41 protein-coding genes and 3 pseudogenes (1 of these 44 only partly in view) are annotated in these 57,671 nt (G+C 70.3%); 15 read left to right on the top strand and 29 right to left on the bottom strand.

Going from position 1 to position 57,671, the window contains the following annotated elements; all coding sequences use genetic code 11:
• Positions 1–943: the 3' portion of a serine hydrolase domain-containing protein gene (locus J2N69_RS35640; RefSeq protein WP_230904425.1), read on the top strand. Its footprint begins 326 nt before the window's first position; only the last 943 of its 1,269 coding nucleotides appear in the window; its start codon lies off the left edge, out of view; the stop codon is at positions 941–943.
• A 286-nt stretch (positions 944–1,229) separates the two neighbouring features.
• Here J2N69_RS35640 and J2N69_RS35645 read toward each other — a convergent pair whose 3' ends face one another.
• Positions 1,230–1,382 (bottom strand): hypothetical protein, encoded by a 153-nt coding sequence (locus tag J2N69_RS35645; RefSeq protein WP_230904426.1) that lies wholly within the window; start codon positions 1,380–1,382, stop codon positions 1,230–1,232.
• A gap of 330 nt (positions 1,383–1,712) precedes the next feature.
• Between J2N69_RS35645 and J2N69_RS35650 the strand changes: the two genes are divergently transcribed.
• From J2N69_RS35650 to J2N69_RS36795, 3 genes and pseudogenes are all read left to right on the top strand, one after another.
• Positions 1,713–2,399 carry an HNH endonuclease family protein gene (locus J2N69_RS35650; RefSeq protein WP_408056861.1) on the top strand — a complete coding sequence of 229 codons (687 nt, stop codon included), beginning with the start codon at positions 1,713–1,715 and terminating at the stop codon, positions 2,397–2,399.
• A gap of 409 nt (positions 2,400–2,808) precedes the next feature.
• Positions 2,809–3,096 (top strand): hypothetical protein, encoded by a 288-nt coding sequence (locus J2N69_RS35655; RefSeq protein ID WP_230904428.1) that lies wholly within the window; start codon positions 2,809–2,811, stop codon positions 3,094–3,096.
• A 73-nt stretch (positions 3,097–3,169) separates the two neighbouring features.
• Positions 3,170–3,451, top strand: a pseudogene (locus tag J2N69_RS36795) (IS5/IS1182 family transposase); the annotation flags it as partial.
• 719 nt (positions 3,452–4,170) lie between these two features.
• Here the strand turns inward: J2N69_RS36795 and J2N69_RS35660 are convergent.
• Positions 4,171–4,383, bottom strand: a complete 213-nt coding sequence (locus J2N69_RS35660) for a hypothetical protein (RefSeq protein WP_230904429.1) — start codon at positions 4,381–4,383, stop codon at positions 4,171–4,173.
• A gap of 401 nt (positions 4,384–4,784) precedes the next feature.
• Complete coding sequence (locus tag J2N69_RS35665) at positions 4,785–5,345, bottom strand: CGNR zinc finger domain-containing protein (protein ID WP_230904430.1); 561 nt, start codon at positions 5,343–5,345, stop codon at positions 4,785–4,787.
• A 131-nt stretch (positions 5,346–5,476) separates the two neighbouring features.
• Between J2N69_RS35665 and J2N69_RS35670 the strand changes: the two genes are divergently transcribed.
• The 3 genes from J2N69_RS35670 to J2N69_RS35680 all read left to right on the top strand — a co-directional run bounded on the left by J2N69_RS35670 (position 5,477) and on the right by J2N69_RS35680 (position 6,712).
• On the top strand, positions 5,477–6,118 hold the full coding sequence (locus J2N69_RS35670) for a LysE family translocator (RefSeq protein WP_230904431.1): 642 nt from the start codon (positions 5,477–5,479) through the stop codon (positions 6,116–6,118).
• Positions 6,119–6,226: 108 nt separating this feature from the next.
• Positions 6,227–6,367 carry a hypothetical protein gene (locus J2N69_RS35675; RefSeq protein ID WP_230904432.1) on the top strand — a complete coding sequence of 47 codons (141 nt, stop codon included), beginning with the start codon at positions 6,227–6,229 and terminating at the stop codon, positions 6,365–6,367.
• Between the two features lie 9 nt (positions 6,368–6,376).
• Positions 6,377–6,712 (top strand): NIPSNAP family protein, encoded by a 336-nt coding sequence (locus J2N69_RS35680; RefSeq protein ID WP_230904433.1) that lies wholly within the window; start codon positions 6,377–6,379, stop codon positions 6,710–6,712.
• Between the two features lie 503 nt (positions 6,713–7,215).
• On the opposite strand, the gene J2N69_RS35690 is transcribed toward J2N69_RS35680, so the two are convergent.
• Positions 7,216–11,025 carry an nSTAND1 domain-containing NTPase gene (locus J2N69_RS35690; protein ID WP_230904435.1) on the bottom strand — a complete coding sequence of 1,270 codons (3,810 nt, stop codon included), beginning with the start codon at positions 11,023–11,025 and terminating at the stop codon, positions 7,216–7,218.
• Positions 11,026–11,326: 301 nt separating this feature from the next.
• On the opposite strand from J2N69_RS35690, the gene J2N69_RS35695 reads away from it, so the two are divergent.
• A complete protein-coding gene (locus J2N69_RS35695; protein ID WP_230904436.1) occupies positions 11,327–11,935 on the top strand; it encodes an RICIN domain-containing protein in 609 nt (202 codons plus the stop codon).
• On the top strand, positions 11,932–12,552 hold the full coding sequence (locus tag J2N69_RS35700) for an RICIN domain-containing protein (protein WP_230904437.1): 621 nt from the start codon (positions 11,932–11,934) through the stop codon (positions 12,550–12,552). Before J2N69_RS35695 ends, J2N69_RS35700 begins: the two co-directional genes overlap by 4 nt.
• A gap of 206 nt (positions 12,553–12,758) precedes the next feature.
• Here J2N69_RS35700 and J2N69_RS35705 read toward each other — a convergent pair whose 3' ends face one another.
• Complete coding sequence (locus J2N69_RS35705) at positions 12,759–14,102, bottom strand: aldehyde dehydrogenase family protein (RefSeq protein ID WP_230904438.1); 1,344 nt, start codon at positions 14,100–14,102, stop codon at positions 12,759–12,761.
• Between the two features lie 454 nt (positions 14,103–14,556).
• The gene (locus J2N69_RS35710; protein WP_230904439.1) at positions 14,557–22,179 is read right to left on the bottom strand and encodes a type I polyketide synthase; all 7,623 of its coding nucleotides are present in this window, start codon (positions 22,177–22,179) and stop codon (positions 14,557–14,559) included.
• A gap of 268 nt (positions 22,180–22,447) precedes the next feature.
• Between J2N69_RS35710 and J2N69_RS35715 the strand changes: the two genes are divergently transcribed.
• Positions 22,448–23,593 (top strand): SDR family oxidoreductase, encoded by a 1,146-nt coding sequence (locus tag J2N69_RS35715; RefSeq protein ID WP_230904440.1) that lies wholly within the window; start codon positions 22,448–22,450, stop codon positions 23,591–23,593.
• Here J2N69_RS35715 and J2N69_RS35720 read toward each other — a convergent pair.
• Positions 23,545–24,828 carry a wax ester/triacylglycerol synthase domain-containing protein gene (locus J2N69_RS35720; protein ID WP_230904441.1) on the bottom strand — a complete coding sequence of 428 codons (1,284 nt, stop codon included), beginning with the start codon at positions 24,826–24,828 and terminating at the stop codon, positions 23,545–23,547. The two genes, J2N69_RS35715 and J2N69_RS35720, sit on opposite strands and share 49 nt — an antisense overlap.
• Positions 24,829–24,860: 32 nt before the next feature.
• Entirely contained in the window at positions 24,861–27,173 is a 2,313-nt protein-coding gene (locus tag J2N69_RS35725) for an MMPL family transporter (RefSeq protein WP_230904442.1), read from the bottom strand.
• Between the two features lie 178 nt (positions 27,174–27,351).
• Between J2N69_RS35725 and J2N69_RS35730 the strand changes: the two genes are divergently transcribed.
• Positions 27,352–27,954 (top strand): hypothetical protein, encoded by a 603-nt coding sequence (locus tag J2N69_RS35730; protein WP_230904443.1) that lies wholly within the window; start codon positions 27,352–27,354, stop codon positions 27,952–27,954.
• A 255-nt stretch (positions 27,955–28,209) separates the two neighbouring features.
• On the opposite strand, the gene J2N69_RS35735 is transcribed toward J2N69_RS35730, so the two are convergent.
• The 14 genes from J2N69_RS35735 to penM all read right to left on the bottom strand — a co-directional run bounded on the left by J2N69_RS35735 (position 28,210) and on the right by penM (position 46,425).
• Positions 28,210–29,259, bottom strand: a complete 1,050-nt coding sequence (locus tag J2N69_RS35735; RefSeq protein WP_230904444.1) for a GNAT family N-acetyltransferase — start codon at positions 29,257–29,259, stop codon at positions 28,210–28,212.
• Positions 29,256–30,554 carry an NUDIX domain-containing protein gene (locus tag J2N69_RS35740; RefSeq protein WP_230904445.1) on the bottom strand — a complete coding sequence of 433 codons (1,299 nt, stop codon included), beginning with the start codon at positions 30,552–30,554 and terminating at the stop codon, positions 29,256–29,258. Before J2N69_RS35740 ends, J2N69_RS35735 begins: the two co-directional genes overlap by 4 nt.
• Positions 30,551–31,060 carry a hypothetical protein gene (locus tag J2N69_RS35745; protein ID WP_230904446.1) on the bottom strand — a complete coding sequence of 170 codons (510 nt, stop codon included), beginning with the start codon at positions 31,058–31,060 and terminating at the stop codon, positions 30,551–30,553. The genes J2N69_RS35740 and J2N69_RS35745 overlap by 4 nt, the downstream gene beginning before the upstream one ends.
• Positions 31,061–31,150: 90 nt before the next feature.
• Complete coding sequence (locus J2N69_RS35750) at positions 31,151–32,617, bottom strand: NUDIX domain-containing protein (RefSeq protein ID WP_230904447.1); 1,467 nt, start codon at positions 32,615–32,617, stop codon at positions 31,151–31,153.
• Positions 32,618–32,682: 65 nt separating this feature from the next.
• A complete protein-coding gene (locus tag J2N69_RS35755; protein WP_230905014.1) occupies positions 32,683–34,650 on the bottom strand; it encodes an ATP-binding cassette domain-containing protein in 1,968 nt (655 codons plus the stop codon).
• A 737-nt stretch (positions 34,651–35,387) separates the two neighbouring features.
• Positions 35,388–36,764 (bottom strand): pentalenene oxygenase, encoded by a 1,377-nt coding sequence (gene ptlI / locus J2N69_RS35760; protein WP_230904448.1) that lies wholly within the window; start codon positions 36,762–36,764, stop codon positions 35,388–35,390.
• A gap of 55 nt (positions 36,765–36,819) precedes the next feature.
• On the bottom strand, positions 36,820–37,830 hold the full coding sequence (ptlA, locus tag J2N69_RS35765) for a pentalenene synthase (RefSeq protein ID WP_230904449.1): 1,011 nt from the start codon (positions 37,828–37,830) through the stop codon (positions 36,820–36,822).
• Positions 37,831–37,999: 169 nt separating this feature from the next.
• Positions 38,000–39,013 carry a polyprenyl synthetase family protein gene (locus J2N69_RS35770; RefSeq protein ID WP_230904450.1) on the bottom strand — a complete coding sequence of 338 codons (1,014 nt, stop codon included), beginning with the start codon at positions 39,011–39,013 and terminating at the stop codon, positions 38,000–38,002.
• Positions 39,010–39,909, bottom strand: coding sequence for a neopentalenolactone/pentalenolactone F synthase (gene ptlD, locus J2N69_RS35775; protein ID WP_230904451.1), 900 nt, complete (start codon positions 39,907–39,909; stop codon positions 39,010–39,012). The genes J2N69_RS35770 and ptlD overlap by 4 nt, the downstream gene beginning before the upstream one ends.
• Positions 39,910–39,943: 34 nt before the next feature.
• A complete protein-coding gene (ptlE, locus tag J2N69_RS35780) occupies positions 39,944–41,698 on the bottom strand; it encodes a neopentalenolactone/pentalenolactone D synthase (RefSeq protein ID WP_408056931.1) in 1,755 nt (584 codons plus the stop codon).
• A gap of 17 nt (positions 41,699–41,715) precedes the next feature.
• Positions 41,716–42,516, bottom strand: coding sequence for a 1-deoxy-11-beta-hydroxypentalenate dehydrogenase (ptlF, locus tag J2N69_RS35785; protein WP_330166851.1), 801 nt, complete (start codon positions 42,514–42,516; stop codon positions 41,716–41,718).
• Positions 42,517–42,642: 126 nt separating this feature from the next.
• Positions 42,643–44,097, bottom strand: a complete 1,455-nt coding sequence (locus J2N69_RS35790) for an MFS transporter (protein WP_230904454.1) — start codon at positions 44,095–44,097, stop codon at positions 42,643–42,645.
• A 58-nt stretch (positions 44,098–44,155) separates the two neighbouring features.
• A complete protein-coding gene (gene ptlH, locus J2N69_RS35795) occupies positions 44,156–45,007 on the bottom strand; it encodes a 1-deoxypentalenic acid 11-beta-hydroxylase (RefSeq protein WP_230904455.1) in 852 nt (283 codons plus the stop codon).
• A gap of 221 nt (positions 45,008–45,228) precedes the next feature.
• A complete protein-coding gene (gene penM, locus J2N69_RS35800; protein ID WP_408056862.1) occupies positions 45,229–46,425 on the bottom strand; it encodes a pentalenolactone synthase in 1,197 nt (398 codons plus the stop codon).
• Positions 46,426–46,660: 235 nt separating this feature from the next.
• Between penM and J2N69_RS35805 the strand changes: the two genes are divergently transcribed.
• Positions 46,661–47,122, top strand: a complete 462-nt coding sequence (locus J2N69_RS35805) for a MarR family winged helix-turn-helix transcriptional regulator (RefSeq protein ID WP_230904457.1) — start codon at positions 46,661–46,663, stop codon at positions 47,120–47,122.
• Positions 47,123–47,201: 79 nt separating this feature from the next.
• Here J2N69_RS35805 and gap read toward each other — a convergent pair whose 3' ends face one another.
• Complete coding sequence (gene gap / locus J2N69_RS35810) at positions 47,202–48,206, bottom strand: type I glyceraldehyde-3-phosphate dehydrogenase (protein ID WP_230904458.1); 1,005 nt, start codon at positions 48,204–48,206, stop codon at positions 47,202–47,204.
• Positions 48,207–48,387: 181 nt separating this feature from the next.
• Here gap and J2N69_RS35815 point away from each other — a divergent pair, with 181 nt between their 5' ends.
• Positions 48,388–48,957, top strand: coding sequence for a MarR family winged helix-turn-helix transcriptional regulator (locus J2N69_RS35815; protein WP_230904459.1), 570 nt, complete (start codon positions 48,388–48,390; stop codon positions 48,955–48,957).
• 504 nt (positions 48,958–49,461) lie between these two features.
• On the opposite strand, the gene J2N69_RS35820 is transcribed toward J2N69_RS35815, so the two are convergent.
• Complete coding sequence (locus J2N69_RS35820) at positions 49,462–50,604, bottom strand: NAD(P)/FAD-dependent oxidoreductase (protein WP_230904460.1); 1,143 nt, start codon at positions 50,602–50,604, stop codon at positions 49,462–49,464.
• Between the two features lie 70 nt (positions 50,605–50,674).
• Positions 50,675–51,046, bottom strand: coding sequence for a hypothetical protein (locus tag J2N69_RS35825; RefSeq protein ID WP_230904461.1), 372 nt, complete (start codon positions 51,044–51,046; stop codon positions 50,675–50,677).
• A gap of 6 nt (positions 51,047–51,052) precedes the next feature.
• On the opposite strand from J2N69_RS35825, the gene J2N69_RS35830 reads away from it, so the two are divergent.
• Both J2N69_RS35830 and tpg read left to right on the top strand, forming a co-directional pair.
• Positions 51,053–51,802 (top strand): helix-turn-helix domain-containing protein, encoded by a 750-nt coding sequence (locus J2N69_RS35830; RefSeq protein ID WP_230904462.1) that lies wholly within the window; start codon positions 51,053–51,055, stop codon positions 51,800–51,802.
• Between the two features lie 196 nt (positions 51,803–51,998).
• A pseudogene (gene tpg / locus J2N69_RS35835) lies at positions 51,999–52,342 on the top strand (telomere-protecting terminal protein Tpg); the annotation flags it as partial.
• 272 nt (positions 52,343–52,614) lie between these two features.
• Here the strand turns inward: tpg and J2N69_RS35840 are convergent.
• The 4 genes and pseudogenes from J2N69_RS35840 to J2N69_RS35855 all read right to left on the bottom strand — a co-directional run bounded on the left by J2N69_RS35840 (position 52,615) and on the right by J2N69_RS35855 (position 57,652).
• Positions 52,615–53,388, bottom strand: a pseudogene (locus tag J2N69_RS35840) (SDR family oxidoreductase).
• A gap of 660 nt (positions 53,389–54,048) precedes the next feature.
• On the bottom strand, positions 54,049–54,837 hold the full coding sequence (locus J2N69_RS35845) for a hypothetical protein (RefSeq protein WP_230904463.1): 789 nt from the start codon (positions 54,835–54,837) through the stop codon (positions 54,049–54,051).
• Between the two features lie 1,381 nt (positions 54,838–56,218).
• The gene (locus J2N69_RS35850; RefSeq protein ID WP_230904464.1) at positions 56,219–56,581 is read right to left on the bottom strand and encodes a hypothetical protein; all 363 of its coding nucleotides are present in this window, start codon (positions 56,579–56,581) and stop codon (positions 56,219–56,221) included.
• 516 nt (positions 56,582–57,097) lie between these two features.
• Complete coding sequence (locus J2N69_RS35855) at positions 57,098–57,652, bottom strand: phenolic acid decarboxylase (protein WP_269075659.1); 555 nt, start codon at positions 57,650–57,652, stop codon at positions 57,098–57,100.
• Between the last annotated feature and the right edge of the window lie 19 nt (positions 57,653–57,671).

Below are 57,671 nucleotides of genomic sequence, written 5' to 3' on the forward strand. Positions count from 1 at the left end.
GGGCGGCGAGGGCGGGAGGATACCCGCGGACGCCCGCTTCCGGATCTGGTCCCAGACCAAGCAGATGGTGGCCACCGTGCTACTGAAACTGGTCGAAGAAGGCGAGTTGGGGGTGGACGACAAGCTCGGTGAGCTGCTGCCGGAGGTGGTGGAGAAGGATCTGGTGACGCGGGCCGACCAGATCACGGTACGGCAGATGATCCGGCACACTTCCGGGATTCCTGACTGGTACGCGGAGAAGCCGAACCCGGACGGGAGCGAGGGGGAGCCTTCGTTCGACGTGTTCGACTTTACGACCCCCTACCGGCCGCTGGACCTGGTGCGGTGGAGCCGCGATCGACCCCGGACCGGGGAGCCGGGCGAGAAGTGGGCCTACTCCAACACCAACTACACCCTTCTCGGCATGATCATCGAGAGGGTGACCGGCCATGATCTGGCCTCCGAGCTGCGCACGCGCCTCTTCGAGCCGCTCGGGATGACCAGGAGCTACTTGATGGTCAAGCCGCCGGACGGCGTCAAGGGGCGGCACGGCCACGGCTACTACCCCGACGCCGATGGCAGGCCGCGCGACGTGGACCGGTACAACGCCGGCCTCGCGGGGGCGGGGGCCGGTGGAGTGGTCTCCACCGCACACGACGTGAGCGCCTTCAACCGGGCCCTCTCTCAGGGCAAGCTGCTGCCGCCGGAACTCCAGCGCATCCTGACCGACCGGCCGACCGCCGCGGCACACCTCCGAGGCAACAGCAACAGCAACAGCAATAGCAGTTGCAGCGATGACTTCTCCATCACGGGCGGGTTGGCCCCTGGCTCCGTAGCCATGACCTTCTACTCGGCGGACGGCCGTCGCCAGCTCGCGTTGTCGTTCACCCTGAGCGTCAAGCCCGGCGCTGTACAGCTCGATATCGGCAACGCCGTGGAGAGCATCTTCTGCCCTTCCTCCTGAGCGGCGGCTTCACTCCTCGGCGGCGTCACTCCAGTCGCGCATCACGGCTGGGGAGAATCGGCAGGCTCACCTGGAATTCCGGACCGAGGGTCTGGAAATCCTCCGGGGCTTCACCCGGTTCTACCAGTGAGTGTCGGGCCTACGCGAGGGGGGATCGGCAAAGTCGCCGTACGCTCGCGGGCCTATGGGCCTGGCTTACGTTTCGGTCGCCGCCGACGCGCATGACCGTCCCGCCTTCCCCGTCGTACGCCTCCCAGCCCGGGGCGCCCGTCCTGGCGAACCGGAGTCAGACCCCGCGCACGTGCTCGGACAGCGCGGCCATTGCGGCCGCCTCGGCCGGTGCCGGTACGGGGCCGAGGACGCCCTCGCCGTACAACTCGGGCAGACCGGTCACGCCGAAGACGAAGGGCAGCTCAACGGTGTGGGCGGCGCCCAGCACGGCTCCAACAGGGACAGTCCCACAACGCCTCCCCGGAATCCTGGACACCGCGTCCTTGTCCCGTCGCCGTAAGGACGTGGTCGATCTGGGCGATGATCTGCCAGGGCTTATGTATGGCCCGGGAGGGGAAGCCGCTCCAACTCCTGGCTTTCGCTGGTCGGTTCCGATATCGCCGCATGGGAGGAGCGTTTGTTCCCGTCCGCCGTGCCATCGGCGAGCCGGTCGTATCCGGCATTGTCCTGACACAGCCGGTACGACCTTTGCGCTCGTACGGGTGGCAGTCCACCCGAACCGCTCCCGGCGGTCGGCGGGCCCCGGTATGACCAGGTTGTGATCACTACCTGTATGCGTGCGGCCCTGGCCGCAGCCTTGCTCACTCTGCCCCTCACAACGTCGTCTCCGACTTCGGCCGCCGACGCCGACCCGGTCGCGCTCCCCATGACGTTGAAGCAGGCGGTTGCCGCCCTGCCGACGGCGGCGGAGTCGCGGGAGGGGTACGCGCGCTCCCGGTTCCACCTCTGGACCGACGAGGACCGCGATGGGTGTGACACCCGCGAGGAGGTCCTCATCGCCGAGTCCCGTACCCCGGCGGCCGTAGCAGCGGGCTGCAAGGTCACCGCAGGGCAGTGGTTCTCCTACTACGACGGCGAGACTCTCACACACTCCCGCGACTTGGACGTCGCCCACATGGTGCCGCTCGCCGAGGCCTGGGACTCCGGCGCCGGCACGTGGAGCGCGGAGCGCCGCACAGCCTACGCCAACGACCTCGGCGACGACCGGTCACTGGTCGCCGTGACCGCGCGCAGCAACCGCTCGAAGGCCGACCGGGACCCGGCCGAATGGCAGCCGCTGCTCGCCGATGCCCGCTGTACCCACACCACCCACTGGGTGGCGACAAAGCTCCGCTGGGGCTTGGCTGCCGACAAGGCCGAACGGCAGGCGCTGCGGGATCTGGCCGCCGGATGCGGGCAGGAGACGGTGGAGTACGAACCCGCCGGCTCACACCGGCCTGTTTGAGGCATTCGGAAGCCCCCCCAGCCCTCCCATCGCAACCGCACAGGCGGTGCCTACCACCTCGTCAGCACCCATTGCGCCCGCCTGTTCGACAGTGTCTTTGGCACGGCCGCCACCGGGGCTGTCTGACCCGAGGAGACTTGGCGCAGGGTTCCGCTTGTTGCCGCGGCGAAGGACAGGATCGCGGTCGCCCTGCACGAGGTCTCGGGCGAGTAGCGGAGCGTTCCGAGGGGCGGAAGTCGACACCTCGACCGTCGCGCTCCACGACCGCAGCTTGTGGCGGTATGACGACGAGATGAAGACGTCACCGTCACTGAGATCCGCCATCGTGGTCGTACGTAGAGGTCTAAGGATTGATCGCGTGCGGCTCGCCGCGCAGAGTTCCATCCGGAATGATCAGAAGGGAAAAGACATGAACTGGACCCCTCGCTGGGCCGCAGGCCTGCTGACCGTGGGCGGCGTGGCTACGGTACTCCTCATCGGCCCGGCGGCCACCGCCCAGGCGACCGAACTCACTCCCCGGTGCTCCGGTGGCTGCGCCCAGTCCGCCTCGGACGGCTTCCAGGTGTCCTCTCTCCCGGAGCCCGGCACCGTCACTTTGCAGTGCTCCGGTGGCTGCATCCAGTCCGCCCCGGACGGCTTCCAGGTGTCCTCCACCTCAGCGGTCCTGACCACCGACGGCAATTGGGAACCCAACTAGAGGGTGTTGCGGGAGGCGCGGTGTCGGGCCTTTGCCGTGTACGTGTACGGGCGTGGTGTTGAGGGCTGACTTGGTGGAGCCGGTTACGGCCTGCCGGGTCATCCCGCGCCTTGGACCGCTGCTGGCGCTGGAGGCGGGGTCCCGCGGCCGGTCGCCGACGCGGACCGGCTGCCCTGCCGAGCGCCGGGGGACAAGGCCGACACCCACATATGGCGAAAGTCGCGGATCTGCCGGGCGCGGCAGCCGCGAGGACGGTCATCGCCGACGGCGCCTACCTGGGCATCGCATTGCTCGTCCCGCACCGCAGAAGGGCCGGACGGCCGCTTCGGCGCGGTCGGAGGAGGACAACGCCGAAGAGGCCACCGGACCACTTAGGCCGTGTGATCACGACCTTCCACAACACTCTGCGGATATCGCCGCGCGGCACCGCACGTCGGAGCGGTGTGCGGGCCTGCACTTCACCTCGCCGAGCCGTCGTCGGGTGCCTCTGGGTTTCCCCACCGGTTCCAGAGTGTGTGGTGCCATGCGTCGGCGTCCGGACCAGGCGGCTGTACTGCAGGTAGCGGGCCGGGACCGGTCTCTATGAGGTGCAGCAGTGTCCAGGCAACGCCATAGCAGTCATCCGGGCCAAAGCATCTTGCCAGGGCCTGCGCTTCGTCAGCCGTGACGGGCTCGGAGATGGCTGCGAGTTCCTGTACGCGTCGTTCGATCCCGCCCTCATCGGTGTCCCAGTCGGGTAGCGGGCCGCCGGCTACGAAAGCTTGGACTTCGGGTCTCATCTGACCATGATCCGCTGGTGTGAGCGGTCCGAGCAAGGTCGGCCATGGCGTCGGCGCGAAGGTCGCCGCGCGGCTCAGGCACTCACGGCCCGGTGGGTAAAGCACAAGCTCAACGCAGTGGCTGTCCAGGCGAAATCGTGCAGGATTCGTGGACCGCCCGTCAGTCGGTCGAGCGGTGCCTGCCCCGGCTCCGGTGCCGGTCCCGTGAGCCCGCCCTAGCCGGCGCCATCGTGGACCCGTCGATCAGCTCGGCGGTGTCCCGGTGTGCAATCCCCGGGAGTCAGCTCCTCTCCTCCTAGGAATGGTCGGCGTGGGCCCGTGGCAGCCATTCATAGGACAGGTGCAGGCAGGATGCCAGTTCACCGGTGAAGGCGCTGAGATTCCCCACGGCAAGCACGATGCCCGTGCCGGCCCACGCCCACGCCCACGCCCCGATCCGGGCGAAGCGCTCGTCGGGCGCCTTCGCCGTGACGCCCTGACAGGTCTTGCTCCGGCGTCTCAGCAGCACCAGGACAACACTGCAGACCACCCGGCTTCCGAACGTCACCAGGCCGGGAGCGAGGCGGCCGCCGACGGTCGCAGCCGTGAGACAGGCGGCTCCGACAGCCGAGGATGGAGCGCCTGATTGTGTCACTTCCGTCGACACTTCGTGGCGCTGTGATCGACAACCGCACTTGGCCATTGTTCATTGCGGAAAGTCACAGATCGCCTGTTAGGCACAGCCGCTGAGTGAGCTGAACGCTGCAGGAGTAAGGACCGCAGCCCCGGTCTCGTCGCAGCAGTGCCCCGGGGCGGCCTGTACCTGCGCGTACGTCAATGCGTCCCGCTCCTCCTCAGTACAGCCGCACCGCCCACCACAGGGGCCCGTCACCGCGACAGCGTGAACCCCGTGGGTGCCCATCCTGAGACTCAGCCGGCGCCCGCCCTGCGGCTGCGGAAGGCCGCGACGCGGGTGCGGTTCTGGCAGGTCACCGAGCAGAACCGGCGCCGACCGCCGGGCGACTGGTCGAGGTAGACGTCGGCGCAGTTACCGGCCGTGCAGACGCCGATGCGGGCGAAGCCGTGGGCGGCGAGGTACTGGCGTAGGGCGATCGCGGCTGTCGCGACCAGGGCCTGATCGGCGTCGTCGACGCTCCATGCGGCCCTCAGTGCGCCGTCGTGCTCGGCCCCCACGACAGGGCGGACGCCGCTGTCCGCCAGCAGACGCGTCAGGTGCCTGGCGCACGCCTCGGCGTCCGGGGCGGAGAAGACCGGGTGCAGGCGGTCCGCCGCATGGGCGAGCGCCTCCGGGGCCAGCCCGGCGCTCACTCGCGCGGGCAGGCCGAGGTGCGGCGCGATGTCGGAGACGGGCCGGTGCGGAGCATCCCCCCGGCCGTCTCCCTCACGTGGCAGCGTGCCCCAGCCGTTGACGAGGTCCGTCAGTGCCTGGAGGGAGATTTCCGTGAAGGTGACCGTCATGCGTTCCGCCATACATCGCAGCGTAACGCGTTGTCGACCTCTTATGCGTTGCTCGCGGCCACGCCGGACGTGTAACGCAATGATGGGTATTTAAGCGTTACTCACTTGTTGGGTATCACCTCATCCGGGCGCGGGAGGATGTCATGCTGGACCTCACCTTGCTGCCGGCCTATCTGGCGGCGGTCGCCATCATCACCGTCGCGCCAGGGCCTGACGCCGCGTACATCATGGCCGTGGCACTGGAACGGGGCCCGCGGGCCGGTCTGGTCTCCGCCACCGGAATGGCGCTGGGCATGGTCGTGCACGTGACGGCCGCCGCGCTCGGCCTGGCCGTCCTGCTGCGCTCGACGCCCGCCGCGCTCATCGGGGTGGAACTGGTCGGCGGCCTCTACCTGGGATGGCTCGCGGTGTCCACGATCCGCTCGGCCAGGAAGCCGCCGACGAAGGCTCCCGAGGCGCCGCCCGAGCGTCAGGTCCTGCGCCAGGCCGCCCTCACCAATCTGTTGAACCCCAAGACCGTGCTGTTCTTCGCGGCGTTCCTGCCGCGGTTCACCAGCCCCGGGCACGGCCCGCTGTGGCTTCAGCTGCTGGCGCTCGGCCTGATCTTCCTGGTGACGGGTTTCCTCTGGGACAGCGCGATCGGCCTGTGCGCCGGCCGGCTGGGCCAGGGACTGGCGCGGGGCCACCGTACGGCCGTGACGGTGAACGTCGTCGCCGGAGTCACCTTCGCCACGCTGGCGGCATTTCTACTGCAGGACGCGCTGACCGCGGCCGTAGCGGCGTGAGCCTGACACCAGGTCGGTGACCAGCGACACCGCCCAACCGCTCCACGCTCCACCACACCCCCCGCACACGATCACACCGGGCTGTACGAGGTACAGCGCTTCCACCCCTTGCCACTGAATTGGGCAGCGCCGGACCACATCGCCGACGCCGACAGCTACGCCCGCCACCGCGCCATCGAGAAAGGAGAGGCCCCCGGCACCGGCCGCCGCCGCAGCACCTACCGGACACGGGGCCTGTCCCAGCGCTAGCCTCGAAGGATGATTACTTGCGTGGTCCAGTACGTAATCGATCCAGCAGAGATCGAGGCGTTCGAGCGCTTCGGGCGCCGCTGGATGAAACTGGTCGACCGCCACGGCGGCAAACACCACGGCTACTTCCTGCCCGCGGAAGGCGCCAGTGACAAGGCGCTCGCCCTCTTCAGCTTTCCCAGCCTCGCCGCGTACGAGGAATACCGGGCCCTGTTCGGCAAGGACCCCGACTTCATCGAGGCGGACACCATCAGAGACGAGAGCGGTTGCGTACTGCGCTACGAGCGCACGTTCATGCGTCCACTGCTCCCCGGCTCCCCGTCACAGGCCTCCACCGCACCGTGATGCCTGCCCGGCTCTTCAAGGCTCGGAGAGTCCTCTTAATCTTTCTGCCGGGTGCCCGGTAAGGAGTGGGAATGCGGGTACAGGGGCTGGCATGGCACCGAAGACTGAACACCTCATGTCCCTGCGGGCCGTACGCCAGCTGCGCCGGACTCGCGTCTTTTACACGGGAGGCGTCCTGCTGTGGGCGGCCACTTCCCTCTGGACAGGGCGGACTCAGCCCGGGAGCCGCCAGATGTGGGTCTCCCTGCTCTTCCTGGCGGTCTTCGCCGGCCTGCTCGCAGCCACATCCATGTGGCTGCGCCGTCTCCAGGCGACCTCTGGACACCAGCCGGCACATCATGCCGCACCCCGGCGGGCTACCGCCCCCGGCCATGTAAACGCCTGACCTCACCACTTGACCGATGAGGTGCGTGCCGGCCGCCGAATCCTGCACGCCGGCGGAAGCTTGCTCGCGCGGACCCATGAGATCCGACCGGCCAAGCACGTCCACGACGACCGCTGCTTCAACGGCCCGCACAGACGTCCCGATAGGGCATCTCAGGGATGTACTTCCGCCAGTCGGCCCGGGACAGACCTCCGTGGGCGCGTGCGCAGACGGAGGTGATCACCCGCTCGGTGTCCACCGCGACGGAGCGAACGGCGCTGTGCCGGCCGGCGGTGTGGAGCGTGCGGCCGTCCGGGGAGAAGGCGAGGGCGAGCACGCCGTCGCCCGGCGTCGGCAGGGGGGTTCCCAGCGGTCGGCGGGAGGCGGCGTCCCAGAGTTGCAGCGTGCCGTGCTCGCCCCCGACGGCCAGGGTCGTCCCGTCGGGGGAGTAGGCCAGTGCCGTGACCGCCTCGGCGTCAACGGGGCCCGGCCGTGCGCGGGCGGCGTCGTATGTTCCCGCGAGTGCTCCGAAGGTCTGCTTCACCGCGCCGTCCCAGAGCACGACCCGTCCGCTGTCCGCGCCCGCCGCCAGGTGCCTGCCATCCGGGTTGAAGGCAAGCGCGGTGGTCTCTTCCGCGGGGAGCCCGTTGGGCGCGGTCCGGCCGGAGGGGAGGACGGAGTTCTGGCCCGGCGCTGCGAGGAGCCGCCCGTCGGGGCGTACCGCCAGGGGACTGCGGACCGACGATCCCCAGGTCGCCCGCGTACTCCAGGGACCCCGCGACTTCCGGGAGTTGGCGGCCAGGCGGTCGGCGGCTGTCTGCTTCGCCCGCACAGCGTGTGAGACGTCCCAGGCCTCCGTGGGTTTGCCGTCCCACCGGCGGATCAGCAAGGAGCGTCCGCCGGGGGTGAACGCGAGGCCCGCCACCGGGGCATCCTCCCGGGAGGAAGAGGGCATGGCGAGCGAGCGGGACCGGGAAGCCTTGTGCACGTCCCACAGCGTGACGGGCCCGGACGCGCCGGGTGTGCCGGTGGCGTCGAGCGTGATCCTCGCGGAGGCGAGGGCGCTGCCGTCAGGGCTGAGGGTGAGCGCGACGTGACACGTGTCGCCGCTGAAGAGGGGCCTTTCCTTACACTGAACAGCAGGGGTACGGGAGATCAGCTTTCCGCCCGGGACGCGCCGCACCTCGAGCCGCGCGATGTCCTTGTCGCGCCGCTCAAGGGCCAACACCCCGCCGTTCCCGCTGAAACCGCCCTGGGCCGCGGGCATCTTGTGCCAACCCCCGGACAGCGCGGCACCGTAGGACAGTGTCCGCACCGCGATATCGGTGCGGCCCAGCTCGCTGAGGTAGCGGATCACTCCCGCGCGGACGTCGAACCTCAGCTCGGTGGCCGACTCATTGGTGAGCGGGACACGGAAGACCGGCCTCTTGGGGTCCTCCGTCCGCCACAGCAGTATTTCCTTGCCGTCGGTGGCGGCGACGAACATGCCGTCGGGGCTGACGGTCGCTTCCCGCAGCCCCTCGTGCCGGATACGGGTCCGCTCCCGCTGCTTGTCCATGTCCCACACCCGCAGCCCATGTGCTGTCCGGGATATCAAGCCCCGGCCATCCGGGGTGAAGTGGAGCGACGCCTCTTCCGCGCACGCGGCTCGTCGGTGTGCGTGGGGCCACGGGCCGGGCCGCTTCCGGTGCGCGGCCACGTCCCACAGCTGCACGGGCCTCTGACGGCCCGGGCACAGGGCCAGCAGACGGTCGTCCGGGCTGATGGCCCACGAGGTCACGGCGGGCCCGCGCCGCTCGAAGGTCACCCGCCGACGTTCGGTGTCCCAGAGCGTGATGCCGCCCGTGTCCCCCTCACCGAGCACCATGCGGCCACCGGGCCCGAAAGAGTAGAACGCCTCGGCGCTGCCGAAGGGCGCGCCCACGGGCTTCCCGGTCCGCAGGTTCCACAGCCGGACCCGGCCACCCGACGTCGCGATCAACCGGTGGCCGTCGGGGCTGACAGCCAACGCCGTTTCGTCGTCGAGAGAGAGGGGCGGTCCTGCCGGCCGGTGTTCGGTGGCACTCCACGCCCGTACGACACGGTCGCCCGCCACGACGGCGATGCGGCCGTCCCCGCTCAGATACGTCCGGCCCATGGGTTCCACGCCCGGCACCTCGTAGACGTCCTGTTCGCGCTGGGACAGAGCGCCCAGCAGCGCCGCGCGGGTCTCGATCGTGCCGCTCAGCGTTGATGCGGCCGCGCTCAGCCGCATCGCCGTGACCGGATCGGAGGCACGCATGCTGTCGGCCACCGCGGCCACCCGCCGGGCCACCGCCTCCCGGTGGCGTTGCTCACTGGTCCGGCTCTGCTGCCAGGCGACGGCACCCGCCACCAGCGCGAGCGACACCAGCAGCGGCACCACACCGGTCACGGCGTGTCGCAGCCGCCGCGCGCGGGCCCGAGCCGCGGTGCAGGCATGCAGGAACTCCCGCTCCAACGCCGTCAGCTCGCCCTGCTGTTCAGCGGTGCGGAAGAACTCCTCGGTTTCGGTGAGCTCCGTACCCCGCAGCAGGGACCCGCTGTCGCGCCCGCGATCCCGCCAATGGCGCGCGGCCTGGGTGAGGCGCCGGTGGCGGCGCAGTCGCTCCCGGGCATCGTCGATCCATCGGTACAGCCGGGGCCATGCGGTGATCAGGGCCTCATGGGCGAGGTCGACAGTGGTCTCGTCCAGGGTGATCAGCCTGGCGCGGGCCAGCGTGTGGAGCAGCACGGACACCTCACTGCCCGCGGGGCCGGTGCTGTCCAGCTCGGTCCGGTCGACGGGGCGACGGGTGTCAGGGGTGCCGTCGCCCGGGGTGATCAGGCGCAGCAGGATGCGGCGGGCGGTCTCGGTCTGGGGCTCGGTGAGCCCGGCGTAGAACGCCTCGGCTGTCTGGGCGATGGCGCCGTGGATGCCGCCGACCGCTTCGTATGCCTGGAGGGTCAGGGTGCGGCCCCGGCGGCGGCGCCAGGTTTCGAGGAGGGCGTGGGACAGGAGCGGCAGCCCGCCCGGCTCTTCGCCCACCTCTTCGATGAGGCGATCGGTCAGGGAGCGCTCCACGATCAGCCCCGCCGCGGCGGCGGGTTTGACGATCGCTTCGCGCAGTTCGGACGGCGTCATCGGGCCGACGGGCAGGCTCGCCTCCCGGATGACCGCGGCCAGGCCTTCGTGCTCCAGGCAGCGGGCGTAGAAATCGGCCCGCACCCCCAGGACCACCCGCAGCCGACTGCCGGCGGCCCGGGCGGACAGCAGCAGGTCGAGGAACTTCCGCCGCTCTGCCGGGTCATGACAGAGGGTGAACGTCTCCTCGAACTGGTCCACGACCAGCCAGGTGTCACCTGTCGGCGCTGCCGGGGTGAAGAGCCTGGTGTGGTCCCGCGCCGGCCGGGTCCCGGGGGTGAGGATGCGAATCGCCGCCGGGCGCAGCGCGGCGTCCTCGGCCTCCCGCAGACACGGAATCAGCCCGGCGCGCAGCAGAGAGGACTTGCCGCTGCCGGAGGGGCCGAACACGGCCGTCACACGGTGGGCATGGGCCAGGCGAACGAGGTCGTCGGTCAGGCGGGCGCGGCCGAAGAACAGGTCCCGGTCGCCCGCCTCGAAGCGCACCAGCCCGCGATACGGCGCTTCGGCCGTCTCCTCCTGCAGGACGCGAGCGCGGGCGTCCACCTCCTGTTGTGCCTCGCGCCAGCGCTCTTCCCACTCCGCCCGGTCTCCTCCGCAGGCCTCCACGTACGCCAGTGCCACGGCCAGGGACGGCAGCTTCTCTCCCGCGGCGGCCCTCGACAGCGCCGTCACGGAGTACCCGGCCTTCCGCGCCATCGCCCGATAGGTCGGAGCGCCCGCTTCCTGGCGCACCTTGCGCAACGCGTACGCGAACTGCTCCACCGGCCCCTGACCCGGGTCCACCGGATTCTCGCGACGCCCCACCCCAGCCTCCCCCGTTGATCATCCCCCGCCTTGGCGCGGACCGTCCCACCACTGAGGGCCGCCTGCGAGCCCCTCCGCCCCACGGCGCCACCGCGAAAGTTTTTGTTAAGTACCACGTCAGCGGGGTGCTGAACAACTCGACGGCCGCTGAACTCAGTGGTGCAGGGCCGCAGTCGCCCACGTCAACGGGGGAGGGCGACTGCGGCCGTGCGTCGACGACGAGCAGGCCGCCGACAAGCCGCGGCCGCTCGCGCCGAGAGGCTCGACGCACGTACGAAGAGAAGGAAAGAGGACAGAACGCATGCGCACGTTGCACACCCTGCTGGCAGTGGCGGGGACAGTCGCCGCGGTGGCCCTTCCGGGTTCGGCCGCGGCTCTGACCGACCCGGGCGGTCCACCGGCCGGGCCGGACGCGGCCCCGGCCGCTCGGACGGCACTCAAGCAGGACACGGCGTTCGCCGGCGCCGATCTGCAACCCGTCGCCGGGCGGGACAACATCTACTACCTCAAGGCCAGACACAGCGGAAAATGCCTGACCGTACGAGGGGCCAGCCACGCCGACAACGCGGTCGTCAACCAGTACCGGTGCGTCAGCGGCGCGAAGAACCAGTGGTGGATCGTCTACGACGGGGGCGGCCTCGCTCGACGGTTCACCAACTTCGAGAGTCAGAAGTGCCTCTCCCTGAAGGGCGGCCGCACGGCCAAGGGCACGCCTGCGGTCCAGCGCGACTGCGAGGGCACCCCTGACCAGATCTGGTACACCATGCCGCCCTACCGCGAGGGGGAGATGTCCCGCTCCGGCGGGGCAGGGTGCCTGGACGTGCAGGGAGCCAGCAAGGCGGACAACGCTCCGGTGATTTTGTGGAAGTGCAACAGCAAGAGCAACCAGAAGTGGGCGGGCGTGGGATGAGCATCACATACAAGCGTGCAAGGGCAGGACTCATCGCGCTGACGGCGACCGCGACGCTGGGCACACTGGCCAGCGGTACGCCGAGCAGTGCCGCCGGGGCGGCAGAGCCCGACAGCCGTACGACCGTCTCGACGAAGGCCACGACCGCGGACGCGGCATCGGCCAGGGCCGCCCGGAACATCAGGTACGTGGTCGCCCGGCACAGCGGGAAGTGCCTGACCGTGCGCGGGGCCAGCCGTGCCGACAACGCGGTCGTCAACCAGTACCGGTGCGTCGGCGCCAAGAACCAGCAATGGCGCCTGGAAATGATCGGCGGTGACCCGAGCCTGGGCAGCACGGTCCTGCGGAACATCAACAGCGGGAAGTGCCTGACCGTTCACGGGGCCAGCACCGCCAAGGGCGCCAAGCTCGACCAGTACACGTGCGTGGGCGCTCCCAACCAGACGTTCTCCTTCATACCCGCGATGATGAAGCAGACCCCGCTGTTCACCCAGCCGCTCAGCGGAGGCAAGTGCGTCGACGTGCAGGGGGCCGGCAAGGCCGACAACGCTCCCGTCGTGCAGTGGAAATGCAATCAACGGCAGAACCAGGCATGGGACCTGACCCGGCGCCCCTGATCCCGGGAGGCGTTCCAGAAGTCCCCTGAGGATCGCACAAAGAGGCCGTCCAGCAGCCCGGCTGGACGGCCTCTTCGCCTTGGCCGGGGCGACGTGGGGGGCGCTGGGTGCGGGCCCCCTCAGGTCCCCTCAGGCCGCCCCCTCAAGCCCCTTTAGATCCCAGCATCGGCTCTGCGCGGCGCTCCCGGCCGGGCCGTCCGCGCTGCCTACCCCGGCAGGGGCCCTTTTCCGATGCCCCGGCACCTGAAGCGCCTCAGGGCGGCCGGCACATCGATTCCCGCGTCTGCCATTCCGTTGAACCGCACGTCGCACCCCAGTGTCGCGAACTGCGGCAGGAGCTGGTCAGGGGGAGTGCGGGTGAAAATCCCGACGTGCCGGTTGGTGCGCCTGGCGAGATACAAGGTGTCTGACCAAGCTTCGCTGCGGACCAGCAGCACGACTGGGCCACGCGGGATGGTGTGCAAAGGCTGCTGATACCAGGTGTCAGCAGCCACAACGGTCGGGAGGGTCGTCTCTCCCGGCCGCACCGGCTGCTCCAGGCGGCTGTGGGGCCCCAGCAGTGGACGAGCCCCGGCTTCCAGCAGCTCCCGGGCCCAGGCGTAGGCGAACTCATACTCACCTTCCTGTAGCACAGAGCCGTGCGATGTGTGGGCAGCCATGTGCAGGAGCGCCTGGCGGAAAGAGTCCTGGAATTCTCTCCAGTGCCGGTGGTGCACCGTGATGACCGAGGGGCCGGTACACAGCCGCCCGGCGCGGGCGAAGCACGCGGCGGCGGCCGAATTCGCGGCTCTGCCGACCGACGCGTCATGGCGGACGGCAGCGAGAGCGCCCGGCGAGGAACCGGCGTCCTGACAGCACGAGGGGAGCCAGAGTTCCGCATGTTCGGCGAGGACCGCACGCAATACGGCTCGCGCGGAAGGACTGTTGGACACGGCCCACTGCCACAGCCCTTCGGGAACGCCCGCGGTCCGCGCCGCCCGGGCCAGGAGCGCGGCCACCCCTGTGTTCCCGGCGGTGACCAGGGCTGTGGCGCTGCTGCCGGCCAGCAGGGCGGGCAGCAGACCCTCCAGCAGGGAAACCAGGGGCCGGGCTGTATCGGCGCAGAACGCCGTGGTCCTCGCCTGGGGCAACACTCTGGTGTCTGTCATGCTGCGGCCCGACCGCCGGCCCCACCGCTGTCCGTACCCCAACTGCCGGCGCACCGCGCGCCCGCAGGAGGACAGGAGACGTTCCGCAGCACGCTGCTCCGCGGCCGCATCCGCCGCCCCCAGGCCGCATCCGTGTGCCAGTGCGGCAGCCATCAGAGGCCGGGCCTTGCGCAGAGCCCCGTACAGGGTGCGGAGCACGTCGCACCGGTGCTCCAGCGTGCTGCTGTGCCACCGCTGCTGGGCGAGACGGCCGTCGGACACCGCGCCGGGCAGATCCCTGGGGGCGGTTGACGCCAGCCCCCAGAAGGCAGTCCCGGTGAACGCACTCACCACGGGCTCGAGCCGACGACGGTCACTCACGACGAAACCGATCTGGTCCAGGGATGTCGAGTGCTCACACATGGCAGATCAGGCGCCGAGCGCCCAGGCCGACCAGACGCGCGGTGAACGGTGTGGAGATGCGAGCGAGGCCCCATGGCCACCACAACGTCACGGCACCTGGCGAGGTCACTGTGCGGCGGCGCGAGTCGGGGAATGTTCCACCGCCTGGGGTAGCGGAGAGGCACGTGGCTCTCCATGCGGTTCGGAAGCGGTGTGGTGTACACCGGGTTGTTCCGCCACCGGGCACCGGGCCGTGCGGCTGCATGGTTCGGGTCCTGCGTCCGGGCCAGTCACCCAGGTGTGAGCACCGGCTGGTGATCGATGCGGTGGCGTGGACGTACCGTCCGGGGTGTCCATGGCGCGACCCTCCTGAGGGCCGTGCTCCTGACACCCGGGCAGGCAAGCCGGTGCACGGACGGCGGCAGGTCTCCTCACCACGTATGAAGAGACCTGCCGCTTCGCGGCACGGCCGCCCTCAGGTGGCCGGGACGCTCGTCTCTTCCACGTCGGTCTTGCGTGTCTGGTGCGGGACGGTCGGCAGGCTCGGCGCGGGCCCTTCGGAGAGGCGCAGGCCCAGCCGGAGGTACAGCATCCGAGCGATGTCGGTGAGCGTGCCGGTGCTGCTGCGCAGCAGGTCCATGAGCGGGATGTCCACCCCGAAGCGCCGGTTCAGGGTGACCAGGAGTTCGGTCCCCATCAGGGAGTCCATCCCGTAGGAGTCCAGTCGCTGGTACGGGTCCATGTGTTCGGCGTCCATCTGCAGGATTCCCGCCAGGACTCTGGCGAGTGTCTCGGTCAGGTAGGCGATGGCTTCTTCGCCGGACATCTGCGAGAGCGTGCGCAGCAGCTCCTCCTGGTCCAGGTCCCCCTCCTCTCCCTGGCCCGGCACCAGTCGCGACAGGCGTGGGCTGGACGCGGACGGCAGCATCTTCGTCACCCGGCCCAGTTCACCCCGGAAGACGCCGGTGACCTCGGCGTCGCTCTCCAGGAGAGTCTCAACCACGGCGAAGGCCTCCTCCGGGCGGAGCAGGTCGAAGCCGATGGCGGACAGCGACTGGCCCAGGCCGTTACGGGCCACATAACCGGTCTGCCCCACGGCCCCCCAGGCGAGGGCCAGGCCGGCCAGACCCGCACGGCGCCGACGTCGGACAAGGGCTTCGAGGTAGAGGTTCCCCGCCGCGTAGGGCGCCTGCTTCACGTTGCCCAGGGTCGCCGTCCCGGAGGAGTACATCAGGAACAGGTCGCACTCCCGCCCCCGCAGCAGGAGGTCGAGGACCGCCGCCCCGGTGATCTTGGGAGCCATGACCGCCGCCAGGCGCTCCCCGGTCAGCTCGGTGAGCGGGGCGTCGTCCAGATGCATGGCGCAGTGCACGACGCCGCGCACGGGATGCCCGGTGGCATCGATGCGGGCCACGACCTCCCGCATGGCGTCCAGGTCCGTGACGTCGGCCGCGTACGCCGTGGCCGTCACGCCCCGCCCCGTCAACGCCGCCAGCACGTCCGCCGCCTCCGGGGCCTCGGCGCCCCTGCGGCTGACCAGCGCGACGTGACGGGCGCCGAGTCCGGCGAGCCACTGAGCGGTGGCCGCGCCGAATCCGCCGGTGCCTCCGGTGACCAGGTAAGTGGCCGTTCCGTCGAGGCGGGTGACCGGCGGGGTCCGCTCGATGAGAGGCGGTTCGTCCAGCGGGTCGAAGGTGACGACGACCTTTCCGATGTGCCGCGAGTGCTGCATGAGGCGGAAGGCCTCGTCGACGCGCGCCGCGGGATACGCGGTGTGCAGCAGCGGCCGGAAGGACCTCTCCGCGAGCTCCTTCTTCGTCACGGCGAGCAGCTGTCCGGCCTCTTGCCCGTCCTGCAGCACCTGGATGAGGTCCAGACCGAAGAAGGCGATGTTCTTCCGGAACGGGCGCAGCGGCAGCGATTTGTCCTCGTAGATGTCCCGCTTGCCCAGCTCGACGAAGCGGCCGCCCGGCCTGAGCAGTTCCAGACTGCGGACCATGGCCTCACCCGCCAGCGAGTTGAGCACCACGTCCACGCCGCGACCCCCGGTGATCTCCTGGACCTCGGCCGCGAAGTCGAGGGTGCGGGAGTCCAGTACGTGCCGCACGCCGAGTGAGCGCAGGAGGTCGCGCTTCAGCTCGCTGCCCGCGGTGGCGATCACGTGGGCGCCACATGTTTCCGCGTACTGGAGGGCGGCCAGACCCACGCCGCCGGCCGCGCCGTGCACCAGGACGGTTTCACCTGGCTGCAGCCGCGCGAGGGTGCCCAGACCGTAGCGGACGGTCGAGCAGGCGACGGGCAGGGTGGCGGCTTCGGCGAAACCGATGTCGTCGGGCAGTGGCCACAACGCCCGCTGGTCGGCCACCACATGGGAGGCGAGCGAGGCGTTGGCCAGGCCCGCCACCCGGTCGCCGGGGGCCAGGTCCGTGGCGCCCTCTCCACAGGCGATGACGGTGCCCGAGCACTCCATGCCGAGGCCCTCGGCCGTCGGTGTGCCCTCGACGGCTTCCCTGGGCAGCAGGCCGACGCTCTGCATGAGGTCGCGGTAGTTCAGCGCGGCGGCCCGCACTTCTACCAGCACCTCGCCCGGGCCGGGCTTCGGCAACGGGCGCTCCTCCCAGGCAAGCCGGTAGGACAGACCGGGGTCGTCCACCCGCAGCGCGAACGGCACGGTGCCGTCGGAGGGCTGGGCGAGGGGGCGGGGCAGTTCCCGGGGCACGAAGCGGTCCGCGGCGGTGAGCAGGATTTCGTCCTCCTCCGTGGGCCGCAGAAGTTCCTGCGCCAGCCGCCGCGCGTCGGCGGCCGAGTCCCCGGTCCGCGCCAGACCGATGCGGCGGCTGTCCAGCCCGGTCACCTCGTTGACCAGGCTGCGGGTCATGCCCCACAGGGCGGCGTCCAGCTCGTGAGTGACCTCGGGGGAGGGGATGGCACCGCAGGGCCGGGTGACGAGCCACAGCTCCGGCGGGTTCGTGGAGGAGACTTCATCCGTCGCCGCGGTCAGCGAGCGCAGCGCCTCGGCCCGTTGGACGGCCTGGGCCGTCAGTTCACGCGGCGCGGTACCGGAGGTGTCACCGAGGACGAGGACGACGGCGACGGTTTCCGTGCCGGGCTCACCGTGCGCCTCACGCAGCACCTGAGTCCAGGTCGCATCGTCGTCGGTCATGGCGATGACGCGGGCCGGGCTGCCGTGGTGGCACATCGCGTCGGCGGTGGCGGCGGCAAGGTCCCGTTCGGCCTCCGACTCGATGGCAACGACGAAGGCGGTGTCGCTCCGATACGGGGGTGTTGTCCCCGCTCCGGTGTCGACGGCGGCCTCGGAGAGGAGGCCGGCGGGCGCGGCGATGTCGGTCGCGTCCTCGAAGGGCGTGGCGGCGAGCAGGACGGAGATGTCGCCTTGTCCTGCGGACGTCTCGTGGCCCGTTTGGCATACCTGGGTATAGCCGCAATCCTGCAACAGGGCGGGCCAGGCGTCGCTGGGCAGCAGCAGGGAATGGGGGCGCAGCTCGGTGTCGGTGTTGCCGTAGAAGCTGTCCAGGAACCCGAAGTAGCTCACCAGCTCCAGTGGGTCGTGGGGTTCCATGGCCAAGAGCTGTCCGCCGGGTGCCAGGAGCCGTGCCACGTTGCGCAGGGCGTCGACCAGGTCCGGTGCCGTATGCAGGGAGTATCCGGCGATGACGAGGTCATAGCTGTGCGGTGTGTACCCCTGCCCCGCGGGGTCCTCGGCCAGGTCGAGGGTGCGGTACTCGACGAAGTCGTAGGCGGCGAAGCGGCTCTGGGCGCGAGGGAAGAAGAAGCTGGAGACGTCGCTGAAGCAATAGTGCGTACGGTCGCGCGGCAGTAGCGGTAGCAGCGCGGCGGTGGCGCCGCCGGTCCCCGCCCCCACCTCCAGGACGCGCAGGGACCGCCCCCGCGGCCATTGGGCGACGATCTCACGGACGAAGGCCTGCGCCACCTGATTGAGGAAGCGGGAGACCGGCAGGACGTCGTAGAACTGCTCCATCGCCTGGGCGCTGTGATCGGCCACCAGGAGTTCCATGGGGTCGGCCTGTCCGCGCAGGACACGCTCCATCGTTCGCCCCTGGTGCATGGCGAGGCCGAACCCGCAGGCGGAGGCCGGGCTGTTCGCCACCATCTGACGCGCCAGGTGTTCGGTCGGGAACCGCGACGCGGTCAACTGCCAGTGCTCGGTGTCCACACGTGTGAGCAGTCCGTGCCGCTCCATCAGGGGGAAGAGGAGCGGCCACAGCCGCGCGTGCTTCTGAAGAGACCCTCCGGCCACCAGATCCGCCGTGGTGAAGGGCCGTGTGGGGTCGGACAGCAGCCCGGCGACGGTTGTCGCGGTCCACCGCGCGAAGTGCTCCTTCACCAGCTCCGAGGGAACCGCCAGACCGACGCGCCGTTCGGTCAGCTCACCGATCGTCTTGGCCGCCCCGTCCGCGACGGCACGGGGCGAGGGCAGCGGAGAGGGCGCGGCCGGCCGGTCGAGGCGGGGGGCCGCGCGCAGCTCGGTGCGGTGCACCAGGACCGGGGCCCGCCGCGTCGCCGCGACGCGCCTCAGCCGGCAGCCCTCCAACTCCACGCTCACCTGGCCGTTCTGGTCGGTCAGGAGGATGTCCCAGCACACCTCGTCCGGTGTGCGGCTGCGTTCGCTGACCCACACCGCGCCCTCGGGTGACGGCTCGTCCCACACGCGGACGGCGCCGATGGCCGCGGGCAGGAACGCGGCCCCGTCCGCGACGAGGTCCCCGAGCAGCGGAGCCCCGGCTTGCAGCGCGCCGTCGAGCAGAGCGGGATGGGCGGTGTACGGGTGGCCCGGCGCGTCGTGCCGGTAGCGGGCCAGCACCTGGCCCGGGCCGACGTCGAGGCCGGTGAGGACCTGGAACGTCGGCCCGTAGTCGAGACCGCCGTCCGCGCAGGCCCGGTAGTGCTCCTCGCCCGTGAGGTGCCGCCGGCAGCTCACGGCAAGTGTGTCGAGGCCCAGTGGTGCGGGGCGGGTGCCGAGCAGTGCCCGCACCCGGGCCCTGATGTGCGCGCGGGGGTCCGAGTTGTGGGTGGTGGTGCTGGTCACCGTCAGTGTGCCGTCGTCCGGGTGCAGTGCCACCTGGGTGCGGGTGCCGGGCGCCTCGGCCCAGGGCACGACCAGGGCGGTGAGGATGTCCAGGTGCCTCACCTCAACGGCACGGCCGAAGGTGACGCGTCCGGCGGCCAGGGCCATTTCCACGTATCCGGTGGCGGGCATGACGACGGACCCGGCGACGCGGTGGTCGGTCAGCCATGGGAGCAGTGCGGGTTCGATGCTCCCCTCCCAGACGGGGTGCGGTGCGGTGACGTGTCCGCCGAGCAGGGGATGTACGAGGGCGCCGTTGCGGTGCCAGGTGTCCGCGTCGCCGTTCCAGTGCCGTTCGCGCTGCCAGGGGTAGGCGGGCAGGGTCACGACGCGTCCGGGCGAGGGGAAGTACCGGTCCCAGTCCGTGGTGGCTCCGGCGGCGATCAGCGCGGCGGGCACGGCGGCCAGGTCCCGGCTGCCGCTCGCGTCGCGGCTCAGGGTGGAGACGACGACCGCGTCCGTGCCGGCGCGCGTGGCGGCGATCCTGCGCAGGTAGGTGCGGAGCACGGGGTGCGGGCCGATCTCGACGAGGACGTCTCCGCCGTCGTCCAGGGCCCGTTCGACGGCGGCCGAGAAGCACACCGGCTGCCGTACGTTGTGCCACCAGTACGAGGCGTCCAGCGCGGTGCCCGAAATCCTGCCGCCGGTCACGGTCGAGTACAGCGCGATGTCGCTCTCGCGGGGGGCCAGGCCTTCGAGTGCGGCGTCGAGCGGCTCGCGCTGACCGTCCATGGCCCGGCTGTGGAACGCGTAGTCGAGGCCCAGGTCGCGGAAGAACACGGCGCGCTCGGTGAGTTGAGCACCGAGATCGGCCAGCGCGTCGGCGTCACCGGCGAGAGTGACGTCCTTGGGGCCGTTGGCGCCGGCGATCTCCAGCGCACCACCCCACGGGGCGATCTCCTTCGCCGCCTGCTCAGGCCCGAGCCCGACGGCCGCCATGCGCCCGAGGCCCGCCGTTCTGGCCTGCACGCGGCTGCGTTCAGCGATCACACGGGCCGCCTGGGCGAGCGTCAGGGCGCCGCTGGTGTACGCGGCGGCCACCTCGCCGACGCTGTGTCCCAGCACCATCGCGGGCGTGACCCCCCGCTCGCGCAGGACGGCCACGATGCCGATCTGCACCGCGAACAGCAGCGGCTGCGCCACCTCGGTGGCGGCCAGGGACCACTTCTCGGCGGGCAGCGCGAGTTCGTCCAGGACCGACCAGCCGAGCCTGGGCGCGAGTTCGGCGTCCACCCCCTCGATTGCCGCACGGAACACCGGCTCCTCGCGCAGCAGGTCGGTCGCCATGCCCGCCCACTGCGAGCCGTTGCCGGAGAAGACGAATGCGACCCGTCCGCACGTCGCGGCGCGGGCGACGGCGGCGGGCACGACGTCGGTGCCGTCCCCGACAGGGGTCTCGTCGGTCTCCTGCACGTCCGTGGCCGCCTCCCCGGCCAGCGACGCGAAACCACGGGCTGCTTCCCGCGGCGAGCGGGCGAGCACGGCCGCGCGGTGTTCGTGCGCCCCCCGGCGCAGGCACGAGGTGTAGGCGAGGTCGTAGAACGCGTCGTCGTCCGCGTCCCGCAGCCGTTCGGCCATGGCCGCGGCGGCGGCCGTCAACGCCTGTGATGTGCGGGCACTGACCATCAGCGGCAGCCCCTCGGCCGGCGGGGTGTACGCCACGGGAGCCGGGGGCGGCGGTGCCGCGGTGAGCGCGACATGGGCGTTGGCTCCGCCGAAGCCGAAGGAGTTGACGCCGACGACGGGCCGGCCGGTCGGGCTCTTCGGGAGCGGCTGCCGAGATGTGGTGAGACCGAGGCCGAGGCCCGTGAAGTCGATGTCCGGATGCGGGGTGTCGGCGTGCAGCATCGGGGGGATGGCGCGGTGCCGCAGGACCAGCAGGGCCTTGCACAACCCCGCCATGCCGGACGCCGGTTCGAGGTGACCGAGGTTCGTCTTCACCGAACCGACGGGCAGCGCGCCACTGACGCGGCGTACGCCCAGCGCCCGGCCGATGGCCTGTGCCTCCAAGGGGTCACCCACGGGGGTGCCGGTGCCGTGCGCCTCGAAGTAGACCACCTCATCCGGGTCGACGCCCGCTTCCGCGTACACGCGGCGCAGCAGCTTCTCCTGCGCCGCGGCGCTGGGCAGCGCGAGGCCCATCGTGTGACCGTCGCTGTTGCTGCCGCTGCCGAGGATGACGCCGAGCACCCGGTCACCGGCGGACAGGGCGTCCGCCAGCGGCTTGAGGACCACCATGCCGCCGCCCTCGGCGCGCACGAAACCGTCGGCCTCCGCGGAGAACGCGGCGCAGTGCCCCCGCCTCGACAGCATGGACGCCTGCGAGAACCCCACATAGTGGTAGGGGCTGAGCAGGATGTTCGCCCCACCGCACAGGGCCACCCGGCTCGTGCCCTCCCACAGGGTGTGGCAGGCACGGTCCAGCGCGACGAGGGAGGACGAACAGGCGGTGTCCACCGCCATGCTGGGACCTCGCAGGTCGAACGCGTGGGAGAGGCGGTTGGCCGCGATGGAGGAGGCCGCGCCCGCCATCGTGTACGGACTGACCGTTTCCAGCGACATCATCTGCAGCGCCCCGTAAGAGGCGTCGGAGATACCGACGTACACAGCGGTGTCGGTGCCGGCGATCCGCTCGGGCGCGATGGCCGCGTCGTCCAGCGCCTCGGCCGCCAGTTCCAGCAGCAGCCGGTGCTGCGGGTCCATGTGGGCGGCTTCCTTGGGCGAGATGCCGAAGTACGCGGCGTCGAACCCGGCGATGTCGTCGAGGAAACCACCGGCGGAGGTGTAGCTCCGACCGGTTCGCGGCATGTCACCGGCCGCGAACCGGCGGGCGTCGAACCGGTCCTTCGGCACCTCGCCGACCGCGTCCCGCCCCTCGCACAGAGCCGTCCACAATCCGTCCATGTCCTGGATGCCGCCCGGCAGGCGACAGGAGACGCCGACGACGGCGATGGCTCTCTCGGAGGTGACGGAAATCAGATCCTCGGTCACAGGACGGCCTTTCAGGGAGCAATGGAGGGCAAAACACGACAGATCGCTCAGCACCGTAGTCACCTTTCAGGCCGAACTCCGCCAAAAACCACCGCAGTTCGGGCAGTTTCCTCGCAATCACCTGTACGAGTGAAGGCGGCCCCGCGGTGACAGCGACCACTCATCCGAGTGACTGTGCCGAGGCGCGACGTGAGCAGCGGTTCGGGACCGGGGCGGCGACGTAGCGTCTGGTGCCGTCACCCCGCCCTCCCTTCCTCAGGAGACCCCGTTGTCCGTCCTGCTCACCGGCGCGACCGGCTTCCTCGGCTGCCGCATCCTGCGCGAACTCCTCGCCCGCGGCGAGGAGGTCACCGTCCTGGGCCGTGGCGCACCCGACGATTTGCGCGCCCGCGTGGAGGCCGCCGTGACATGGCTGGACACCCCGCCTTTGGGCGCCGACGTCCTCGCCGGGGTCCGCTACGTCAGCGGCGATCTCACACAGCCGGGCCTCGGCCTGGCGCCGCGGGACCGGGCCCGGGTCACTCAGGGCCTCACCGCTCTGTGGCACTGCGCCGCGGTGATCGCTCTTGAGGCGGAGCCGGCCCCGCTGCACCATGCCAACGTCATCGGCACCCGGCGCGTCCTGGAACTGGCGGACGAGGCTCCCGGGTCGCGCGTGCTCTTCGTGAGCACCGCGTACGTGGCCGGGCGCCGGCGCACAGGGCACGTCATGGAGACCGACCTGCGGGACGGGGACGGGTTCCAGACGCTGTACGAGGAGTCCAAGCACACCGCCGAGCGCCTGCTGCACGCCTGGGCGCGGAAGGGGGACCGGGACGTCACTGTGTTCCGTCCCAGTCTGCTGGTCACCGACAGCCCGGCGCCCGAGGGACTGCCCAAGGCGCCGACCGACGTGCTGGTCCAGCTTGTCGAGAACCTCCTGCTCGGCCGTCCGGACGGGCAGGGCGCGGTGGGGGCCCTACTTACTGGCCCGCGCGGCGCTGACGCGCGGCGACCCGAAATCTTCCAGTACCGCGTCGAGGGCGACCCCGAGGGCACGCTCAACCTGCTCCAGGCCGACTACGCGGCCCACGCCATGGTGTTGGCGGCATCGCGCGACGAGCCCGCGCCAGGCGTCCGGACGCTGCATGTCACCCACCCGGAGAGCGTGAGGATGGCCACGGTGACCACCGCCCTGCAAACACGCTTCCCCGGCCTGCTGATCCGCTTCACCCCGGAACTGCCCCACCCCACGACGCTGGAGCGGCTCCTCGCGAAGCGCGGCACGCGCCTGCTGACGTTCAGCACCCACCGGCGCACGTACGACCGGAGCAACCTCGTGGCGGCCGTCGGAGACCTCCCCGTCCCTGACCCCCTCGACCACGACTACTTGGTACGCGCCTTCGGGGGCGCCGAGGCGCCGCTGCCCGTGTGAGTCCCCGCGCCGGTGGCGCCGAGCAGGACGTCGATCTGCTCGGTCCACAGGTGTCCCACCCGGGCGGCATCCGGAAGAACGGCATCGTGCACCACGGCGAGCCGCGCGACCGAACGGTGATACGTGAGGGCTGTATAGAGCAGATGCCCGTCCATGAGCGCCCCCACCGAGGTGACATCGAGGACGCGGCTGCCGTCGAAGGACAGCGCCGGCTCGCGGTAGGGCACGTAGTTGCAGGACACCGGCGCGGTACGCGCGTCCATGAGCGCCCTGGTCGCGGCCTCGGAGACCCGGTGCGGGACGTGCTCCTGGAGGAAGCGGGACGTGGCCGCGCGTCCTTGCCGCTTCGCACGCGTCGTCGCCCGGTGGACCCGCACCAGCCGCTCCCGCGGATCGGACAGGTGGCAGGGCAGCAGGACACGGGCCATCGTCAGATGATTGCCCGGCCGGCTCTCCTCGCCCGCCCGGCGTGTCGACATGGGCATGGACACCGGCAGGTCGCCCAGCTCGTCCGGGCCGCACCCCCGGTCCAGCGCCAGTCGGCGCAGCACGCCCGCCATGGCCGCGAGGTAGACGTCATTGGTGGTGACGCCTGCGTCCCGGCCCACCCGGGACAGGCGCTCGTAGGGAAGGGAGACGCAGGTCAGCCGGGAGGAACCGCTGGCAGGCCCGTACAGCCACCGCCAGGCCGGGGCAGCGACGGGGCCGGGGAACAGCCCGAAGACGGTATCGGCGAGCAGACGCACCGCGCACCTGAGCGAGAACCCGCCCCGTGACACCTGGGGGCCGGGCCGCGGAGCGCTCCCGAACAGGCTGGTGATCAGATGCGCGCGCCCCGTCCCGTCGGTGAGCGCGTGGTGGGAGCGGAAGAAGAGCAGCCATTCGTCGGCGCGGTGGCCGTCGGCGAGCCAGACGTCCCACGGCGCGGCCGGGGACAGCGGCAGGGGGAGGGCGTGCAGTGCGTCGGCCACCTCTCCCCAGGTCCGGCCGGAAGGTGCCGCGTGGTGCCGTACGTGATTCTCTGTACGCATCTCGGCCGGCACCCGACAGATACGGCCCCCGACGTCCTCCAGACGCTGACGCAGGACAGGTTGCTCGGCCAGGTGCGCGGCGATGTGGTCCCGGAGCAGCCCGAGGCCCGGGGCCGCGCCCCGGAATCGCAGCAGGGTGCCGACGATCTGCGGGTGCGGGCTCCGGGACCGGTGGTAAGCGGCGTCCACCGAGTTGGCGTACATGCGGCTCTCTGTTCTGCCACGCGGGTCGGCGGCTACTTGTCGGGCACGGACGTGGGCACGGCTCCGCTGTCGCGCGCCGCGGGAAGCCGCGTGTGCGTGCCGCGACTCGCGTGATGGTGCCAACGGTCCAGGCCGAGGCGCCGGTGGAGTGCGGCGACAGGGCGCGGGGCCCACCAGTTGGCATGCCCGGTGAGCTGCATGAACGCCGGGACCAGTACGCCGCGTACGACGGTGGCGTCGACCAGGACCGCGAGCGCGAGCCCGCAGCCGATGAGTTTGAGCAGGGTGATGCCGGAGGAGATCAGGGGCAGCAGGGCGACCGCGAAGATCACCGCTGCCACGGTGATCAGCCTGCCGGTGCGGGCGAGCCCGTTGACGATCGCCGTCCGGTGATCGGCGGTCTTCCGGTACTCCTCCTGGATACGGGAGATGAGGAACAGCTCGTAGTCGACCGAGAGGGCGAACGCCGCGCCGAAGACCAGGATCGGCATCGACGTCTCCAGCTCCCCGGTCACGGTGAAGTCCCCCACGAGACCACGCAGATGACCGTCCTGGAAGACATACACCATCGCCCCGAAGGTGGCACTCAGGCTCAGCGCGCCCAGGATCACCGCCTTGACGGGGATGAGTACCGAGCCGGTGAAGAGGAACAGCAGCAACAGCACCGCTCCGACCACGACGGCGGCGGCGGTGGGCAGGGCCGCCAGGACGGCGTTCTTGGTGTCCAGTACGCGGGCCGGGCGTCCGGAGACGTAATGCCGGCCGGGGGAGGGCAACGCGCGCAGTTCCCGCACCAACTGCTCGTCGGCGGAAGTCGGGCCGTCGGCGGTCAGCGACAGCCAGGTCGAGCCGTTGCCGACATAGATCAGCGCTTCCATGGACCGCCCGGTCGTGCGGTGTCCGTCGCGGTAGGTGCCCAGACCGGTGGCGACCTCCCCCGCCGTGGGCAGCGCGGAGACTCTGCGGGCGTAGGCGTCCAGGGCCTGCCGCTGGTCGACGGCGTCGGTGTCGGGCAGCAGCACGGTCAGCGTCCGGGTCCAGGGCAAGGGGAACTCACGCCCGATGCGCGTGGCCGTGGCATGGGACTCCGCAGTCGCGGGCAGGACCCGCTCGTCGGTGACACCGAAGCGGGCGTGGGTGAACGGCACGGCCAGAGCCAGCAGGAACAGGGCCGCGCAGCCGCCCGCCAGGACCGGTCGACCGGTGGCGAGGCGTGCCACGCGCGCCCACGACACGCTCCGGTCGGCACGCCCGCGGTGACGCAGGGAGGCGAAGGGGTCAAGCCGGTCGATCCGGTCTCCGATGACCAGCAGCATGGCGGGCAGCACCACCCGCGTGGCCACGGCCGCCAGCACGACCACGCTGATCCCGGCCAGCGCCAAGGAGCGCAGGAAGCCCAGAGGGAACAGCAGGAGCGCGGCGAGGCAGACCGCGACCGTGCCCGCGGAGAACAGCACGGTCCGGCCGACCGTGCGCATGGTCGTCCCGACCGCTTCGGGCGGAGCGGCGCCCGCGGCCAGCTCCTCGCGGTAACGGCTGACCGCCAACAGGCCGTAGTCGACGGCCAGTCCGAAGCCGAGCGCCGTGGTGATGTTGAAGGCGAACGCCGACAGCGGCAAGTACGCCGCGAGCACCTGGAGCAGGGCGAAGGTGCCCGCCACGGAGAGCGCGCCGACCACCGCGGGCAGCAGCGCCGCCGTGAGTGACCCGAAGGCGAACAGCAGGACCAGGAAAGCGAGAGGGGCGCCGACGAGTTCGGCACGGATCAGTTCCTCGCGGCTCATCTCGGTCACCTGGGCCATCACCCAGGCCGGCCCGGTCGCCGTGACGGTGAACGGCCCCTGCTCGCCGGTCAGCCGTGGCACCAGGTCCGCCGCCCTGCGCGCCGCCGCGTCCTCGTTCCCCCGCAGGTCCACGGTGACCAGGGCGGCCCGGCCGTCCTCACTCAGCAGCTTGCGGTCCCCCACGGCCCAGAAGGAGATGGCGTCCCGCACGTCCGGTTCGAGGACGATCCGGTCGGTGAACTCCTGTCCCGCGCGGGTCATTTGAGGGGTGTCGACAGGCTTGGGTGCGCGCGCGTACAGCACCAGGTCGGGAATGCCCGCGGCGAAGCGCTGCTGGAGCAGTGCGTCCGTGCGGGTCGCTTCGGTCCCTGCAGCGATGTAACCGCCGTTGGACAGTCGGCCGGGCGCCGCGAACGCGGTCAGCGCCAGTACAACGCCGATGCCGGCGGTGGTGACCAGCACCCACCACGGGCGCCGCACGCTCCATGGAGCAGTCCCGCACCGCCGACGAGCGGTGTCGCGCTTCCGGCCGAGCAGACCGCTTCCGGGAAACCATCGCATGACGGTCCTTTCCTCGACGCGGCAATCCTGGCCAAAGCGGCATTCCAGGGTCAAACCTCCATTAGCCCTGTGGAGTGACGACTAGGCACAATCTGCACGTTGAGGGGGATTTACTGGCGAAAAACGCGAACGATAGGCACCACACCCCGTGTTGTCATCCCGACCAGAGGAGAACCGCATGCGTGCCGTGCACCACCTGCGAGCCGCCGCCGTGACGGCGACCGCAGTCCTGACCCTGTTCGCCACGGGCTCCACCAGCCAGGCCGGGCCGCAGACGGCCGGCGCCCCGTCAGCGGCCGTCGCCGCTCCCCGGGCCACCCTCAAGTGCACCCTGCGGACCGGGCCCGGCCAGCGCATCACCTTCTCGCCCGCCGTCACCAGCACTCCCCGCAAGATCTCGGCCCGCGGCAGCGCGAACCTGAACAACTGCACTTCCCCCAACGGCCGTCAGTCCGGCATCCGCTCGGGCCGCATCACGCTGAAGGGCAGCGCGCACGCCAGCTGTTCCCGTGCCAGGTCGCTCAAGGGCACGGCCACGGCCACCTGGTACTCCGGCCCCCACCGCACCGGCCGGGTCCTCGGACATTCCACCTTCCGCCCGGCCCCGCACGGCACGCGCGGCTACACCGCGGCCGACTCCTTCCTCAACGGAACCGTCGCCTCCGGCCGTATGGCCCACCGCTCCTTCTCCGGCACGGCGGTACCCACCAACAACGTGCGCCACTGCTTCAGCAGGGGTCTCGGCTACATCGAGGGCCGGGGCAACCTCACCATCCGCTGACCTGGGCCGGGAAGGACGGTGACACCGTCGGCAGCCCCCGCCGGATATGTCACCGGAGCGGCCACACTGCCGGCGGTGTCGACCACCCTTTCTGACGCTGAGCGCGTGTGATGAGTCAAATGCCCTGTTGGTGAAAACCAGGCTGCTTCGTCCGGTCCCATTCACCACGTCATCTGGCTCAATGACGCGCGTGCCAGCCGCGCTCCTGGAGGGGAATGGCGGCGCCCCTGCGGTCCGGCATCAACACCGTCGCACTCATTCGGTATCCCAGTCCCACGTGTCGAAGTACGCGGCCACTCCAGTGCGCCGGGCCGTGTCGATCGCGCTCAGCCGCTCGAAGTCGCGGTGCGGCATCAGCGCCCGCCAGCTGTCGAGGGGCAGGACACGGGCCTCGTCGTGCTCCTGCGGGTTCAGGGTGAGGGCCTGGATCTGCGCGGCGCTGAGCCGGCCGCCGTCGAAGACCATCCCGATCGTGCTGTAAGGCCAGGGGGCGCCGGGCAGTCCGTAGACGGCGGCCAGAAGGCGGGGCGGTCCGGTCGGCGTGAGCCCGATCTCCTCGCGGCATTCGCGTACGGCCGTTTCCCAGGGGCGTTCCCCGAAGTCCATCGTTCCGCCCACGAGCTGCCAGGGGTGGGAGGGTGAGTAGACCGAGTGCAGTTGGAGCGGCCGCTCGTCCTCGTCGGTGAAGTACACGCAGGCGAACGCGGTTGCCTTCGGGACCGTCTCGGCGTACTGCTCCAACGGCATCCAGACCGGGCCGCTCGCCGGGGCGCGGGTGCCGTCCGGTTCTTCGAGGCGTGTCATCCGCATCAGCGCCGGGCTGCCCGTAAACCCCAGCTCGCGGTAGAGCGGTGCCGCCTCAGCGCTGGCGTGCAGTTCAAACAGCGTGACGTGCTCGACACCGGAGAGGTGGTCGAGCAGAGCGGACAGCACGGCCCGTGCGTGGCCGCGGCGCCGGGCACCCGGGCGCGTGGCGACGATGTGCACACGCGCGGCCAGCCCCCGAGGGTAAGCCGGCCCCGGGAGGACCGGGTGGATCAGCCCGAGGGCGCAGGCTGCGAGCCCGCCGCCGGGGTCGTCGATGACGAAGGCCCGCGCGTCGCCCTCCGGCGTCAGCCGTGGCGCCAGTTCCGCCGTGCACATCCGGACCCAGTCCTCGCTCAGCGGCTGCGACAGTACGTACTGCGAGCGCATCCGCACGAGGTCCTCGGCGTCATCGGCCGTGGCGGCGCGGACCGGCAATGCCGAAGCGGCGCCACTCAGCTGCCGCCCGGTCGTTTCGAGTGGTGCGGTCTCGCGGTTCATGACGCGGGTCCTTTCGAGGGGTTGGCAAGGGTGTGCCCTGCGCGCAGCCGGGCCAGCGTCCTCCGGCTGCGTTCGACGAGCTCCGGATCACCGTGGGCCGCACCGTAGGAGAGGCCGGACACCGCATCCAGGACGCACAGGATCGTCAGCTGTGCCGCCTCCTCCGGGGTGAAGGAGCGGCCGTAGCCATCCCTCACGGCCTGCCGGAGGTCGGGGCGGCCGTGCCAGGCGTCGGACAGGCGTACGAAGTCCCGTACTGCCGGGCCTTCTTCCGACCGCTCGAAGTCGATCACGTACACGTTGTCCGCGGCTTCATCCCAGCGCAGATTGCGGGGCTGGAAGTCTCCGTGTGTGGGCACCGCCTCCAGGGCGGGCAGGTGTGCGGCCTGCCCGGTGATGGCGCGGATGAACTCCTCGTCACCGGGCCCGAGATGGGGACGGGCTCCGTTCAAGTGCCGCTCCAGCTTTCCCAGGGGCAGGGAACGGCCGCCCACCGCGGTGAGCACCACGGCCCGCGACCCCGCATCGGCGGCCACCAGGTGCGGCGCGGCCGCGCCCAGGCTGAGGGCATGGCCGCGGAGCGCGGCGACCTCGCGCCGGTGGAAGCGGTCGTTCTGGTGGATCTTGACGTACCACTCGCCGCCCTCGGCGCCGCACGCCCGCCATACGCGGCTCTCCACACGCACCCAGGAGACGTCCGTCCAAGAGGTGATCCGGCCTACCGCCTGCTCGGCGAAGGCGCGCACCGCCTGCCCCGGGACCGCGCCGCGGCCGCCGGGGCCGGAGACCAGGACCAGTCGGTCGCAGGCCGGGTGGTGGGCGATCGGGTCGCCGGGCTCCTGGAAGTGCACGGCCATCCGCGCGCCCGCCCGGTAGGCGTCCAGCCCGGCCCGGCAGTACGCGACGATCGGCTCCGGCAGGGCATCGAGCGGGAACCAGTCCATGGCGTCGCACACGTGGGGTTCCATGACCTGCGGGGTGCCGTTCCAGCGCCTGACCTGGAAGAACACCCCGATGCGCGCGCCGCCGGCAGGGGAGCGGTGGTGCACCGTAACGGCCGCGCGGACGTCGGTCGGATCGACGACCACGCCGGCCTCTTCCCGGGTTTCGCGCACCAGCGCCGTGACCATGTCCTCCCACGGGCCGTCGAGGTGCCCACTGACCAGATGCCAGCAGCCCGCCGCGTACACATCGCCGGCCCTTCGGGACAGCAGCACCTCGGGCCCGGCCGGGCCGTCGCGCAGGGCGATGAGGTGGACATCGAGCGGCTCGGTGTGCCGCTGGGTACCGCTCACACGTCGCCGCCGGGGCGGCGCGCGAGCAGCACGGTGAACTCCGCGTCCTCCGTCAGGACGCCGCCGCGGGCATGGGCCTTCAGCAGAGCGAGCGCCTCGACCTCGAACTCGTGGTGCCGACGGCCGGCGAAGAGGGCGGGGCGGGCGAAGCTGGTGGTGCGCAGGTACCCGAGGACGTCCTTGGGTGTCCAGGTGCGGGCGACGGGAAAGCGGTGCTCGGCCACGTCGGTGAACGCCGAGTCGGCGAGGTCCTCTTCGTAGGAGCGGCCCCGCCCGGCGTACGTGCCGCGGGTGCCCGCGCGCCGGTCGTAGCCGAGGTAGGTCCGGACCAGGTTCCGAAGGGCAGCGGTCCACAGGGCCTCGCGCACTGGTCCGGGGCCCAGCGCTCCGTCTTCCTCGAGCCGGGCGACCATCGCCGCCCGGGCCGCCACAGCCCCGGAGGTGTCACCGGCGCTGTGCCGCCAGAGCGAGGCGCCGGAGGCAGAGGGGGGCTCAGCGAACGTCACAGCCATCTCCTCCTCCGGATGCTTCGACACCAAGGGCGTGGACCCGGTCCAAGCCCCGGCGGGCCCCCTACCGATGGGTGTGTTCACCGCTCACCACCCCAGCTGGGAGTAGGTGCGGCCTTCGGCGATGCTGGTGATGGCCGTGCGGGTGTAAGGGACGAGCTGGTCGGGGAGCGCGTGCGGTGGCCACCACCGCCACGCGACACACTTGTCGGGCTCGCGGACCTCGGGGCTGCCCTTCCAGCGGCGAGCCCGGAACACGAGTTGCAGCAACGGCAGTCCGCCCAGGCTGTCCACGACGTGTACGGCATGCGCCAGCTCCACGTCCGCGGGGTCGATCACCAGACCCGCTTCCTCCCAGGCCTCGCGAACCAGGCACGCGGTGGCGGACTCCTGCTCACACTTCCCGGCCAGGTAATGCCACGAGCCACCCGCGTAGCGGACGTCGGGGTGGCGCAGGCCCAGCAGGATGCGACCGTGGTCGTCCTGGAGGTGCAGGTGGACACCGATGCCGTTCAGCACGGTCCGGCTGCCCCCGTCCCATACCTGCGGTGCCGCGTCCGGGCGTACCCGCGGCGGGTGTTCGGCGGCGTGGCGGCGGATCAGGTCGGCGAGGCCGGGGTTCAGGCGCAGCCGGTCCAGTTGGTCGGGTGTGAACCAGTGCAGCAGCACCCCTTCCCGCAGATCGAGAAGGTCGGGATTGCCCTTCCACCGGCCGGTGAAGACCTTAATGGGTACGTGGAGCCCGTCGACGCTGGCGTCCACCTCGACGGCGTACGGTTCAAGGTCATCCAGCCGCAACCCAGGGGCCTCTTCCGCCAGTTCACGCCGCAGCGTGTCCTCGAGACTGGTGTCGCCGCGCTCGCGGCCGCCGCCGAGCAGTGCCAGTGTCCAGGGCTGCCAGATGCCGGGCCGGTCATCGCGTAGATGAAGCAAGTAGGAGCCGGCGCCGTTGTGGATCAGCGCGGAGGCGTTCACCGGCTCCGGCCGCCCGTCCAGCTGCGCCCCGAGGAGTTTCGCGCGCAGAGTCGGTGAGGTGACCTCGGCGAACGAAAGCCACTGAGCACCCGACACCTCCTCGTCCTGCACAGTGACCGGCGGCCGCTGCCCGTCGGCGAGGTAGAACGCGTAGCGGAAGTCGTAGTGATGGTGTGCCGGTTCGCCTTTGGAGGGGCTGGCGTCGATGTCGTGGACGTCGATGTCGAGGGGTGCGCCGAGGACTTGAGGCGTCAGGCACAAGGCGCCCGGCGCGATCCCGGTCTCCTCCGACACCTCTCGCAGCGCCGCAGCCAGCAGTGTGCGGTCTCCGGGTTCGACGTGGCCGCCCGGCACGAGCATGAGGCCGCCGGTGGCCCGGTGCCGGACGTGCAGGACGCGGCACTGGCTGTCGATGACGACGGCGCTGCATGTCACGTGCCCGGGCAGCGTCGTGCGGGTGGTCACGTCGCCGGGCCTGTCCAGTGCGGCGAGCAGCCCGGCCAGGGCGTCACGCTCGTCCGGGTGGCGGTCGAGATACCTGTCGATGGTCGTGCGGATCGCGGAGGAGCTGGGTGGCATGAGCGGTGTCTCGCCTTCGCCGGGGCGGTCTCGTGAGGCCGACTGGGGGAGTTCGTGGTGGCGGGTCAGCTCGCCGTCTCGTGGTCCGGCGGCTGTGCACTGCGGGGTTCGGGGAGCGCGCCGGGCTCTGGTGCGAGGCCGTACTGGGCGGCCTGAGCCGTGAACATCCCCTGGTAGACACCGCCTTTGCGGACCATCAGCTCCTGGTGCGTGCCGGTTTCGACGACACGCCCCTGGTCGAGTACGTAGATGTGGTCGGCGTTCATGGTGGCGGCCAGGCGGTGGGTGACGAGCACCACCGCGTGCCCTTCCTCGGCCAGTGACCACAGCCCCTGGAACGCGGCGATCTCCGCATGCGGGTCCAGCGCCGAGGTCGGCTCGTCGACCAGGAGAACCGGCGCGCCCCGGTACAGCGTCCGAGCGGTGCCCAGCTTCTGCCACTGTCCGCCCGAGAGCTGGACGCCGCGCTCGTAGCCCTTGAAGACGATGGAGTCCCAGCCGTGTGGCAGTGCCTCGATCAGTTCGAGGATGCCCGCCTCCCGGGCGGCCCGGCGGACGGCGTCCATGTCGCGGGGGCGGTCCCCGGCGCCGATGGCCACGTTCGCGGCCGCCGTCATCTCCCAGCGCGGGAAGTCCTGCGCCAGTACGCCGACCGCCGCGAAGACCTGGCTGCGGTCCGCGTCGCGCATCTCGACCCGCTCGCCCGCCTCACCTTCCCACCACACGTTTCCCTCGCCGGGCAGGAGCAGCCCGGCGAGCACCTTGGTCAAGGTGGTCTTCCCCGAACCGTTCGCGCCTACCAGGGCCGTAACCGCGCCCCGGCGGATCTCCACACTCACCCCCTGCAACGCCGGGGTTTCGGCCCCGGGGTAGGTGAACGTCGCGTCCTCGGCCCGCACCGCCCGCACCGGCGCGGGCAGGGCGGCGCCGCCCTGCGGGATCGCGTGCTCGCCCGCGACCTCGATGGCGTCCTCGGTGTCGGTGAGGAACAGCAGCTCCTCGTAGAGCCGGTTGACCTGCTGAACCAAGGAGGTCAGACGCGCGGTCGAGGTGCGGATGGCGACCACCGCGGTTCCGCCGACAGCCAGTGGCAGGCCCCCGGCGGCCAGCAGCCACCACAGCACTCCGTAGCAGCCCAGCGACGCGAGTCCGGCGAAGCCGCCCGCAACCAGGTCCGTCGTCGCCTGCGCCTGGGCCAGGCGCCGCTGCTCGGCCTCCGTCTGCCGCGACATCTCCTCGTAACTGGACAGCAGTTTGGCGCCGGCCTTGTGCACACGCAGTTCCCCGGCGGCGTGCGGGCGGGTCAGGTAGGCGAGCCGAGAGGCGATCGCCCTGCGGTGGTCGATCCAGTTCAGGCGGGAGATGTACTCGCGACGGGCGGAGCGCACGGCGCCCCACCCCTTGGGCCAGGCGATGGCCAGCAACATCGGCAGCAGCATCCAGTGCAGCGACGCCAGGACCACGGCGGCCGCGGCCATGCCGATGACGACGTTGCCCACGCCGACCGACAGCCGCAGCATGCTGCGGGCCGATTCAGTCCCGAACTTGCCCGCCTCCAGCAGCCGTTGCACTTCCGGCCGCTCGGTCGCCTCCACTTCGACGCCGGTCACAGCGGTGTAGTACCGGGCGGAGACCGCACGCTCCACCTGGGGCTCCAGCCGGCCGGACATCGCCGTCGACCACGCCGCCAGCAACGCCGTCGCCACCGCCGTGACCGCCAGGACGATCAGCGACGGAAGCGAGTCACGGAGCTTGCTCGCGGTCGGCCCGTCCGCGAACAGCTCGCTCAGCACGCTGTTCACCGCCACCAGCCCCCACCCGGCCGCCACCCCCTGTCCGAGCTGCGCCGCCACGACGGCGGCCAGGGCACGCGGGTCGGTCTGCCAGCCGGTCCGCATGACCATCCCCACCATGCGCGGCAGAGCGGCCGCCATATGCCCGAACCCCAGCCGGACCAGCGGCCGTTCGTGCCGGACGAAGGACTGGTCGTAGCGCAGGCGGCCGCCGTACAGCTCTCGTTCGGCGGCCGAGATGGTGCCGGTATCCGTGGTCTGCGTGCTCTGAGCCGCGTCGGTGGGGGGTTTGTCTGACGGCAACGTGCCTCCTCCAGTGGTGTTCTGGGTGGTGTCGTGGAGTCAACGAGGCAGCCCTATATTTCGAACACAAGTCTTTCGGTCGCTCTGCGTGGACGGTGGTTGAGCGGATTCCCGAAGGTGTACCGCGCACGGACCCTTGCTGCGTACGGATTGACGCTCGGCCCGGGCTGGCCGAAACACCGATGCCCGTTGCCCCCGTAGTGGCCCCAACACCGAGGCCGACATCGCCCTTGCGGCCGTCGACGTCGTCGCCGTGGTGTACGTGATGCGGGGCGCGTGCAAACGCCACCACCCCCGCGCGACACCGAGGACCAGGCCGTGTTGCGCCCACTGACCCGCAAGCGGGCTGCCCGGCGACGGCCCCGCCGCACACCTAGCAGCCCGGCACCCCCCCCGACGAGCCCCTGGGGTGGCAGCCGATCTGGAAGCGCCCACGGAAGCCGAAGTCGAAGGTCGCGTAGAAGGCGGAACTGCGCAAGCAGGGGAAGCGACTCCGACTCCGGGACGCCGGGAAGCGCCGCCTCGCCGCTGCGCAGTCGCGCTCCCTGCTCCCGGCAGAGCCTAGTCAGCAACGTCGGCGTGCGCCGCGACGCCCGCGCCCTGTCCCGGGTGCGCCGCCCGTCATCCAGTTCTGCTCCGACGGACGCGATCCCGGCTCCGGCCACCCGTACCCGTCACCGCGTCCCCGGCGTACGGGCGGTCAGCCGCAGGCGCAGGCGGCGCGGCTGGTACACGGTGGCGAGCGGGACGGGGCGCACGTCGACCCCCGGTTCGCAGGTGACCCGCCACTTGCTGAGGATGGTGGCGAGCGCGAGGGTCGCCTCGGTGCGGGCGTAGAGGTCGCCGATGCACTTGCGGGCGCCGGTGCCGAACGCCATGAACGACTGGCGGGCCTGCGGCGTCACCCGGTCGGGCAGCCAGCGGTCGGGGTCGAACTGTCGCTCCTTGGGGAAGGAGGGCGCGTCGAGCGCGACCGCGGCCGGGCTGAAGACCACCGTGCTCTGCGCGGGCAGCCGCACCCCCGCGACGTCCAGTTCGGTGGAGGTCAGCCGGGTGAAGAGCCACGCGGGCGGGTAGAGCCGCAGGGTCTCGGTGATGATGCGGTCGGTGAGCTGGAGCCGGGCGACGTCGTCGAACTCCGGTGCCCGGCCCGCGAGGACCTCGTCGATCTCCGCGTACAGTTCCCGCTCGATCCGGGGGTACTTGGAGAGCAGGTAGAAGATCCAGGTGAGGGTGGCCGCCACCGTCTCGGTACCGGCCGCCATCACGGTGATGACCTGGTCGTGGATCTCCCGGTCGCCGAGCCTGCCGCCGTCCTCGTCGCGGGAGTCGAGGAGGGCGGAGAGCAGGTCGTCGTGGTCGGCGCCGTCGCGGCGGTAGTCGTCGATGAGCGTCTGGGTGGTGCGGTGCAGGTAGTCCAGGTTGGCGCGGTAGCGCCGGTTGCCCGGACCAGGCAGCTTGCGTACGGCCGCGGGCAGGAACATCTGCCGGAAGAGACCCTTGAGCACGGCGTCGAAGGCGCGCTCCACGCTGTCGGCGAGTTCCTTGCTGACCGGCGTCGAGTACAGCGTGCGGCCCACGGTGCGCAGCGCCATGCCGTACATCTCGGGGAAGGCGTCGACCACCAGTCCCTCGCTCCAGCGTTCCGTGCTCGACTCGATCTCGGCGTGCATGGCCGACGCGTACCGCTTGAGCTGGGGGCGGGTGAACGCCGACTGCATGAGCCTTCTCTGCCGCCGGTGGTCGGCGTAGGGGCAGGTCACCAGGCCGTTGCCGGCGATGTCGCGGGCGCGGTCGTAGAAGATGCCGCCCTTGTCGTACTCCTCGTCGCTGGTCAGGACGTGGCGCAGGAGGGCGGGATGGGTCGGTACGAGGGCCTCGGTAGGGCCCAGGCGTATCTTCACCAGGTCGCCGTGCCTGGACAGCGAGGACATGAACTGCAGCGGACGGCGCATCATCTGCCAGGCGTGTCCGACCAGTGGCACGGCTCCCGGTGCGGTGCCCGCGACGAAGGTCTGCTGCTGCTCGGTCTGGTGGGTCTGCTGGGCCATGGGGTTCTCCTCGGTCTGGCTCGAGGTGGATGGACGGGCTGGGGGAGGGGGCCTGTCAGCGGGCGCTGCCGAGTTCTTCGAGGAACCCCTGGCGACCGGCGGCCAGCGCGAACTCGGCGTCGTAGCGTCCCGATGAGCGGTGCCAGTCGTAGGAGCCGCGGATGACGGGGCGCACCGCGTCCAGACGGTAGCGTTCGACGGCCTCGCGCTCGTCCGCGGTGAGGGAGAAGGCGTCGCAGACCTTGGGCAGAATGCTCTCCAGGAGCAGGAACTCCTCCAGGCGTACGCGGACCTCGTCCTGCATGTGGGCGATGCTGCGGCTCTTGGGCCAGCCGTGCTCGCGCATCAGGATGAGGACCATGTTGTTCTGCTCGCCGCGTGCCTCCTCCTTCTCCAGGGAGGCGATGTCGTTGAGCATGAGGTTGACGTCGACGGCGATCCGCAGCATCGCCGACATGACGGCACTGTCGAAGACCCGGTGCGGCACCTCGAAGTGCCCGGTGGCCTCGGCCAGGTCGACGGTGGGCTGCACGCCGATCGTGTGGCGGCGCAGGGCGAGGTACTCCCGGGCGGAACCGCAGGGCGTCTCGTCGCGGCGGCCGTGCGCCTCGTCGACGTAGCCCTGGAAGTAGTGGCGCCAGTGCTGGGCGCTGCGGGTGCGCCACTCCTTCGACATCCCCTGGCAGGTGCGCCGCCAGATGTCGGCGAAGCCGTGCGCGATCAGGGGCGCGGAGGCGGGCAGCGGCCCCTCCAGCGCGGCGGCGACGGCGTCGGTGAGCTGCTTGGCCTGCACCGGGTCCTCGCCGCGCGGACCGTCGAAGAGGTCGTCGAAGAGGAAGAACCAGGACATCAGGTCGACACCGAGGTCGAGGTCGGCGCCGCTGGCCGAGGGGTAGAAGCGGGAGGCGAGGTCGGCGTAACCGCCCTTGCGGTGGCGCTCCGCGGCGGCCTCGCTGGTGATCAGGCCGAAGGAGCGGGGCCAGTCGATGTGCTCGGCCTCGGCGCGGGCGTGGTCGGGGCTGCGGCGGGCGGGCAGCGGTATGGAGAAGTCGACGTCCTGGGGCATGGGGGGACTCCTAGGGCTGTGGAACAGGACACGCGAGGGTGCCCGTGGGGTGAGGGGGCACCGGGGCGGCGCTGCCCTCGGTGTCGGGTGTGCGTACGGAGCGGGGCGGTGGCGGGGACGGAGCGGGGCATGGGGGAAGGGGCATGTGGGAAAGGGGGGCGGCGGGGGTTCAGGCCTTCCGGTCGACGACGAACCGGCCGAGCGCGAGGAGTTCGCCCCGTGCTCCGGCGTCGAGGCCGACGCCGCTCAGCGCGTCCTCGGCCAGCGTCATGCGCCGGGCGGCCTCGGCCAGCGCCCAGTCCCGGCCGCCCGCGTCCTCGATCAGGCCGGCCACGCGCCGCAGCTCTTCCTCGTCGGGTTCGCCGGAGGTGGCGAGCCAGTCGGCCAGTTGGTCGCCGAGCGGCCCGTTCTGGTTCAGGGCGTGGCTCACCGGCAGGGACTTCTTGCGGGCACGCAGATCGGAGTGGACCGGCTTGCCGGTGACAGCGGGGTCGCCCCAGATGCCGAGCACGTCGTCGACGAGCTGGAAGGCGATGCCGAGATGGTCGCCGTAGAGCGCCAGGGCGTCCACCATCGCCTCCGGGGCTCCGGCGAGCACGGCGCCGATCGCGGCGCTCGCCGACAGCAGGGCGCCGGTCTTCCCGGCCGCCATGTCGACGCATTCCTCGACCGTGACGCGTCCGCGCTGCTCGAAGGCGAGGTCCTGGACCTGACCGCGGATCAGGTGCCGGGTGGTGCGCGCGAGGAGCCGGGCGGCGGGTGCCGCTGTGGGCGATCCGGTGTCGAGGAGCACCTCCTGGGCGAGCGCGAGCAGGGCGTCACCGGTCAGGATGGCGCTGGAGGGGCCCCACAGCTTCCACACCGTGCGCCGATGGCGGCGCTCCTCGTCGCCGTCCATCAGGTCGTCGTGCACGAGGGAGAAGTTGTGCACCAGCTCCACGGCGACGGCACCGGGCAGGGCGACCTCCGCCGGTGCGCCGACCGCCTCGGCCGACAGGAGCGCGAGCGCCGGCCGTACGGCCTTGCCCGCGTCGGCGCTGGTGGGCGCACCACCGGCGGTGATCCAGCCGAAGTGGTAGGCGGCCTGGTGGCGTGAGCGGTGGTCGAGCCGGTCGACGGCGGCCCGCAGTGCCGGGGTGATCGTGACCCGGCTGTGGCTGAGGGAAGCGGGAGCGGTGCTCATGCGGCGACCCGCGCGCGCCAGGGGGCCTTCGGGTCGTCGAAGATGCTGACGACCTGGCGCATGACGCGCCGTTCGGACGGGTCGAACGCCTCCTTGGCGTGGATGGTGCCGAGTTGGTCCCACATGACGATGTCCCCCGGCTGCCAGGTGTGGGCATAGGTGAACTCGGGTCTGCCGGCGTGCGAGAGGAGTTCGTCGAGCAGTTCGCGGCTGTCGTCCGGGGCGAGATCCACGATCCGCTTGGTGTTCAGGGAGCTGACGTAGACCGACTGGCGGCCGGTGCGCGGATTGCGGGCGATCAGCGGGTGGATGGTGGAGGTGCCGTCCTCGGGCTGGATCTGCTCGGTGCTCTCGCCGAGGGACACCTCGCCCTGGAGCCTCTCCTCGATGGTCTCCTCGTACCCGGTGCGCAGGGCGTGGCGTACGCGGTAGGAGTGCAGGCGTCGGCGTTCTTCGGGCGACAACGACTCGTACAGGGCGTACATGTCGGTGAAGAGGGTCCGTCCGCCACCGGAGGCAGGCACTTCCAGTGCTTCGAGAAAGCCGATCTGGGAGACGCGGGGGCGGAAGGAGTAGTCGGTGTGCCAGTCCATCCACTCGGCGTCGCCGACGCCGATCTTGCGGCCGTCCTCCACCAGGTTGGAGACGATCAGGATCTCGTTGTGGTCGGGGTGGGCGCCGCTGGTCAGGCCGGTCTTCGGGATGTGCCCGAAGTGGCGGCCGAAGGCCAGGAACTCCTCGTCGGAGGGGATCTCGTGGCCGCGGAAGACGAGGACGAGGTGTGCGTCGAGAGCCGCCCGGATCTCCTCGGCCCGGGTCTCGTCCATGTCGCCGGTGACACGGGCGCCGTGCACGACGGCGCCGAGAGCTGCGCCGGGTATCGGCGTGACGTCCATGGGCGTTGCCGCCTTTCGCAGAAGGGTCGGGTGGTCAGCGCAGTTCGAGGCCGGCGAGGTCGCCCGCCGCGCGCCAGCGCCTGAGGATGTTCACGAACTCCACCGAGCCGCCGCCGTAGCTGGAGTTGAGCCGGGGCATCGCGCTCGGGTCGCCCTCGTTGTTGTAGAGGCCGGGTGTGCAGTTCTCCAGGAAGTCGAGATCGTTGCTGGCGAGCCGGAGGATCTCCTCGACCCATTCCTTCTCGGCGGCCTCCGACGCCTCCACGACCCGGTGTCCGCGTTCCTCGACGCTCTTGACGATGTACGCGAGGTGCCGGGTCTGCTCGCCCAGCATGTAGGCGATGTTGACGTGCCGGCCCGCCTGGATCTTGGAGAGGATGAAGCAGTTGGGGAAACCGTTCACCTGCAGTCCGTGCAGGGTGCGCGCCCCGTCCGCCCACTTCTGCGACAGCTTCACGCCGTCGCGGCCGACGATGTCGTATCCGGCACGCTCGGTGTAGGGGACGGCGAATTCGTGCTCGTAGCCGGTGGCGAAGATCAGGCAGTCGACCGGGTACTCCCGGCCGTTCGCGACCACCCCGGCCTCGGTGAGCCGTTCCACGCCCTGCCCCTGGGTGTCGACGAGGGTGACGTTGGGCCGGTTGAAGGTGTGGAGATAGCCGTCGTGGAAGCAGGGCCGCTTGCAGTACACGCGGTAGTACGGCTTGAGGGCGGCGGCGGTCGCGGGGTCGGTGACGACGCTGTCGATGCGGGCGCGCAACTCCTCCATCTTGAGGAAGTCCGCCCGTTCGGCCGCGAGCGCCCGCTCCTTGGGGTCGCCCCCCGTGTCGCCGGTCGGCAGGATCGCGGCGGCCAGTTTGGCCGTGGTCTGGGTCCAGCGGTCCTGGACCAGGTCCTCGTCCTGCGGGATGCCCGAGGTCAGGGCGTGGAAGTTCTCCATCCGGCGCTGCTGCCAGCCCGGTTCGAGGCTGTCCGCCCAGTCGGGCGGGGTGGGCCGGTTGCCGCGGACGTCGACCGTGGCGGGGGTGCGCTGGAAGAGGACGAGCCGCTCGGCCCACTCGGCGAGGTGCGGGGCGAGCTGGATGGTCGTCGAGCCGGTGCCGATGACGCCGACCGTCTTGCCCTTCAGACCGGTCAGGCCGCCGGTGCTGTCACCGCCGGTGTAGTCGAAGTCCCAGCGGCTGGTGTGGAAGGAGTGCCCGGCGAACGTCTCCAGGCCCGGCACGGCGGGGAGTTTGGGGCGGTGCATCAGGCCGATCGACATGGCCACGTACCGGGCCCGGAACAGATCCCCGCGGTCGGTGCTCACCAGCCATCGCTCGGCGGCCTCGTCCCAGCGCAGTTCGGTGACGGCGGTCTGGAAGAGGGCGTCGCGGTAGAGGTCGTACTGGTGGGCGATCCGCTGGAGATGGGCGAAGATCTCGGGTCCGGTGGAGTACTTCTCCGTGGGTATCGTGCCGGTCTCTTCGAGCAGCGGCATGTAGATGTAGCTCTCGACGTCGCAGCGGACGCCGGGGAAGCGGTTCCAGTACCAGGTGCCGCCGACGTCGCCCGCCTCGTCGATCAGCCGGATGCGGTCCAGGCCCGTCTCCCGGCGCAGGTGGGCGCCGGTCAGGAGGCCGCCGATGCCGGCGCCGACGACGGCGACGTCCACCTCGTCGGTGAGGGGCTCGCGCTCCCGCCGCTCGGTGTAGGGGTCACGCGCGTAGCCGCTGAAGTCGCCGCGCGCGAACTGGTAGGTGCGCCCGGCGGTGCGCTTGTCGCGTTCCTGCCGGTACTTCTCCCGCACCGCCTCCAGGTCGATGGTCAGTGTTTCATCGCTTCGGTCGTCGCTCTCGGCGTGTGCCACAGCTCCTCCTCGGGGGAAGGGGGCGGAAGGGAGACATGACGCCATACGTCGTCGAACTGATCGCGCAGCCGCAATGGGGCGTCGGAGTTGCTGAACAGGTAGAAGCGGTCGGAGCCGAGGGCCTCCCACACGAGTGAGGCGACGTCCTCGGCGCTCACGGAGGTGTCGCCGCCCGCGCCGCGCGGCGCGGTCAGGCCCTGGACCATGGGGGTCTCGACCCGTCCCGGGCACAGCACCGACACCCGGATCGCGGTGTCCCGCAGATCGGCGCGCAGGCTGCGGGCGACCGCGAGGTCGGCGTGCTTGGAGGCGGCGTAGGCGGCGCTGCCCGCGCCGACGGCGAAGGCGGACATCGAAGCGGTGTGGATCAGGTGGGCGGGCCTGCCGCGCTCGAGGAGCGGGGGGATGAAAGCGCGGGACACCAGGACGTGCGCCCAGTGGTTCGCCTCGAAGACCTCCCGCATCCGGTCCAGCGGCACCTCCCACAGCGGCTGTCCCACGGGGCCGATGACCCCGGCGTTGTTGCACACCACATCGATGTCGCCGAGCACGTCGAACGCGGTGTCCGCGAGGTGTGCGACGGCGTCCGGGTCGGTCAGGTCGGCTCTCACGGCGGTGACCCTGGCGCCGCGCGCCGTGAGTTCGGCCGCCCGCGCACGCAGCGCGTCGCCCGCTACGTCCGCCATGACCACGGCGACGCCGGCCTGTGCGAAGCGGGCGCTGAGGGCGAATCCGATGCCGCTGGCGGCGCCGGTCACCACGGCCGTTTCTGTCCGTAACTGCACTTGGCTGCCTCCGCTTCTGTACGCGGGTACGCCGAAGGACGGCGTGCCGTTGTCCGCGAGAAGGTCTGGGTCAGTACGCGTCGTACGGGGGACGCGGCGTCACCGGGGGTCAGGGAGCTTCAAGCTGATCACGAGGACGATCACCGAGCAGCACGCGAGGAGGGCGAGGACGGCCACGGCCGCCGGCATCGTCGACTGCCAGTCGGTCATGGAGAGGTAGAGGGTGCCGCCCACGGTCGCGCCCAGCGCGGTCGCCATCTGCTGGCTGGTCACCAGCACACCGCTGCCCATCCCGGCCTGGGCCGGGGGCACGTCGGCGAGGATCATCCGGAACAGCGTCGGCCCTGTCAGCGCGGCACCCACGCCGTACAGGCCGATCCCGGCGAGTACGAGCGTCAGGGAGGGGTGCGGCCAGCCGAACCGGATGACCAGCGCGAGGAGCAGCAGGCCCGCACCCTGGACGCAGGCGCCCAGGGTGACGATGCGGGCGCCCAGGGCCGCCGCGATCCTCGGGGTGAACAGGGTCACCGCGAAGAACGCCACGGCGAACGGCGCGAGGCCGCCGCCGGATTCGAGGCCGTCGAAACCGAAGTGCCCCTGCGCGACCAGCGCGTAGACGAACAGGAAGGCACCGAAGCCCGCCGAGAACGGGACCATCGCCGCAAGACCCCTGCGCATGCCCGGGTGGGACAGCACGGTCGGGGACAGCAGCGGCGAACCGCCCCGCGCCTCCAGGCCGCGTTCGACCCGTGCCAGCGCCAGGGCGCCTGCCGCGGCGACCAGGAGCAGGGACCACAGCCACAGCGGCCAGCCCAGGTCGGGGCCCGCCACCACTAGGGCGAGGACGCAGACCATGGTGACGCCGAACAGGGCGGTGCCCTTGGGGTCGAATCCGGGCTTGGCGCCCGCCCGGGTCGCGGGGACGCGCCGGACGGCGAGCAGCGCGGCCACACCGATCGGTACGTTGATCGCGAAGACCGCCCGCCAGCCGATTCCCGCGATGTCCAGCTCGACGAGGAGGCCGCCCAGGATCTGTCCGACGACCATGCCGAGGGCGGCGGTCGCGCCATACAGGCCGATGGCACGGGCGCGTGCCTGGCCCTCGGTGGCCGCCTGGATCGTCGCGAGCACCTGCGGTACGAGCATGGCGGCGGCGGCGCCCTGGAGCAGCCGGGCCGCGACGAGGAACTCGATGGTCGGGGCGAGCCCGCAGAGCGCCGAGGTGAGGGTGAACGCGGCGAGTCCGCAGGCGTACAGGCGGCGCCTGCCGAAGGCGTCGCCGAGCCGGCCGCCGAGCACGAGGCCGAGCGCGTAGGTGAGGCCGTAGCCGGACACCACCAGTTCCAGGGCGGCGGGGCCGCCGTGGAGGTCGTCGCTGATCGAGTTCAGCGCCACGTTGACGATGGAGGCGTCGACGATGGACAGGGCGTATCCGGTGAGCACCACCACGAGGGCGATGCCGCTGAGCCCCGCGGCGACCGGCTCCGTACGGGGGGTGGGCTCCGGCGCGACGCCGGGGCCCTTGGCGGAGGGCAGGCCCTCGCGGTTCGTCATGCGTTGCCTACCCGGGCTTTCTCGGGGAACGGTTGAGGCGGGTGCGGGGATGACTCGGTCATTCGGCGGTGGTGGGGGTGCCGGTGATCTTCGACAGGATGCCCTTGGAGGCGTCCTTCGCGGACTCGGGCCAGGGGGTCAGGGAGTTGAAGCCGCGGTGGGAGGAGGCGGGTTGGATGCGGGTGTCCATCGACATCCGCATGCCGGCCGGGTCCACCGAGACGTTCGGGATGGACTTGTGGCACGTGAAGGCGTGGAAGAGGAGGACGTCGCCCGGCTCCATGGGCGAGAACAGCAGTTGTTCGTCCGCGCCGAACTCCTCGGCGGGGATGCCGCGCACGGGGTGGCCGAAGCGGCGGAAGTTCTCGGTGATGACGTGCTCGCGAGGGCCCCGCTTGTGGCTGCCGTCGGCGATGGCGACGCCCCCTATGGCGGGACTCGTCGGGAGCAGCGGTATCCAGGCGGTGCGGAAGTCCTTGTTCGGGCCTATGTAGAAGCCGTCCTGGTGCAGGGGCGTCAGGAAGCTCGGCTCCGCGGAGCCCGCGGCGGTGGGGTAGTAGCGGATCGTCGTCGACTTGAAGACGAAGACGGGCTCACCGAAGACCTGCTCCCAGAGCTTGACGGTCGTGGGGTGGTTCCACAGCTCGTCGTATTTGACGTACTCGTGCATCGCCACCTCGTCGACCGCCTCGAAGGAGTCGATGGTGAGGGTGTCGAGGGTGGTGCCGGGGGCTGCGTGGCCGAGTGCGATCAGGCCCTGGAGCATCTGCTCGGCGGCGGTCCGCACCAGTTCGCGGTCCAGGGCGCCCCGCAGATAAAGATATCCGTGCTCTTCGTAAAACCGGTCAAGGGCCTCACGGTCGTCGAGAAGAGGGGCGCAGTCGACGTACTCGCTGAAAGTCTCCGTCATGGTTCCTTGTCCTCGTGAAATCCGGCGCGTGGGGAAAGGAGCGTCACACCTCCGGGCAGACCGACGGCTTGATTCGATCGACCAGGAGCCTATATAGCCCAGCGATGTATTTCCAGCCCTCAAATTGCCTGAGGGATCGTCAACTCACATGGCGAGATGGCTTGTTCGTTTCCTAGCAAGTTTCTGCTGGCCGGGGGGCGCGACGGTTCTGCCGATATCGCTCAGAACGTCACCGGGATTTCGTCGAACCCGCCCGTGATGCGGTGCTCCTGCCACCGCAGCGCATCCTCCGGAACCGCCAGCCGCAGGTCCGGCAGACGACGGAACAGCCTCTCGAAGACGGCGGTCAGCTCGATCCGGGCCAGCGTGCGGCCTATGCAGTGGCGGGCGCCGTACCCGAACGCCAGGTGTGACTTGGGCCTGTCCCGGTGCAGATCCAGCACGTCGGCCGCGGGGTAGGCCCGTTCGTCGATGTTGGCCGCACCGATGGCGAGCTTCACCGCGTCCCCGGCCCGGATCACCGTCTCGCCGACGGTGATGTCGCTGTGCGCGTAGCGGGGTATCAGCGCGTTGGACCCCTTGCCGCCGACGCTCAGGCGCAGGATCTCCTCGACCGCGGCCGGCGCGAGGCCGGGGTCCTCGACGAGCTGCGCCCGCTGGACCGGGTTGCGCAGCAACAGCAGGGTGCCCAGGTCGATGCGGACGATGGTGGTCTCGTAACCGAACAACAGCACGGCGCAGCCCAAGTCGACGATCTCCGCGTCGGACAGCATGCCGCCCTTGGCCCTGATCAGCTCGGAGAGGATGTCGTCGCCCGGCTCGGCCCGCTTGCGGGTCACCAGGTCCATCATGTAGTCGACGACCTTTTTGAAGGTGTTCGCCGAGTGCTGGTCGTCGCTGTGGTCGAAGGTGCCTCTCGCCCACAGGCCGAAGCGCTCCCGGTCGGCCAGCGGCACACCGAGCAGATCGCAGACCACCATGGTCGGCAGCGGGAACGACAGCGCGCGGTGCAGATCGACCGGCGGTGTGGTGACGGCCAACTCGTCGAGCAGCTCGTCCACATGGTGCTCGATGCGGGCCTGCATGCGGCGCATCCGCTGGGTCGTGAAGAGGGGGACGAGCAGCTCGCGCATCTGCGCGTGTCTGGCGAGTTCGGTGTCGCAGTCGTCCCCAGCCATCAGCGCGACCATGAAGCCTCTGGCCGCGCTCTTGGCGGACTGCTCACGGTCGGGGTTGCTGAGGCGGAGCCTGCGGTCGGCGAGCAGGGTGCGCACCTCGTCGTAGCGGGTGACCAGCCAGGCGTCCTCACCGGCGGCCCGCACCTTGATGATCGGCCCCTCCTGCTGCAGTGCGCGCATTTGGGGTGCGATGCCCATGACGGACGGATTGTCGAACGGTAACGTCGGAAGTTCCTTCATGCGGGCATGCTCATTTCCCCGAGGATTTCCGGCATTCTTCTGGAAGCACCCCGGATCGACAGCGAAGGCAATTTCCTGGACGGGCCGACGGCGCCGGTGACGCCGAGACCGCGGAAATGTCAGAGCAAGACGCGCCATTGCGTCATGGAAAGCTGGTGCGGACCGCATGCCCCTCGCGGGGCGCAGGCCATCAATGCATCAACGAGACTATATAAGTGTGCGCTACTTTTCCAGGGTGACCACTTCGCAGACCAACAGCCCACGGGACCATCTGGATGTGAGCGCCCTGATCTCGGCGATCGAGAACTTCAACCGCTTCTACATTCGCCTGCCCGCTCTCCAGACACTGTCCTTCACCACTCTGTCCGTGCTGGACACCCTCAACTCGCGGGGGCCCACCCGGCTCACGAAGCTCGCCAGGACCGAGCAGATCAGCCAGCCAGGACTCACCCAGCTCGTCACGCGCCTGGAGCAGGACGGCCTCGTGGAACGCCGCCCCGACCCGACGGACGGGCGGGCCGTCCTCGTCCACATCACCGACGCCGGGCGGCAGGTCGGCGCGTCCCGTCTGGAGGACCGGACCCGCCGCCTGGTCCCGCTCGTCGCCCAACTGACGCCCGAGGACCAGCGGGCGATCGCCGAGGCGCTCCCCGCCCTCTCCCGCCTCGCGGAACTCGGCCACCGGACCCGGTCGTGACGGCCCGGCCCGATGCCCCGCCGCGACGACGGCTCAAGCCGAGCCCCCCGCCGACAAACCCTGGGGCTGTCGAAGGCCCCTAGAGCGAGGTGCCGACCTTGAGTGCCAGGTCGATGAGGCGGTTCGAGTAACCCCACTCGTTGTCGTACCAGCCGACGACCTTGACCTGCGGCCCGTTCACGCGGGTGAGGCCGGCGTCGAAGATGCAGGAGGCCGGGTCGGTGACGATGTCGGAGCTGACGATCGGCGCCTCGGTGTAGGTGAGCAGTCCCTTGTACGCGCCGGCGGCGGCCTTCGCGTACGCCTCGTTGATCTCCTCGACGGTGGTGCGGCGGCTCGTGGTGACCGTCAGGTCGGTGACCGAGCCGGTCGGCACGGGGACCCGCAGCGCGAACGCGTCGAGGCGGCCCTGGAGTTCGGGCAGGACCAGGCCGATAGCCTTGGCGGCGCCGCTGGACGTCGGCACCACGTTGACGGCGGCCGAGCGGGCGCGGCGCAGGTCCTTGTGGGGGGCGTCCTGCAGGTTCTGGTCCTGGGTGTAGGCGTGGACCGTGGTCATCATGCCGTACTCGATGCCGACGGTCTCGTGCAGCACCTTGGCGAGGACGCCGAGGCAGTTGGTGGTGCAGGAGGCGTTGGAGATGATGGTGTGGCTGGCGGGGTCGTAGATGTCGTCGTTGACACCCAGGACGATCGTGACGTCCTCGTCGCTCGCGGGGGCGGCGATGATCACCTTCTTGGCGCCGCCGTCGATGTGCGCGCGGGCCTTCTCGGCCTTGGTGAAGATGCCGGTGGACTCGATGACGACGTCCACCCCCAGGTCGCCCCAGGGCAGTTGGGCCGGGTCGCGCTCGGCGAGGACCTTGACCGTCTTGTCGCCGACCCGGATCGCGCCGGGCTCGGCGGTGATCTCCTCCGGGAAGCGGCCGAGGACCGAGTCGTAGGCCAAGAGGTGGGCCATGGTCGGCACGTCGCCCAGGTCGTTGACCGCGACGATCTCCAGGTCCGCGTTCCTGGCGGCGACCGCCCGGAAGACGTTCCTCCCGATGCGGCCGAAGCCGTTGATGCCTACACGAACAGTCATGCGTTCCTCTCACGACAGTTTTTGGGGCTCGGTGGTGAAGAGAGGGCAGCCGAGCGTGTCGCGGCGCGCCGCAGCGGCGGCCACCCAGAACACCATAAGCAACTTCTGTAAGTTATCAATACATCGCCGCTCCGCAAGCTATAGGCTCCCCCGCGTGCGTGCCTCCAGGAGCGATCTGAATGTGACTCAGTTCATTGACGTCGTCGAGGAGTTCAACCGTTTCTACATCCGCCTGCCGCGTCGGCGAAACCACGCGTTCAGCACGCTGTCGGTGCTCGACGCCCTGGCCTGCGCCGACCGCCCCAAACGCCTGACGGAGCTGATCGCGAGCGAACAGCTCAGCCAGCCGGGGCTCACCCAGCTGGTCAAGCGCCTGGAACGCGACGGCCTCGTGGAACGCGGACGTGACCCGCGCGACGGCCGCGCCGTTCTGGTGCACATCACCCAGAAGGGGCGGAACCTCGGCGAGTCGTGCCGCGGGGAACGGGCCGAGCAGCTGACACCACTGATCGCACTCCTCACCCCGGAGGAACGTCGCGCGCTCGCCGGGGCACTGCCCGCGCTACGCCGCCTGACGTGGCTCGGGCGGGCCGGCGCCGAGGACGCCGTCGGCCCGTCGGGCCACGTGGAGCGCACGGGGGAGCGGGCCCCGAGAGCAAGGGGGTGCGGGGGCCACGCGCGTCATCCCTTCACGGCCGACCGCCCCGGGTCTCCGCGTGCCGCCGAGGGCGGGCCAACGCCTCCTCAGTAAGCCGGCACGGAGGGCCGGGAACTGCGGCCGGGTTGCGGCGCATCAGCACGTCGGGGGCTTCGGCGAGTGCGGCTTCGGCCTGTTCGGCGTCTTGGCCGGCCTGTTGGGCGGTGAGGGTACGCAGGTACGGCCAGGCGCGGTCGCTGAACGGCTGGTGGGCGTGGTCGCGGTGTATCTACGGGATCTCCGTGAGCCCGTGTCCGGGGAGGCGGACCCAGAGGTGGCGGACGTCTTGGCAGGCAGTCGTCGTCATCGTCCTGTGGGTCGTTCGAGGCAGCCGCGGCGGCCTCCCGATCTGTTCCAACCAGGAGCCGCCTCCCGCACACCCCGGTCCCGGTCCTGGCCCCGGCGAGGACGGAAACGCGCGAGGAGACGCGGCGGGGGAGAGGGAGCTTGCCGTGTCATCCCCGAGCCTCGTGGCCGTCGCCAGTGACCTCACCCGGTGGCGGCCACCGGCCACTGCCGGTGGGAACGGCCCACCATCGTGCTGTCCACCGCCGGGCGTCACAGATCAGGGGATGAGGCAGAGTAGTCACCACGCGGCCCGGACCGTACTGTGCTGCGCACGACGGCCTCCTTGAAGGCCGCAGCGGCGCGTCCTGTCAGAACGAGCCCGCGCGGGCGGTCGTCGGCATGGGCGAACTGGACGACACCGTCACGTCGGCCAAGGCTGATGTTGGTGAAGGCGTAACCGATCCGAACGGGTCCGGGTTCCCGGCCCGTCAGCCGAGCTGCGATGACGTCGGCCACACCCCGGCCCATGGGGAGGGCTGCCTGGCAGGACATTCGGCTCGGCGCTCCGCCCACCGACACCCCGGCAGCGGCGTCGCCGACGGCGTACACCTCAGGGTGCGAGATCGAGCGCAGGGTGGCATCGACGAGCATCCGGCCGCCCTCATCCGTCGCGAGTCCTGCCTCGCGCGCCAGCTCCGGCGCCTGGAACCCGGTGGTCCACACGACGGCGTCAGCGGCGAACGACGCGCCGTCGCGGGTGTCCAGGCCGTCCTGGCGCACCATCGCGACATGGGTCTTCGGGTGAACCGAGACGCCCAGCCGGTCGAGAGCGCGCCGCAGGTGGGTTCGGGCGCGCGGCGCGAGTCCGGTCCCCATGTCCTCAGCACCGGTGAACAGCCGGACGTGCAGCTCGGGGTGACTTTCGGCCAGTTCCGAGGCGGTTTCAAGGCCGGTCAGCCCTGCGCCGACCACCGCGACAGTGCCGCCTGACGCTATCTCAGAAATTCTGCGCCTCAGCCGTGTTGCCTGCTCAAAATCGGCGACGGCGTACGCGTGCTCAATTGCCCCCGGGACGTTGTCGAGCCGCGCTCGGCTGCCCACGGCGTACACAAGGGTGTCGTAACCGATCACTTGGGGCGCGGTGTCCAGGCTCACGGTCCGGCCAGTGGTGTCGATCGCGGTCACGCGTCCAATGACCAGTTCGACCGACGCACCACCGAGCTGCTGACGCAAGGACAGCGCCGCAGGACGCTGCCCGGCGGCCACCTGATGGAGCCGGACCCGTTCGACGAACCGGTCCGAAGTGTTGACCAGCGTGATGGTGACATCGCTGCGGCGCAGCTTGCGGGCGAGGCGCTTGGCCGCAAGGAGACCGGCGTAACCGGCGCCCACGACGACGAGGCGATGACTCATGGCATGACTCCTGTGTGACTACGGGCGGCTTCTGCGCCACCTCGGGCAATCGGTCGCCGCGCATCGACGGTCAGGCCGCGGTTGCGGCCACGGCAACCGCCCAGGCGATGTACAGGACGTTCACCACCAGCCGAGCCACCGCACCGGCCGGCCGCTCAAGGAGCCGGGGCCGGTCCGGGCGCGCGCGGCGCAGCGCGTCCACGTGGGACACCAAGTAGCAGGTGATCAGAGCAGCGGCGGCCCAGCCCCCGGCCCACCTGCCGCTCGGAACCAGCACCAGCGCACCCACCAGTACCTCCGCCGCCCCACTGACGGCGACGAGGAGCCGCTCCCGGTGGAGCCACGCGGGCACCAGTGTGCGGAAGTAGCCGGGGACCAGAAAGTGGGCGACCCCCGTGACGACCAGAAACACCGCCAAGGCAACGGAAGCGATAGCGTCCATGACACGATGATCGACGCACCTCGCGCCTGGGCGCTTGAACAAAACGATCGCTGCACCGTCTTCGCCTCCGGTCCCGAGGCGACGATGTTCGCCGAGTCCCGCCCGTTCCGTGTCGCCCAACACCAACTGCCCGTATGGAAAGCCGTGCTGCCGCTCGGTGGCCACGCCGAACTCTTCCAGCCGGGACGGCCCATGGTGGCGGCGCCCGGGCTGATCGTTCCGCCCCAACTGGCCCACGCCTGTGCGGCGACCTCTGCCTACATCGCCCTGTTCATCGACTCCTGGCTGCTGCCCTCACGGCCGGAGCCGATACGGCTCGGCTCGGATGAGGTCCGTCGCGTGCTCGCCGCGCTCGGCACCACCGATTCCGACAGCCCAGGCACTCGCGTGGACCTGGCCGCCGGATACGCCGAGCTGCGGAGACTCGCTGGGCGCCCATCCCTCCTCGATCCGAGAGTCGCCCACGCTGTCCACCTGTGTACGACGCGCGACCCGAACCAGCCCATCGCCTCCATCGCCGGCGAGGTCGGTCTGTCGGCCCCGCGGCTGCGCGCCCTGGTCCGGCAGGAGGTGGGCATCACGCTGGCGCGCTTGCGCCGATGGGGTCGGCTCCGCACCGCGATCGCCGAACTGCCGGAGTCGTCCGCCGCCCTGGCCGCAGCCACCGCAGGCTTCGCCGACCAGGCCCACCTCGCCCGTACTGCCCGGGACTTCATCGGGCGTACGCCTGCCTCTCTGCGCCACGCTGACGCCTAGGAGCCGTCTGTGCGCAGCCCTTGCAGGCGCGGGTCGTGAGGCGCACCGGTGGGCATCTGCGCCTTGATGGCGATACGTGCCGGTCTCGGCCGGAGTCCACTTGCGAGCGCGTTCGGCCAGCACCGTCCCGCGCGCACCCGGCGAGGGGGACCACTGCCCGCAGGCCGTGTGCTCGTTGACGTACAGCACCTGTGCGCCGCGCCTCGCCCCACGCATAGAGCGCGAGGTGAAGAAGCGGTGCCAGCCGCAGGTCCGGGCCAAGGCCAGGCGAACGCGGCGTCCACGGGCGGCATCGCCATCGACACCCGCGCCCGCCTCGGCTACACCGCGCCGATCGGGTCAACAGACCAGGACCGCCTCCGGCACCTGACCGTCGCCCTGCCCCCGTGATACACCGCCCGCCTCTTCGACGCCCAGGAGCGGGGTGCCAGCGTCGTCCAGCTCCAAGAGATCGCCGCCGAAGCGCTCAAGGAGGTCTACTTCCAGGACAACGGCCGCCGCGCCAGCTACCTGGGGGGCATCCGATCCGATCGTCGCTGAGACCATCACGGAGTCGTATTTCACGGAATCGGGCATCCGTGCCGCTGGGCTGCGCGCGGGTTTCACGTACGCCTCGAAATAGAGCCCCGGTTCTGATCCGGCCGAATTCGCGACCTGCTGGAAACGTATCCGTGAGCCGAGGCGCGATATCTGTCAGCCGGGAAACGGTACGTGAAACCTGGCCACGCCCTATGGGGACTAAGTGGGTTGGCCGAAGCCGACCGCTAATCCTTCGGGCTGCCAGGAAACAGACCTGGGCGGGTTGCGGGGATTCACCCGGCCGAGATCGGTCTGAGGTAGGTACGCCAGAGACGTCGATGGTCTGGCCGGTTGCCCAGCGGCCCCGCGGGCCCGCGAGGAAGCCCACCACGTCTTCGACGTCCTCCGGCTCGCCGATCCGTCCGAGCGCGGTGATGGACTCAAGTCCGGCGACCGCCTCGGGAACCTCCGCGTAATGGGCGATCATGTCGGTCAGCACCACTCCGGGTTCGACCGTGTTCACGGTGCCCGCGTCGGCCCAGCTCGTTGGCAAGCGACGGGCCGAGGGCTGCGAGCGCCGCCTTGGTGACGGTGTATCCGATCTGGAGAGGATTCGCGATCCGGGTGGCTGCCGATCCCATGTTGACGATCCGTCCGCCGTCCCGCAGCAGCAGCGCCCGCTGGATCACGAAGATCGGCGTGCTCACGTTGATCGCCAGCAGCCGCTCGAACTCCTTCCCCGTGAGCTGCCCGATCGACGTGGCCGAGTGGATGCCCGCATTGTTGACCAGAATGTCCAGGCCGTCCGCGCCGTGGTCCGCCAGCCCGGCGGTGAGCTCCTTGAACAGCCGGTCCACCGCACCGCTTTCGCCGAACCGGGCCTGTACCGCGAAGACCCGGCCGCCGGCTTCCGCGATTTGCGCCACGGTCTCCGTGGCGGCCGCGGTGTTGCCGCCGTAGTGGACCGCGACCAGTGCCCCCTCGGCGGCGAGATGCAGGGCGACCGCGCGCCCGATCCTGCGTGAGCCGCCCGTCACCAATGCGGTCCTGCCGCCCAGCTCCGCCACGATCGCTTCTCCCCTCGTGATGCTCCGGAAGAATCCGGGAACGATTCAGCCTAAGCGGCGTCGGTGCACTGTGGTGTTGGTCATCCCGCGATTTCGAGGCAGAGCTGCCGTCGGCTGTTGCTGGAGGTCTCCCCATCGGGCGGGTTCTCCGAATGCCAGTCGAGTCGCCCTGCTCAGCCCGCGCCTCTGCATGCCGCGTGACTTTTCCGCTCTTCCGAAGGGCGAGGCGACTTCACGGTGACAACTACCGTGCGTCGGAACAATCCGACGGGCCGTCGTACAGCGCTCTGACGACGGCCCGCTCCCGAATCGCACCACGAATATGAGACTGAAGATGACCACGCCCTGGCCGACGCGGCGCAACGCCGACCGCCCGATAGCCCCCGCGCGTCGCCGTGCCCCGGGAGCCGGTCGACCCCGCGTCCATCGGCCGTCGCGTCACACGGCGCCGGGCGAAGGGGATGGACGCTGGCGCCGCCGCGCCGGCCTGTGAGGACGCCCGCTTCGACGCACGGCAGGACTTTCGCCACGAGGGTCTGGTTGACGACGTCCGCGGATGGGCGGAGTTGTGGAGGGTGAGACCACTGGCGAGGCGTTCATCCGATCCGCGCACCCTAAGGTGGGCACAAAGCCAGGCCGAACTGCCAAGAACAGGCTCAGTCAGCCTGGAGGACGGTCCAGATTGAGGATGTCGCCAGTGGGCGGCTTGGTCTTCAGGGGCTTGTTGAAGTCACTGAGGGTGAGTGCTTCTGGTTTCCCGCCGCCGGGCCTCTGGACCAGCTTCAAAAGGTAGGGCTTGCCCTTCGTGGCGACGTACAGGGTGAACTTGTCTTTGCCGTTGACGCCCGACAGCTTGATCGCCGGAGTGCCGTCAACTGTGGCGTAGCCGTCCCTGCGCGCCGTGGAGGTGTCGGTGTCCTCGTAGGCGGCCATCCGAAGGTCGAGGTCGCAGAATTTGACGTAGGACCGGCCCTCTTCACTCATCGTGCTCGTCTTCGCCCAGCGTCCCGCGAGCAGGTCGACGGCAGCCTCGACATCGCTTGCCCTCTCCTTGGTGCCGACGGCGCGCAGGACTCCTTCATCGTACTTTCGGTAGACCGTGTCGTAAGTGATGATCAGCTGTATCGAACCCGCATGTTTTTTACCCATCGTGCCCGCGCATGTACCTGCGGTGGTGAAAACCATGTCGAGTATGTTGAGCCCGCTGGTGGTGTCAGGCGTCGTCCCCTTCATTCGCAGTGAATAGGCGCCCGCGGTCGTCGAAATGGCTTTGGCGGCGATTTCGGTACCGGACTTTCCGGCAAAGGGGTCCGTCGGCTGGTGGTTGGGCCCTGCCGAGGCCCCGCTGTCGGCTCTGGTCTCCTTGTTTTCGACGCCGCAGGCTGTCAGGGCGACACCGAGACAGGCCGCAGTGATCGTGGCGGTAGGCAGGTGTAGGTACTGACGCACGAGGCCTCCAGGCATAGTCCACCGGGAGGCCTCTGCATCAGCGTCTCCCGTCGTCGCGAGGCTCCCTCTGCGCGACGGCTGAGCATATATCGGCACTACCTGGTGCTTACACTTAGGGTTTCGACAGGCCATGGTGTGTCCTAAGACGTCGTTTCTCATAGCCGTCCAAGCGGCGTGAGAAGGCGTCGGTCCATCTACGGTGGCAATCGGTTAATGATCGCTGGCACAGGGCACGGCCGGTGTCACGCTGACTTCGTGAAGAACGTCGCCCTGGGCGAGGACGCACGTCCACAACCTGTGGCGAGCCGACGCCCTCCGCCACAACCTGCCGGACGAAGACTTCTGGATCTTCGACGACGATGACAACCTCACGGGCACCGAACTGAACACGAGCACCTGCACCAGCGGGCCACGGCGTGCGGCCAACCCGACGCCTACGACGAGCTGCGGGCCCGCCTGGCGGGATTCGAGCCGCACATCCGCTCCTGGAGCAGACAACGCGTCGGCGGTCACAAGCCCGTGCAGGACGCCCACAACCAGGCCCAGGCGAACCCCAAAGGCTGCGCGGGCCTGGGAGGGCCTCGTGGATCGTGGCGTCCTGGAGACCCCCGACTACGCCCGCACCGTGCTCACCCGCTCCAACGAACTTTCACCCGTCCCCACCGGACAGCAAGGAAGCCGCCCGCACCCGCATACGGCGCCAGGAACTGCTCTACAGCGGGGACAGGCGCCACCACATCATCGTGTCGGAACCGGTCCTCCGGTCCCTGGTCAGCTCGCCCTCAGCGCTCACCGCCCCACCTCGACCGCTTGAGCGGCGTCGTCGGCATGGACACTGTCGAACTCGGCATCGTGCCTCTCACCGCATCCCTGAAGTCTCGTCCGGTCTGAGCTTTTGGATCTACGACGACGGCCAGGTCGTCACCGAGACCTGGCACGCGGAACTCTGACTCGACGCCTCCGCATGCAGCAGGGGACGTTCAGCCCCGGGCCCCGGCCCCCGAGGGCGGGATCGGGGCAGAGACGCGGAAGGCCCCGGTCTGGTCGCCACGGCGGTCCTCGGTTTGGCCCTTGCTGCTCTGCAGACGCCGCTTCATCGCGTCCTCGAGGGGTATCGCGGTTGGCCCCAGTGGTTGGCCCGCGCGCGTCGTCGACATCATCTGGCCCGCAAGTACCTGCTGCGTAATCGAGTGGACGCTCTGACCTTGGCTGAGCAGGAACGATCAGGTCGTCTGGCCGTTGCCGACCAGTCCGTGCTCGCCGCCTTCCGCGCCCCCCCCGATCGTCAACCGCTATCTGACTGTGGAAATCTACAAGGGCGACGCCTGGTTCGCGTTGCTCAACGAGCAGTTGCACCGCTATCCCCTGGACGGTCGCCAGGTCATCCCCAACTCGGCTCGGCAAAGCGATCCGACGGTTCGAGGAGTATGGCTATGACCGCTACCGACTCGTCTCGCAGGTGCTTTGGCACGAACTCAACGCCGCTGTACCCGACATGGCGCGCCAGCAGACCGACGACGCCCGGATGAGCGTCGACTTCTTCGTCAGCTTGCTCTACGGGCACCTGCTCGTCGTCGCGGCTGCCGTCGCCGACCTCGCTATCGGGGACACTGTGCGCCCCTGGTTGGTCGCCACGACCATTGCGATTCTGCTGCCGCTCACACTGCTTTGGTATCGCCTGGCGGTCGTGGCCACCGACGAATGGGCCGGCGCAGTTCGGGCGATGGTCAACCTTGGGCGACACTCCCTGGCCGCTGCGCTTGGACTCACGGTCCCTGGCGGAAGCGAGGAGGAACGCACTATGTGGCACCTGGTCAGCGACCTTGTCCGCAACGTATTTACCCCGGACAGACTGCCTTGGACACCTACAGGTCCACTCCGGTCCGGAAGAGACAGGCGCGAGGGGCAGGCCAGTACCCACCCAGCCGACGTTGCCCGCGGCTCGCCCGTCTCCAGCCGCAGACGACACGTCGCCAAGTTAGGGCAGTGCATTTGGGATATGACGGGCGTCGCCTTTGTGCCTGCCATTCCTGCTGACACTCAGTCTGCGCTCGCGTGGAGTGAGCGTAGTGGCGCAGATTTTCCTGGACCGCTATCGCATCACGAAGCGCCTCGTGCCGGGCTTGCAACCTGTTGGCGCCGGACTAGGGCTTCCTCTCGCAACGGCCGGTGCGGGGGCCTTTCGGGTCCGGCGCCGGGGCATGAGGGGCGAAACTGGTGCACTCGCCCTGCTGACCGGCATGCGTTTGTCTGCCGACGATCAGTTGGTGCGGTCGGACCAGTCGGCCGGGAGGGCGTCGGGGGCGACGGAGATGACGGAATCGTCGTCAGTGCCCACATACTCGAAGAGGGTGATCCTCGCGAACTCGGGGACGACGTAGATCGGATAGGTGGGCCCCTGGTCGCGGTAGCGACGCATGGTGTCCAGGTGGTCGTTCTGGAAGCAGACGGTGCGTTCACCGTGTTCCTCGACCCAGTGCGGGAAGAAGATCACGCCATGCAGGCGCCGCTTGCGAGGCATGACGTTGACCGCGACGGAGGTGCCAGTGGGCTCGTTCCAGGAGACCTTGAAACTGTCGTCGTCCAACTGGACGAGGTCCACCCGCTGGTCCTTGACCCAGCGGCCGCCGACCATTCCGGAATGGATCCGGTAGTCGATCGTGTGGTCGTTCTTCACGTACATCTCGTACTGCCAGCCGTTGGCGTAGGTGTAGATGAAGCGGTGGCCGACGATCTCGGACAGGTCCTGCGGTGGGACGGGCTGCTCGACGGTGGTCTGAAAGGCTCCGCTGGTGGTGGCGGCGTCGCTTGTCATGTGTGACCTCCCTGGTGGT

Origin of the sequence: Streptomyces huasconensis (genome assembly GCF_021028635.1) — a bacterium.
GTDB classification, from domain to species: domain Bacteria; phylum Actinomycetota; class Actinomycetes; order Streptomycetales; family Streptomycetaceae; genus Streptomyces; species Streptomyces huasconensis.

Bases quoted from the DNA above. Each gene is read 5' to 3' on its own strand.
- J2N69_RS35705 (WP_230904438.1), bottom strand. From the start codon at position 14,102: ATGTGTGAGCACTCGACATCCCTGGACCAGATCGGTTTCGTCGTGAGT.
- J2N69_RS35730 (WP_230904443.1), top strand. From the start codon at position 27,352: ATGCGTGCCGTGCACCACCTGCGAGCCGCCGCCGTGACGGCGACCGCA.
- J2N69_RS35855 (WP_269075659.1), bottom strand. From the start codon at position 57,652: ATGACAAGCGACGCCGCCACCACCAGCGGAGCCTTTCAGACCACCGTC.
- ptlH (WP_230904455.1), bottom strand. From the start codon at position 45,007: ATGACGGAGACTTTCAGCGAGTACGTCGACTGCGCCCCTCTTCTCGAC.
- ptlA (WP_230904449.1), bottom strand. From the start codon at position 37,830: ATGCCCCAGGACGTCGACTTCTCCATACCGCTGCCCGCCCGCCGCAGC.
- J2N69_RS35655 (WP_230904428.1), top strand. From the start codon at position 2,809: ATGAACTGGACCCCTCGCTGGGCCGCAGGCCTGCTGACCGTGGGCGGC.
- J2N69_RS35725 (WP_230904442.1), bottom strand. From the start codon at position 27,173: ATGCGATGGTTTCCCGGAAGCGGTCTGCTCGGCCGGAAGCGCGACACC.
- penM (WP_408056862.1), bottom strand. From the start codon at position 46,425: ATGAAGGAACTTCCGACGTTACCGTTCGACAATCCGTCCGTCATGGGC.
- J2N69_RS35665 (WP_230904430.1), bottom strand. From the start codon at position 5,345: ATGGCGGAACGCATGACGGTCACCTTCACGGAAATCTCCCTCCAGGCA.
- J2N69_RS35770 (WP_230904450.1), bottom strand. From the start codon at position 39,013: ATGAGCACCGCTCCCGCTTCCCTCAGCCACAGCCGGGTCACGATCACC.
- J2N69_RS35720 (WP_230904441.1), bottom strand. From the start codon at position 24,828: ATGTACGCCAACTCGGTGGACGCCGCTTACCACCGGTCCCGGAGCCCG.
- J2N69_RS35670 (WP_230904431.1), top strand. From the start codon at position 5,477: ATGCTGGACCTCACCTTGCTGCCGGCCTATCTGGCGGCGGTCGCCATC.
- J2N69_RS35695 (WP_230904436.1), top strand. From the start codon at position 11,327: ATGCGCACGTTGCACACCCTGCTGGCAGTGGCGGGGACAGTCGCCGCG.
- J2N69_RS35735 (WP_230904444.1), bottom strand. From the start codon at position 29,259: ATGAACCGCGAGACCGCACCACTCGAAACGACCGGGCGGCAGCTGAGT.
- J2N69_RS35820 (WP_230904460.1), bottom strand. From the start codon at position 50,604: ATGAGTCATCGCCTCGTCGTCGTGGGCGCCGGTTACGCCGGTCTCCTT.
- J2N69_RS35680 (WP_230904433.1), top strand. From the start codon at position 6,377: ATGATTACTTGCGTGGTCCAGTACGTAATCGATCCAGCAGAGATCGAG.
- gap (WP_230904458.1), bottom strand. From the start codon at position 48,206: ATGACTGTTCGTGTAGGCATCAACGGCTTCGGCCGCATCGGGAGGAAC.
- J2N69_RS35830 (WP_230904462.1), top strand. From the start codon at position 51,053: ATGATCGACGCACCTCGCGCCTGGGCGCTTGAACAAAACGATCGCTGC.
- J2N69_RS35750 (WP_230904447.1), bottom strand. From the start codon at position 32,617: ATGCCACCCAGCTCCTCCGCGATCCGCACGACCATCGACAGGTATCTC.
- ptlD (WP_230904451.1), bottom strand. From the start codon at position 39,909: ATGGACGTCACGCCGATACCCGGCGCAGCTCTCGGCGCCGTCGTGCAC.
- J2N69_RS35700 (WP_230904437.1), top strand. From the start codon at position 11,932: ATGAGCATCACATACAAGCGTGCAAGGGCAGGACTCATCGCGCTGACG.
- ptlI (WP_230904448.1), bottom strand. From the start codon at position 36,764: ATGGCCCAGCAGACCCACCAGACCGAGCAGCAGCAGACCTTCGTCGCG.
- J2N69_RS35790 (WP_230904454.1), bottom strand. From the start codon at position 44,097: ATGACGAACCGCGAGGGCCTGCCCTCCGCCAAGGGCCCCGGCGTCGCG.
- J2N69_RS35825 (WP_230904461.1), bottom strand. From the start codon at position 51,046: ATGGACGCTATCGCTTCCGTTGCCTTGGCGGTGTTTCTGGTCGTCACG.